Consider the following 57671-nt stretch of genomic DNA (forward strand, 5'->3'; position numbering starts at 1 on the left):
GTTCCCGTAAGTAGAAGCGTGGCAGGAAGACGCGAGGACAGATGAAAAGGGCATGAAAGAAATCAGACCAGAAAGTGAGAGGCAGAGTTCTTTTGTGGTGTTTTTGTTTCGAGCGAATCATCTTTAACTGAAACAAGGATCGTGGCGGTCTTTTGCGAAGATCACTTACGAGGGGATAATGATACATAGGAACTGCCAGTGAGCAGGGGATGGACTTTGGGTTGTAATCAGCAAGACCTTTAGAAAATCCATGAGCGGTGCGATGCCAAGCATCCGCCTGTAATGTTCCCGTAAGGCAAAGGGGGAGTCGAGGACAAATACAATGCCAAAAATCAAAAGTATAAGAAATCAAGGAAGAATGTGTCGTTGATATCAGATACATGCGGCTGTAGGGAGTTATTCCTTTACAGCCGTATTGATGTGGTATCAGCACGCATATTAGGTAACAAATTATGTATTACACAAAAGAATATTTAAAAAGAGCGCATCGGGAGATTGATACGATCTTTCGGGTGCTGTTCCCGGAACATGGAATGGCAGTAAGGGAAGAACAGATTCTGTTATGCCATGAAATGCTGGATAACCTGCTGGGAAGAAATATAGCACTGTGTGACGCAGGTGTCGGTATCGGGAAAACGTATGCCTATCTGGTGGCTTGTGTTCTGATGAGAAAGTATTCTCTTCTTGCAGACGGATATTCCCCATACGAACAGCGTCCGGTTGTGATATCTACTTCCAGCATTGCACTCCAGAAAGCAATTCTTACGGAATATATCCCTTTTCTCTCCCGGATTCTTCAGGAGAACGGGACAATTCAGGCGCCGATCAAAGCTGTCATCCGAAAGGGAAAAGAGCATTTTGTCTGTGATGAGAGATTAGCGCAACGAATCGTTGCAATCAAAGAGAAAAATAAAAATGCATTGCAGAAAGAAGCACTGCTGTCTCTGAAAGAACACTACGACATGGATGAAGTGTCCGGATTAAGCGGATTTGACAGAAGGATGGTAAGCGTGCCGAAGTTCTGCTCAAGGGAATGCCCGAAAAAAGGTTCCTGTAGGTATCAGCAGTATCTGGAACATTCCAGAGATGATGAAATGTTCATCCAGATCTGCAACCATAATTATCTGCTGGCAGATGGCTATCATAGACTGCAGGATTACCGCCCGTTATTAAAAGACTATCGGGCATTGATTGTAGATGAAGCACACAAACTGCCGGATGCGGCAAAGCAGATGTTCGGGAAGAGCCTGTGTTATGATGATATCCGGGAGATCTGCTTTTATCTTGGAAAAGAATATCAGGGCCCGGAGATAAGAAAACTGTCTGGGACGATCCGGATGGTGCTGGATGTGATAGGAGAAAACCACAGAACCAGATACGGGTTAAAAGAAGAATTTTACATGACAGAAGAGTGTGCCATGTATTTATATGAAGGGATACAGACCATGAATAAGATCATAGAAAAATTAGAAAAGAAGATTCCGAAGTGGATCAGAAACAAGCTGGAAGAAACCAGAAGTGTGCTGGAATGCTTTTTCCATCAGGATAAGAAGTATGTGCTACATTTGAAACAGGATCAGGAACATCGGATCATATTGTGTGCTTCCAGCAGGCGGATTCCACAGTATCTTGACCAGATGTTGTGGAGCAGAGGAATGGGCGCAATCCTGACAAGTGGAACATTAAAAACCGGACAGGGATTTTCCCATATCCGGAAGATGACAGGATTGCAGAAAGTACAGAGGGTACATGAATATGTGGCAGACTCTCCATTTGAATATCAGAGAAACTGTCTGTTATATCTGCCAAAAGATTTGAAAAAGTGCAGAAGAGGAAGTCAGGAAGAAACAGAGATGATAGCTGACCATATCCATTCGTTAATCTGTTCGACTTACGGACATACATTGGTGCTGTTCACATCCTATCACCTGATGGGAAATGTATATCAGATGTTGCGGGATGAGATCCCTTTCCCGATGATCGAGGTGTGGAGACATTCCCCAGAAGAAATCACGAGATTTAAACAGACAGACAATGCGGTTCTTTTCGCAGCTGGATCCTGCTGGGAAGGAGTAGACTTTCCCGGAGATATGGTATCTTCGTTAATTATTGTAAAGTTGCCGTTCGCTGTTCCAGATCCCATCAGTGAGGCTCAGAAGAAAGAATATGATTGTCTGAAAGATTACATTCAGGCAGTGGTCGTTCCAGATATGCAGAAAAAACTAAGGCAGGGGTTCGGACGTGCGCTCCGCACAGAGACAGACACCTGTGTTGTGACCATCTTAGATGAGCGTGCAGGAGAAGACGGAAGATATCATGAGGAAGTGATGTGTGCACTTCCGAAGTGTAAGATGGCAGAAGACATCAAGGATGTTCAGCGTTTTATCAGAAACCGGAAGGGTGTGGAATATTACCTGTAAATGCCCGTGGTTTTGCTACAATCACAGCGAGTTTACGACGAAATGTTTGGTGGTATTTCTGGGGTGTTTTCGGTGGAATTGGTGGTATTGCTGAATAGCTATTTGAACATGAAGTGGGTATACTGTGTATAGCGTTAGAGATTTAGAAGAAAGGTATTAATATGGCAAAATATATCGTAGAAATGCAGATGGATAAACAAGAAAAATTTTATTTTATTCGAGAAAACGAAAGCGGAGATATTGTATATTTACCTTCTAAATATCTAATGCATAAGAAAAGGTCAAAGATATCACCGAATACCATACAAAGAAGTGCCTTTGCATTATCTTATTATTTGAATTTTCTGGATGAAAAGCAACTTTGTTTGGATGATATTTATCAAATGAAATATATTGAACAGCATGAACATTTTACAGATTTCCTGATTTGGTTAAAAGCTGGTATGCATAGCAGGGAAGATTATTTAAAACTTCCTAATAATGAGACATGCAATGCATATTTAAAAGAAGTATTCAGATTTTATACCTTTATGGAGCAAGAAAACAAGCATTCGGAAAGCTTGAAGGTATTATCAGATACGCAAATGATTGTGCGAAATTCCATCGGTATCAGAAAAGTATTGAATAGGAAGAGTTTTCGAGGATATTTAAAAGAAAAAGGACATCAAGGAAAAACCATTGAGCAGGACAAGATTGTAGTGTTGTTGCAAGAATGTGCAAACAGCCGCGATCAGGTTCTGCTTTTATTATTAGCAGAAACAGGCTTTAGAATAGGGGAACTCTTAGGTGTACGATACGCAGAGGATATAGACTATGAGAAACATATAATATATGTCAACTTTCGAGATGATAATGAGAATGGGGCAAGAGCTAAAAACGCAGAACTTCGAAGAGCCAAAATCAGCGACGCAACATTTGATATTTTAATGTTTTATATTGAAGACTATAAGGAACTGATTATAGGACAGGAATATTTATTTATTAATGTCTCAGGTGATTACGTTGGAAAGCCTTTTAAGGGAAGTGGAGTATATGCCATGTTACGCAGATTGGAGAGAAAGACGGGAATTAAAGCATCTCCACATATGCTCCGGCATTATTTTGCAAATGCAAGACGAAAAGATGGATGGAAATTAGAAATGATTAGTCAAGCACTCGGGCATCGGAATATCGAAACGACTATGAAATATCTGAATATAACAGAGGATGAACTAATAGAAGTCAGTGATGCTTTTTATAACAGGCATCAAGCAATGTATGGTGTTCAGAATTTGTTATAAAAAAGAGGAGGCGATCAAGTGTCTGCAATTCGATTGCTACAAGCAGAACGCAAGGAAGAGATACAGCATCTTCACAGGCAGTTTATGTCAGGCGGAATATTGCAGAGAGAATTATGGGAAGAAGCAGAGAAATTCCTTATCCAAAGAGAAATCTATGATGTGATTTTAGCAGAAGAACAAGATTTGCGGGAATACAAACAAACTTTGTTGGATAGTGGGAATTATACGAAAAAGCAGGTGAAAGAGCAGTCATCCGCATTACGGAAGATACAGAAGTATTGGATAGAAACAGAATATGGAGAGCTACTCTTAGAAATCCGAGAAAGCCAAGTGTCAGATGAGGCATTGAAGGGAAACATCAAACGGTTTCTAATCCGGCAGGGAATACATCATATCAAAGAGATTGATTATACGGTACGAAGCCGTTATGAAGCAGAACTGAAAAAAATGTGGGATGAAGCGAGTGTGATGAGATATTTAAAGGTTTTCGATCATATCAAGCAGTATAGTATCCAAAAAGAAATAGAAAGTCTGCCGGGAAGAATCGAACACCGGAGGAAATATCAAGCACAGGTTGTATTCCTGCCATACTTACCAGATTTGGAGTTGGTTAAGGATTTTGAATATGTCCGAGATAAACAGGAACTGGTGTGGGATTTTTTTAGAAGAGCATCTGAAAAATTAAAAAAGCAGGTTTTTCTACTATTGAATTATATTCTAGATAATTTGTATCGAGACGATCCCAAAGAGAGAAGAGTTCGCTATTTATTGCCATTACACTGGTTATATGATTTTTGTGTGGAGGAAGAGATTGATGATCTGGAAGGATTGGAATTAGAACAGATCCAACGATTTGAGAAAATCGTGGAACAGAAAGTGGTCAATGTGAAAAACTCTATGCAGATTATTGACAATAGTCGGAAAATCTTATTTTTAACAGCACCAGAAATTCATTGGCATGCCAATGTGTGGTATATGGAACGCTTTCACCTGTCAGAAGATCGGCTTAACCCAAGCAATCCAGTACAGCGATTGAGTTTTATAGAAGTGACTAACAAAAAGAATCGAGAATTGTTACAGGAATATGCCAAATATCATGTTGGAATTGGTGGACTGACGATAGCAAATATCCGAGGACAACTATATGAGGTAAAAAGACTTCTGGAATATTTTAAGGAAGAAGAATCCATTTGTCAGGTAGATGAAAATCAATTGGATGACTATTTTAGGAAACTGGAAGAAAAGGATACCAAAGATGATACATTCAATAAAAGAATTGTGCATTATATAAAATTTTATCAGTTTTTAAATGTCCGAGGATATATGAAGGAGATACCCTTTAAACCGGAGTATTACCTGAAAAAGACATATCCAGAGCATCATGACAGAACGGTGGAAGAAAAAGTTTATATGGAAATCCTGCATAAGCTGTATGCATTTCCGCTAGTTCCAAGATTGATATTTTTACACTTGTGGTGTACTGGATTGAGAATCAGCGAAGTGTGTACGTTAAAAGGGGATGCATATTACTGGGATGGAGAAGATGCATGGTTGAAAGTCTATCAGATCAAGATGAAGGCAGATAAAATGATACCAATACCGCTTGTGATGTATAGAATCATGCGTAAGTATATTGAGCGTGAACACATTCGTCCGAAAGATTATATCTTTAAAGGGAAGGATGGTGGAGCGTACCGGGGAACAACATTCCGACAAGAGTTTCAGCAATACTGTGATAAGAATGGAATTGCAGATGGCAGTTATATCTTCAAAACCCATGACTATAGGCATACGCTGGCTACCCAATTTTATGATGAGGATGTTTCTATACAGACAATCCGAGATTATTTAGGACATTTTTCCGAAGAGATGACAAAACAGTATGTAGACTTCATGCCAAAGAGAATTGAAAAAGCAAGTGATACTTACTTTAAGAAACCGGAAAATGACTTGGCTTCTACCATTAAAGCTAAGAAGCGTGGTGAAAGAAAATGAAAAAAAGAATTTACATATATGAGCTGGACTGCTACAAGGTAGCATCCGAAGAGCAGATTCAGAGAATGCGTATCAGCCCGGAACGGTATTTTAATCTGGAAGGATTGCCATCAGAAGAACTTGCCGAAAAGTTGGAAGAATTTATATGGGAAAGAGGAAAAATGCTCGCACCGTCCAGCATGGCAAGTGAAGTGACCTATTATAATAATATTCGGGAATTTCTGATTGATCGGAAAATACAAAGCCTTGATGCCAGAGAAGAAGAAAAAATCATCCGTATGTTAAAAGGATGGATGCTGGAACGAGGATATGCTTTATCAAGCAAAAAATATCGGCCTGCATATGACAAAATAGGAATTGAAAGTCCTAGCATTGTAAGGCATATGAAAAAAATCTTGAAGTTTCTGGAAGAAGAGGATGGCAGGGATGAGCAGGAAAAAGATATCTGGACTCTTAAAAACTTTGATTTTCCTATTTATAGAAATCCAATCAAGAATACGGAAACGATTAACTTTACTAAAATTGTACAGCCAGATATTCGGGAAGAAGTAAAAAAAGTAATTTTTATGCATTTAAAATATTCCCCTTTAGGAACGATTCATAGTGAAATAGCTGCAGTAAAGCGGTTCTCAAAATTTCTTAAAAGAAAATATTTGGACATTCAATCGCTGCAGGATCTGGAACGGATGCATATAGAAGAGTATCTGATATATCTTCAGACGGAAGCACATGACCGGAAAAATTATAGATCTGACCTATATGCACTACGAAGGGTAATAGAAGATGTTGGGAATTTATATGAACGACAGTACATGAGCGAATTATTTCTGAGTAATGATTTCCCAAGTACACCAAGGCATGTATTCAAATTTTACTCAGATGCGGAAATCAAAAGATTAAACGAACACATTTTCAAAATGGATGAGCAGATATGTAGGGCACTGATTATCCATCAATTACTGGGAACGAGGATTTCAGATACGCTGACCTTAAAGACAGACTGCCTAAGCATGCGGAATAATCGATATTTTATAAGGATTGATCAGGTGAAGTCAGTCACCTATGAAAAAGCCATCAGTGAAGAAGTGGCACAACTGATTATGAAAGCAATTGATTATACAAAGGAACGGTATGGAGAAACAACTTACATTTTTGCAAAAAAAGATGATCCAACTAGGCCTTATCAATATAGCATGATTCAAAATCAGATTATGACAATGATCCGCCAGGAAGATATCCGGGATGATAATGGAGAGTTTCTGAAGTTTGGAACCCATATTTTCCGACATTGTTATGGAAAGAAATTGACAGAAATGCATGTGGATGACTGGATGATAGCTAAGCTACTGGGGCATACCTCCATATATTCGGTACATCATTATCGAAAAATTGGCAATAAACTGATGGCAGATGAAACGAGAGCTGCAAGAGAAAAAATGGACATGATCCTATTAGATATCATAGAAGGATGGGATGATTATGAAATATGATAAGATGGTAGCGATTACGCAGGCTGAGAGTCAGAGGAAGATGAATATTGCAAAAAATACAATATCTGATATGCTTAAAAATATGGAAAGAATTACCGTAGCAGAGCTGGTAAAAAGAACTGGGCTTTCTAGAGGATTTTTTTATAAAAATGAGCTTATCAGAAGAGAAATGGATGACGCAATACATAGACAGGAAGCAATTTTTAAGAATAGACATCCGGTTGCAATGGACAGAAAACTTGAAAATTCAGTAATTGAGTTGAAAATTGAATTGTTAAAAGCCAAAGCAGAGAACGAGAAATTAGCAGAACAAAATCAGGAATTGAAAAGAAAAAATGAACTGTTGCAGCAAGAACTAGAGAAATTGAATAAACGGGTCAGTAGGAAAGAAATTTCTGTTCTAAAAAAATTGTGAGAATGGTGTGGTACAAGTTTTTTGAGAGGACGATAATCTATGAAATACGATAAAATGGTCGAATGTAGTTTGGAACGTAGCAAACAGAAGGTAGAAACCGCAAAACGGGAAATTCAAGAAATGTTGGAATCAAAAGAAAAAATAACAGTTGCTGCATTGATTCAAAAAACAGGCTTTTCTAAAGGATTTTTTTATCGAAATGAAGAAATGCGCAGGGTGGTAAATGAAGCTATGCATCAACAGAGCGTAACGTATAATCCGAAACAGATTATTATTGATATGGCTATGGAAAGAACTTTAGTTAATGCAAAAACGACTATACAGGAATTGAAACTAAAAATAAAAAAATTGGAAAAAGAAAATGCAGAGTTGCGAGAAGAATTGGCAAGAGTAAGAAAAATATCTAAAGTATAAAAGGAAAAATTAAATATTTGAATTTGAATGATTCAAGGCAGAATGTACAGTAAAAAAGCAAGTACATTCTGTCTTGTTTTGTATAGATATGAATAAATAAAAATACTGGCTACAAAATGCACACAACATACAAAAAGTGCAAAAAACAAAGAAAATAGACGAATGATACGTTTTGGTCTATATGGTTAAATCCAGTGTTTATAAGGCTTTTGAGGCATGAAAAAGACAGGGGCTAAATTTATGGTCGTCATTATCGGTCTGGTTATCATTTTTAAGAAACAGCTTAATGAACTTGTAACTAAAATATTTGAAAAAATAACGAATGAAAGTTCAGGAATCTAAAATAAAAATTTTATTTCAGAAATGAGTGTGTACAGAGATGAAAAAAATGGTAAAGGGAGAGATTACTGTGTTTCTAAGCCTGGTCTTTCTTCTGCTTCTTACTCTGGTTGGGGCTTTGCTGGAAAGTGCCTCGATCCAGCTGGCAAAGAATGAGAGAAGAGCAGACGCAGGCAGGGCAGTGGAATCTGTGTTTGCAGAATATCAGAAAGATCTTCTGGAGCGATATGGTATTTTTGCAATAGAAGGCAGTTATGAATCCGGAACAATGTCTGAAGAAAATATTTTAAACCGACTGTCCTTTTACGGGGCAGAAAATATAGAAACAGAGATTGCGGCAATCCGTTATCTGACAGACCAGAATGGGAAAGAATTTCTGCGGCAGGCGGTTGAATACGAGAAAATGAAGACAGGAGCTGCGGCGATAGAGAATCTGACGGGAAAGGTATCCGAATGGAAGGAGCAGGAACTGAAAGCAAATGAATATGGGAAAGAGAATATAGAGACGAGTAAAGAACTTGACCAGATGCTGGAAAGTGAAAAAGAGGAACTTCCTGCAGAAAATAATCCATTGGCGGATATTGTGGATATACAGGCGCAAGCACTGTTAAATCTGGTCAGCCCGGAAGGATTTACGCTGTCATCGAAAGCTGTAAAGTCAGAAGAGACTGTATCGAACCGAAAGCTCAGGCAGGGATACGGAACCATGAAGGAAAAAGATAATGGAGCCGGAGATACCATTTTTTTCAATCTGTACCTTATAGATAAGTTTGGCAATGCTGCAAATAAGAAAAAGAATACGGTACTGGACTATGAGATGGAGTATTTGTTAGGAGGAAAGGCGAGCGACAAGGACAATCTGGAATATGTGATCGGGAGAATCCGAATCCTTCGATTTGCAGTGAATTATGGATATTTGCTGACCGATAAGGACATGCAAATGGAGGTAGATACCCTTGCAACGACACTGAGTGCGGTGTTTCTTTCACCGGAGATCGGACCTGTGATCAAGCATGCGCTGCTTCTTGCATGGGCTTATGGAGAAAGCCTTACGGATGTTAAGACGCTTCTGGCAGGGAAGAAGGTTCCGGCTGTAAAGAGTAAGGAGAGCTGGAATCTGACGCTGGATGGTCTGCTTGAACTGGCAAAGAACAGAAGTATTCCGGAAGGGAAGGAGACAGAAGAGGGAAATTCTTATGAGCAGTATCTGCAAATGATGCTGGTTTTAAAATCAAAGGAAGAACTGTCGATGAGAGCATTGGATCTGGTGGAAATGAATCTGCGATCCGGAATGGAGAAAACGTTTTTTCGGGCAGATGCCTGCGTATCAGGAGCAGACTTTGACATGACATGTTATCTGAGAAGAGGAATCCGGTATCAGTATCATATTTTATATCAATATCAGTAACAAAAAATGAAAATGTTAGGAGGTGGATACAGGTGTCTTTTCTGAGGACAATCGAAATAATAAATAAAATTCCTTTGATGATGTATAGAAAAATATTGAATTACAAACACATATTTGATATTCGCAGAAAGGAGGAAGGATTTGATTTTCTACCTGATTTGATCGCCATATCTTGTGTCAAAGAAAAGGCATCTGTATCTGCCTCGGTAACAGTAGAAGCTGTACTTTGTGTTCCGCTGTTCCTATATGCGGCGGTGAGTTTGATCTGGATGCTGGAGCTCAGAAGCATCCAGTCTGCAGTAAGATGCGGACTGCAGAGTGCAGGAAAGCAGGTGGCAGAGAGTTTTGCAGAAATTCCGGTGCTGAACCCGATAAGTCTGCATGCAGATCTTGTAAATGCGGTCGGGAAAGAAAGAATGGATCGAAGTATGATTGTTGGCGGAAGCGGAGGAGTCAGCTGTAAAAGATCCTGGGCGATACCGGGAATGGGAGTGCTGGAACTGACGGCAGAATATGAAGTAGAATTGCCGGTTCCTGTCTTTCATATTCCGGTACTGCATTATAAAGAAAAAATGAGGATGAAGACATGGACCGGTTATGTAAAGACCTACGAAGCAGGAATTGGAGATAATGAACTTGTATATGTGACAGAAACAGGGATCGTATATCACCGGAATTATCAGTGCACTTATCTGGAACCGTCCGTGCGCAGTGTTGCGAAAACACAGTTAGGGGAACTGAGAAACAGCAGTGGAGGAATTTATCATTTGTGTGAACGGTGTGGATGGATGCCGGGAAATGATGACAACTGCTATGTCACAGATTACGGGGATCGTTATCATACTTCATTATCATGCAGCGGACTGAAGAGAAAAGTTTATACAGTTCCGCTGTCAGAAGTAAAAGGAAAAGGAGCATGTTCAAAATGTGGTGGAAAATAGCAAAATTGGCAGGATTATTTTTTTTAGGATTCGGAGCAGCACAGGATATAAAATATCAGAAAATCTCGACAGAATATCTGCTCGCAGGAAGCTGTGCGGCGATTCTGTACCGTGCATTATTTGGACGGATGCATTGGAGTGTATGGGTTGCCGGACTGGGATGTGGAATTGTATTTCTCATGATATCGAAATGGTCACAGGAGGGAATAGGGTACGGAGACAGCTGGATGATCCTGAATATGGGTATTTTTCTAGGGATCTGGAATCTGCTTGGAATGCTGATGCTTGCATTTCTTGTGGCTGCGATGGTAGCAGGAGCCGGTCTTTGGAGCGGAAAATGGAAACGGACGACAAGAATGTCATTTTATCCTTTTCTTCTGATCGGCTATCTGGGGACATTTATATGGTAAAGCTAAAAGGAAGTACAGTAGTTGAGATGGCGTATCTGATGCCGGTAGTATTGCTTTGTTGGATGGCAGTCATTTTCGCACTTTTTTATTACCATGATAAAAATATTATCGGTGGGGCGGCATATGAGACCGCGATTGTCGGAAGTGAAGAATGGCGATGGAAAAAGGAAATAGAAGATGGAAAAATGGAGCAGTATTTTCAGAAAAGAATTGAAAACAAACTGATATTTTTTGATACAGTATCGGTGGAAACTGTGGTAGTAAAAGATGAATTTGAAGTGACAGCAGGAGCGCAAAAGAGAAAAATGCGCGTATCTGTTAAACGTAGTGCGGCACTGACCGTGCCAGAGGAAAAAATACGCAGGAAAAAAGTATTGCAGGAGATTGTAGAAAGGAACCAGGAGGAATGAGAGAAGAGTACGAAAGAGATTTACATCATGCCTGGATGATTCTGGAAACAGATGAGCTATATAAAGAAGATTATCAGATGCGGATGCTGATGGAAAATGCGATTCCCGGACTCTTGTCGGTAAGAGGGCAGGGAAAAGATGATAAAAGCCAGTACCGCTACGAGATCAGTGGGAAGATATCCGTGAAGGCAAGGGGAGAAAAAGAGCACTGGAAATTTGCAGATCTGGAAAAGTTTATGAGACAGTTTATCCAGGTGCTTTATGCAGTGAAGAATTATCTGCTGGACGTGAACTGTCTGAGCCTGGATCCGGGACATATTTATGTATCGGATGAAATTTATTACTTTTGTTATTGTCCGGGACTGGAAGGTAATATTCTGGAAAAGTTTCATGAGCTTACAGAGTATTTTGTCAGGGAGACAGATTATGAACAGAAAGAGGCAGTCTATCTGGCATATGAATTACATAAGGCTTCAATGGAAGAAAATTATAATATTGAGTATGCGCTGGAGCGGATACTGGAGAAAAAGGAGAATGAAATGGAGAGTATACAGCCGGAGAAAAAAGCAGGATATGATCTGCAGGAGGAACTGATCCTGGATGACTGGATTGCAGAACAGGAAATGAAAGGGCAGGTTGTAAAGGACAGGCAGAGCGTCTGGGGATTTCTGAATCAGCGCCTTCAGAAACGTAGAAAAAAACGGGAATCCCAATGGGATGAGATAATGGCGGATGATTCAGAGGAATAAGTAAGATAGGACATGTTTTTCTTTTTACTACATTTTCCAGTTTATGGAAAGAAGTACTTGTAAAATAATTACGTGTTTTTTATAATAAAAATGATTATGTAATTGGTAACAAAAGCAAAAAAGAAGTGCCTTTTCCACAGGAGGAAGTAACCGTTACTGTTCCGGCGTGAGCTGTGATTGTCCGGCTGACAATGGCAAGACCAAGACCGGTGCCGCCTGGTTTGTAAGTGACAAAAGGATCAAAAATCGTGTCGAGATATTCCGGTGAGATTCCACATCCGGTATCAGATATGGTAATCTGAAGCATTTGATCTTTGAGGACTGCTTCCAGACGGATTGAACCGGCAGACGAAATGGCTTCACGGGCGTTTCTTAAAAGGTTGAGAATCGCTTCATGCAGCTTTAATCTATCGGCCGTCAGAGATGGAAGATCAGGGGCTATCAGAGAAGAGAATCCAATGTCGGTATCTACGCAGGAGGCGGCAAAGGACAGGCAGATCTGTCCCAAAAAGTCCTGTGCAGAAAACGTGCTCAGATGCAGATGTTCACTGTTATTATAGGCAGACAGCTCCTGCAGCAGAGAGATTGTGTATTCGATGTCTTCGCGAAGCTCTGACCAGTGGCTGAAATCTCTGGTTTCAGGGTGACTGGACTCTATGAGCTGAAAGGTACTGTAGATCAGCGTCAGTGGATTGCGAACTTCATGACTGATCTTGCTGATTGTATATTGCTGTGAATCCAGGAGTTTCTGAAGTAATTCACGAATTTCCGGACTGGAATTCATAATCTGATGTAACTTTTCATAATCATTTGCAGTAAATGGCATGGTAACGACCATCCTTTCCATGATATAAAGTAGTTGTAGTTTATCATTGAAAGTCTGGTTCGTAAACAAATTCGAGATTAATCGAAGAAAATGTAGAAAGAAGGAAAAAACATGAGGGATGAGAACTGTATTTTTTGTAAAATCGCAAATGGAGAAATTCCATCTGCAACCATATATGAGGATGATGATTTCAGAGTAATTCTGGATCTTGGACCGGCGACAAAGGGACATGCACTGATCCTGCCAAAAGAACATGCGGCAGATATTTATTCTATTGATGAAGAACTGGCAGGAAAAGCATTTAAGCTTGCAAAGAAGATCACAACAAGATTAAAAGATGTACTTGGATGTGACGGATATAATATCGTACAGAATAACGGGGAAGTGGCCGGTCAGACCGTATTCCATTTCCATATGCATCTGATTCCGAGATATAAAAATGACAAGAGCGGATTCGGCTGGAAACCGGGTAAACTTACAGATGAAGATCGGGATGAAATCCTGGAAAAACTGAAAGAAAAATAAAATAGTGAGGTACTGGAGTGAGTTTTCAGAATAAGAATAAAAAGGAATTCGAGAACGTGTACCATAAAAATAAGTTCAACGTTTATCGGATAGCAATGGATTATTCTGGCAGTCACAAAGAGTCAGCGGAAGAGATATTCCAGGAGGTTTTTCTAAAACTATATACACACTTTGATACAGTGGATGAAGAATACATGGCGGCATGGCTGGTAACAACAACGAAAAATACAGCTATCAATTATATGAAGAAGCGGGCAAGAGAATGTCCGAAGGCAGATATTGAGCTGTTTTCGGATCTGTACTCGAAGGAATATGCGGAAAGTGCAGAGGAGCATGTATTCCACAAAATTTTACAAAAAGAAAAAGTGGGTTATGGATGGACGATTCTGGATGCATTGTACGAAGAAAATGAAAACTGGTACGAAGCAATTACCATGGTTTACTGTCTGGAGAGAAAACAAAAAGATGTGGCTGAATCTATGGGGATCAGTATCCAAGCACTGACGGGTGTACTGTACAGAGCAAGAAAATGGGTAAAGATACATTACAATTCTGATGATTACACAAAATAGCACCGATGGATATGTAAAGAAAACAGGTGTCGTTCCGGCACCTGTTTTTGAACAATGTAAATAACTGTTGTTAAAAAATTATTTGGAAGCAGCATCTTCGATCAGACCGATAATTGTCTTGATCGGATCCTGCTGAGAAGACTGATTCATTGCATTTATGAAGTCTTCACGGGAATCATAAAGCTTGTGGACAGCTACGAGAAGCTTTTCATCTGTAAGCTCTTCTTCTTCCATAACCATACTGAATCCCTGACGTTCAAAAGAACGGGCATTCAGAATCTGGTCACCACGGCTTGCATTAGCTGAAAGTGGAATCAGAAGATTTGGTTTGCGAAGAGCAAGCAATTCGCAGATTGCATTTGCACCTGCTCTTGAGATTACAACATCGGCAAGGGCGAAGAGATCTTTCAGTTCATCCTGAATATATTCAAATTGAACATAGCCGTCCAGACCGGTGAGCTTTTCATCGAGCTTGCCTTTACCACAGAGATGAACAACCTGGAATTCTTTTAAGAGTTCAGGAAGGATCTTGCGTACTGCGTTATTGACTGCGACTGCACCAAGACTTCCTCCGACGATCAGGATAACCGGTTTTACTTCCTTGAAACCACAGAAAGCGCGGGCTTTTTCTTTATCTCCGGTGAAAAGCTCCTGACGGATAGGGGATCCGGTAAGGACAGCTTTATCCTGAGGAAGAGAACTTAAAGTTTCCGGGAAGTTACAGCATACTTTTGCAGCTGAAGGAATGGAAAGCTTATTAGCCAGTCCCGGAGTCATATCCGATTCGTGAATAATAACAGGAACATGGTTCTTCTTTCCTGCAATAACAACAGGAACACTTACAAATCCACCTTTTGAAAAAATTACATCCGGTTTTAACTGCTTGATCAGGCGGTTGGCTTCACTGAAGCCTTTCAGGACACGGAACGGATCCGTAAAGTTCTGAAGGCTGAAATACCGGCGGAGCTTACCGGAAGAGATACCATGATATGGAATTCCCTGCTGTTCAACCAGCTGCTTTTCCATACCGTTGTAAGAACCGATGTAATGTATGTCATACTGCAGTTCCCGAAGACGGGGAAGCAGTGCAATATTAGGTGTAACATGTCCGGCAGTACCTCCGCCGGTCAGAATGATGCGTTTCATAATAAAAATCCTCCCATTGATGGTGCGAATTAAGATTCGCAGTTGATACAGGCAGAGAGACTGCCCTGATATCATAATATTAAACAGGTGAAGGAAAAAGGTCAAGTTAAAGGGAAAAGAAATCCAAAAGAATGAGGTTTAAAATGGAAAAACATGAAGATAATCTGGGTAAGCTTTTAAAAGCTGAACTGGAAAAAGAAGCCGGGGAAATCATGGAAGAAATGGACTCGGACGAATCACTGCAGGACATTTCCTTTCCAGAAGACCTGGATGAAAAGATGTGGAGTAAAATCCAAGAATATGAAGAACAGCAGAAAGCATATGAAAAACTGTCAGATGCCGACAAGGAGGCAATCCGTCTCGGACGAGAGGTTCAGGCACTTCGCGGCGGGAACGATATGAAGGATCGGCTTAAGAAAGATGTGGAGAGTGACAGTTATATAGATAATGTTGTGCCAATTGAGCATGTGAAGCATGAAACAGATAATAAAGCAAGTGACGACGGTACGAACGAAGAGATCGAGAAGAAAGCCGGGAAGAAGAAAGTTAAGAAGAGAAAACGGCACTGGAAGGCATATGGAATTGTGGCGATCGTGGCTGTGCTTGCTATGATGTGGAGTATGGTGAGTATTGGTGGGACGCCGTTCTTTGGCAGGGTGTTGAATGATATTATTGGTGATAGAGAAATGGTGAAGGTTAATACGGAAAGGGAGGATGGAGATAAGAATAAAGTTGATGTTTATGATGAGTCGAAAGTGTATGAAGATATTAAAGAAAAATTTGGAGGTGATGTTGTTAGATTAAGAATAACATCAAAGGAGATGTCATTGGTACAGAGTGATATAGATGAAGTGTTAAAGAGAGTCTGTCTGATTTACGATAATAAAAAAAATATAATCGAATATCAAATAGTTTTTAATTATAAGGAGCAATCTCATGGATATGATGTAGAAGATAAAAAAATTAAGGAGGAACAAATTAAAGTAGCTGGTAATAATATTGATATTTTTCAATATGAATTACCTGATGGTAATAAAGAAAATATAGCACAATTTACATATGAAGATGTATTTTATACGATCAATGCAACTATGGATGAGGACGAGTTTAAAGAACTTTTAAAAAATTTGTATTTTTTTTAAATATGGCGTGAGATTTTTCGCGCTCAATTGTTAATATAGTGTAGAGAGGAGGCGAAAGGTGAAAAAAAGTAAAATTTTGTCGCTGATTATGACAATGATTATGGTTTGTACATTGTTTATCAGTACACAAGGAGTTGCAAAGGCATCGGATGCACCAGAGTGTGTTGATGGCTCTTATTTGACAAATAACGATTCGTCAGAAGTGACAGTTGGCTCAATGAGTAGAGGCGTATATTTGAAAAGCGGATCATCAACAATTACAAAAGTAGGTCCAGGCAAAATTGGTGCAGGAGGAAACACAGTAGGGCAGAAATCGGTTTCCAAAATTACAGTAGATGTGAAAGTAGAAAGATATGTAAATGGAAAATGGGGATACTATACCTCATGGATTGAAACAAACTATAATTCTGTTTATGTAAGTACAAGTAAAACATTGTCTGTACCAACTGGATATTATTATCGAGTATGCTGCGTACATTACGCAAACTCAGACGTAAGTGATTCGTACACAGACGGCATTTACATCTAAAAATCACAAACCAAACATCCCAACCCCTTACCCACTCTAACTTACCCCGCACCACCAAAAAAAAAATAATTTTTATAAAATATCCATACGACTATCAACTGGTGCGGCAGTTAGCGAAAGTAAGGACGAGGGAACAATATGAGGGAGGGAGATGGGAAGATTCCTTTTAACACCTGCCTGAATTGCAGGTTGATAAAGTTCAACATCTCCGGTCTTGCAGACTGACAAGAGGGCGAACAGAACTGTAAAGACCACAACTAATAAATGTATTTTCTGATTGGACAGAAAGCATATGACCAAATAATACAACCCGGTCGTGAAGTATGTGAGTATGGAACATCAGAGCAAGCAAGAAACCTAACTAATGTTAAACTGAATTAGACCAAAACAAGCAGGTCGGGATAATTCCTGACCTGCTTGTTTTGACGCAAAATTGCGAAAAAATTATTTGATTACTGGTTATTGCTTAAATATTCTTTTAAAGCAAGTGAAAGCTGATCCGGGCAGGATGTTGCTTTGTATCCGCATTTGATACCTTCGATGCGTGAAATTGCTTCGTGAATATCCATCCCTTCAACGAGGCGTCCGATGCCCTGTAAGTTACCGTTACATCCGCCTGTGAACTCAACATTATGAATACGTCCAGCTTCATCTACTTCTAAGTGAATATTCTTAGAACAGACGCCGTGTGGTGTAAATTCCATGAGTATAATCCTCCTTTATATTTATACTATTATTGTGTCTTATAAAATTGCCTCAATGATTATAACACAGCCTTATAAGAAAATGCTAGTGCATATTATAAGAAATCTGATATAATAGCTATTGTAATTTTGAAGGGAAATCTATAGATATAGATAAAAACAATATGTAGGAAAAACGGAGGATTTTCAAATGATAGGAATTATCGGAGCAATGGATGAAGAGGTTGCAATCTTAAAGGAATCGATGGAAGTTCAGGATACGATGGAACGCGCCGGAATGACTTTTGTCAAGGGTATCATGAGTGGCAAGGAAGTTGTAGTTGTAAGAAGTGGTATCGGAAAAGTCAACATGGGAATCTGCGCACAGATTCTGATTGACTGTTTTGGTGTGGATACACTGATCAATACAGGTGTGGCAGGTTCTCTGGATGCAGATATCAACATCGGGGATATCGTGATTTCTACAGATGCAGTTCAGCACGACATGGATGTAAGTATGCTTGGCGATCCGGTAGGACAGATTCCGAGAATGGATACCTTTTCTTTCCCGGCGGATAAGAAGCTTGTGGAGCTGGCAGTGGAAGTAAACAAAGAAGTGAATCCGGACATTCAGACATTTACCGGAAGAGTGCTCAGCGGAGATCAGTTTATTTCCGGCAAGGAGAAGAAAGAATATCTGGTAAAGACATTTGATGGAAAGTGTGCGGAGATGGAAGGCGCAGCAATGGCGCAGACCGCATATCTGAATAAAGTTTCGTATGTCATTATTCGTGCAATTTCGGACAAAGCTGACAACAGTGCAACGATGGATTATCCGGAGTTTGTGAAGATGGCAATCACCCATTATGTAGGGCTTGTCAAAGGTCTTGTAGAAAGAATGTAATGCGTAAGGCAGCAAAGTAAAACAAAAAAGCAGCGTCATTTTCCAGACAGGATGTCGGATTGTGGCGAACGATTAGGGAATCCAAATTCGGAGGTTTACGGTATAATGACGGTAAATCTAAGAAGGAGGATTCTTTTTATGTTGGAAATGTTCGTGGTGAGAGAAACGGTATTTTTTCTGACGGGAGTGATGATCGGGATCGGCGCGATTGCAAGACTGATTACCGGGATTTCACTGAAAAAGCTGGTAAGAGCAGCAAGTAACATGAGTAAAAGCAATCATCCGCTGATGCGGCTTGTAAGGGCGAAATTTGAGCATGGGTGTATGGTGAGTGATAAAGTACAGAATGTTGGTGCATTTGTAGAGAAATATTTGTATGAATACCGGGTGCTTGGCGTGCGGCTGCACACCTGGAGACAGTGGGCGAAGGGGAGCATCTGGCTCTGCCTTATCTTTGGAGCCACAGGAACAGCGCTTGCTTATGCAGCGGGGGAGAGGGAACAGGGACTTTACAGATATGGTATTTTGGGCGGTATGGGAGCTTTGGCGCTCTTTTTACTCCGGATGCTTGCGGATGATGCCTATCAGCTGGAGGCAGCGAAAACCTATATGGTAGATTTTCTGGAAAATACATATGCTCATCGCTATGAGAAGACCAATCAGAAAGAAATCCAGGTTACGGTTCAGAGAGCGGATGAGATTCCGGAGAAAATGGATGTGGAGGAAAATGAATCTGCGTATTCTGAACAGGAACAAAGACCACTTTCAGAAGAAACCGTGCCTGCAAGCGCAGCTCCTGTAAATGCCGTTTCTGTGAATGAAAAACGGTATACAGAAGACACAGCCGGTTCCAGATTCCATCCGGAAGACACCGGCGACAAGCTGGAGCCGACAAAAGAGGCAAGGATCCGGGAAATCCTGGAAGAGTTCCTCGCCTGACCGGCGCGAATCCGCCATTTTATGGGAGCTTGAGGTGTTCGGGGATTACGGGAATTGCGTAGCAATGGAGCAATCTGGTTACATCAGTGAGTGACAGAATTTACTTTTGACACGCACATCATAAAATACCGATATGTGGAAAAGTTGATTCCAGATATCGGTATTTCTATTATTATCGGGCAGGTGGTACACTTTTACAGTTTACAGTTTCACAGAAAAAACACAGAATGAACACAGACTGCCCCCAGAAGTTTCACAAATCATCCGTATAATTGAAAAGCATGAAATTTTGTAGTCAGGAGGAACAACATTGATTGAGGTAAAAAATCTTGTAAAGAAATACGGCTCACATCTGGCTGTAGATCATTTGAATTTTACTGTAGATACCGGTCAGATCTATGGATTTCTGGGACCGAACGGTGCCGGAAAGTCCACAACGATGAATATTATGACAGGCTATCTTGGCGCCACAGAAGGTGAAGTGCTGATCAACGGGCACAATATACTGGAGGAACCGGAGGCGGCAAAAAAATGTATTGGTTATTTGCCTGAGATGCCACCGCTTTACACGGATATGAAGGTAAATGAATACCTGCGGTTCGTAGCGGAGCTGAAGAAGATCCCGAAAAAGGAACGGCAAGAGCAGATTGAGAAGGTCATGCTGATGGTGAAGATCATGGATGTACAGGACCGGCTGATCAAGAACCTGTCCAAAGGTTATAAGCAGAGAGTCGGACTTGCGCAGGCGATCCTTGGATTTCCGGAGATCATCATTCTGGATGAACCGACGGTCGGACTGGATCCGAAGCAGATTATTGAGATCCGTGAACTGATCCGTGAGCTGGCAAAAGAGCATACCGTGATCCTAAGCTCGCACATTCTGGCAGAGATCCAGGAAGTCTGCGATTATATTATGATCATTTCCAAAGGAAAACTGGTGGCAAGTGATACACCGGAGAATCTGGAAAAGCTTCTGACGAATCAGCAGACAGTGGAAATTCTGGCAAAGGGAAATGAAGAGACGGTACGGAAAGTCATCGGCACAATCGGCAATGTTCAGAAGGCATCCGTGGAACACGGAAAAGAAGAAGGAACGGTAAAGGCGAGCCTGTTCCCGAAGGCTGGAAAAGATATCAGGGAAGCAGTATTTATGGCATTTGCACAGGCGGGATGTCCGTTACTTATGTTGTATCACAGCCGCACGACGCTGGAGGATGTCTTCCTGGAGCTGACACAGGGAAGCACACCCGCAGCCGCAAAAGCGATGAAGGACGGCGAAAAGAAAGGCTGGATGGCAAAGTGGCATAAGAAAAATGCGCAGGAAGAGGCAGAAGAGAACGAGCTGACTGAGATGGATGAAGAGCCGGAAGAAAATGCCGTTCCGACAAGTGAGGATGAAAAGGAGGATCTCGAAAATGACAGCAATTTATAAGCGAGAATTAAAATCCTATTTTCAATCAATGACAGGCTATGTCCTGATCGCATTTCTTGTGATCTTCACGGGAATCTATTTCATGGCGTACAACTTAAATTCGGGATATCCGTATTTTTCATACGTTCTGATGAACATCAACTATGTGCTGATCATCATTATCCCGATGCTCACCATGCGTTCATTTGCGGAGGAACGGAAGAACAAGACGGACCAGCTTCTTCTTGCCGCACCGGTGAAATTATTCGATATCGTGATGGGAAAATACCTTGCGATGGTGACGGTATTTGCGGTACCGTGCCTGATCTTCTGCATTTTCCCAATTATCATTAAGAGCTTTGGAACGGCGTATCTGAAGGTGGATTATCTGTCGATCTTGATGTTCTTCCTGCTCGGATGCGTATATCTGGCAATCGGAATGTTTCTTTCGTCACTCACAGAAAGCCAGATCATTGCGGCAGTAACAACCTTTGGAGTTCTGCTTCTGATCTATCTCTGGGGAGGACTGATCAATTTCCTCCCGACATCAGCTACAAGCGGCATGATCGGCATTGTGGTACTCGTTACCATTGCGACGCTGATCATTTACCGGATGACGGGAAACTGGATGATTACAGGACTGATCGAAGTAATCGGAGTTGCCGCGGTTGTGATCGTAAGCTTCGTGAAGTCCTCATTATTTGAAAATATTCTGGTTAACATCATGAAGAAACTGTATCTTGCAGATGTATTTGACAATGTAGCATATAACAAGCTTTTCGACGTGAGCGGACTGATCATGTATCTGAGTGTGGCAGGTGTATTTATTTTCCTGACCATGCAGTCCATTCAGAAAAGACGTTGGAGTTAGGAGGGAGAAGACATGGAAAAAATCAGAAAAATGTTCAGCAGCAAGTCTTCCCGGAACGGAACTTACAGCGTAGGGCTTGCGGTGATCGTGATCGCGATCGCGATCGTTATCAATCTGGTGGCAGGACAGCTTCCGGAAAATGTAAGAAATATTGATATCAGCAGCAACAATCTGTACGATATCAGCAGTGTATCTACAAAAATGCTGAAGAAGCTGGACAAAAAAGTAGATCTGAAGGTGATCGCAGAACAGGATTCTGTGGATACCCGGATCAAGACGTTTGTGAAAAAATATGCGGCGCTTTCCGGCAAAGTAAAAGTGGAATGGGTGGACAGCGTACTGCATCCATCAGTTCTTCAGAAATATAATACCGATGGAAATGTGATTGTTGTATCGTGTGATGCAACCGGAAAATCTACAACGATTTCATTTTCAGATATTATCCAGTCGGATTATTACTCTTATTATACGACCGGAAGTGCCAGTGAAAGTTCTTTCGATGGCGAAGGACAGCTTACCAGTGCGATCAATTATGTAACCAGCGAGGAAACGAGCAAGATTTACCGAACCAGTGGTCACGGAGAATCGACATTTTCAAGTTCGGTAAGTGATCTGCTTACCAAGAATAATCTGGAGACGGAAGAAATCAACCTGAGTATGAGTCCGGAAATCCCGGACGACTGCGACCTGTTGTTCCTCTATGCGCCGACTTCAGACATTACAGATGATGAAAAAACGATCATTGAAAATTATCTGAATGATGGAGGGAAGGTTTATCTGATTCTTGGAGATACAACTGCAGACACACCAAATCTGGACGGAATTATGTCTGATTACGGGCTGAAAAAAGTCAGTGGTTACATTGCAGATACCCAGAGATGTTACCAGGGAAATTATTATGCAATCTTCCCACAGCTTTCTCTGAGTGGTGACATGGGAAGCGGCATCAGCAATCAAATGGTACTTCTGCTGAATTCACCTGGTATGGAGAAAACAGATACGGATAATGACAATCTAACGGTTACTCCATTTATGCAGACATCAGACAGTGGATATGCAGTGACAGAAAATGACCAGACACAGGGACAGTATATTCTGGGAGCCGTTTCTACCAATGCGATTTCTGCGGATTCTTCAGATTCGGACAGCGAGGATGAAGACGATAAGAGTGATGCAACGGATACAGACACAAAGACAGCAAGACTTACGGTGCTTGCTTCTGCATCTATGATCAGCTCGGATATCACAGATCAGCTGACGACACTGGATAACCTGACTTTGTTTGTAAATTCAGTGACAGAGAATTTTGATAATGTAAACAATGTTGCGATTGAAGCGAAGAGTCTTTCGACTGAGACCAACACACCGATGCATGCAGGTGCATTCAGCATCCTTGTGATCTTTATTATTCCGCTTGCAATTCTGATCCTTGGATTTGTGATCTGGATGAGAAGACGGAAAGCGTAAGAGGCAGGAGGAAAAAAGATGGAGAAAAAAACAAGGACAATAGGAATCCTTCTGCTCGTACTGCTTGCTCTGCTCATTACATTTTTCGGGCTGAAAAAATGGAATACATCTAAGTCAGAGACAGAAGAGAAGAAAAAAGAAAACGCAGTGGTGCATATTTTTGAGACAGATTCGCTGGAGTCGATCGAGTATAAAGAAGCGTCCGGGGAAGAAATGTCCTTTGTAAAAGAGGATGATACCTGGGAGTATGCGCCGGACACCACGATCGCACTGACGGAGAGCAGTATGCAAAATATGGAAGATGCATTTTCGGATATTCAGGCGGTAAAAGAGATCAAGAATCCGGATGACCTTTCGGACTATGGATTTGATTCGCCGGAATATAATCTTACGCTGACCGGAAAGGACGGCGAGGCACATAAATTTCTAATCGGGAATGCTTCCGGCGAAAATTATTATTTCATGGAAGATGGAACAGAAAAAGTGTACACGGTATCGGCAGATCTGATTTCGGAAATGGTATGGCAGCTTGCAGATGTTGCTGAAAAGGACAGCTTTGTAACAGTTACATCCGATAACTTTGTAAAAGAGACTGTGACAAAACCGGGTGACGAGGTAAAAACCTATGAAGCGGACAATGAGGATCAGGAAGATACTGTCACAAGTATTATGACAGCACTTTCCGGATTCTATTTTACAGATTGTGCAGATTATCATGTGACGGACGCGACGCTTGGCAATTACGGGCTTGCGGAAGATCAGCGGACGAAGGTGGAGCTGACTTACAAGGATACGTCGGATGATGATAAGGAAAAGACAGTTACATTCTATGTGGGAAGCAAGGACGACAGTGCGACCTACTATTATGTACAGATGGACGGTTCACAAAGAGTAAGCCGGGTACTGATCGATACGGTAGAGAAAGCGCTTGGATGGAAAGTGGACAGTAGTGTAGAGTAAAAAGGCTGCGGGAAAATGAAATAACAAGCAAGAGGAACGATGTTTTTTGAATTATACCAAACGACATCGTTCCTTTTTATTACCCAGTAAATGTATTTGTTTGTGTAAAACAATTCGTAGCTGGATTACAGATTTTCTGTACATTGCAAAAAAATGGACAGCTGTGAATCTATAGACAAAAAACGGGTAATTGTATAAAATAATGCAAAATAACAAGAAAAGATAGTTTTTTAACGATATAATTACACATATTAAACAGTCGAAATGCTTATTGACAGGTAAAAATGTAGCGAAAAAGGGGTTGATAGAAAAAAACAAGGACAAAAAGCAGTATACGGAAGACATGAAGACATTCCGACAGGAAGGGGAATACTATATAATTCAGATATGCATAAAACAGATGAATAATTATTCAGAACAATGTGCGAGGAGGAAAGAAAATGAATTGGAAAAAAGTTAGTGCGGTAATGTTAGTAGCAGTGATGACTGCGTCGTTAGCAGCATGCGGCGGTAGTGGAAGCAGTGACAAAAGCTCTGATACAAAAGAAGAGAGTCAGGATACAGGAAAAAGCCTTGTTGTTGCAATCTGGGACAGCAACCAGGAACCGGGACTTCGTGAAATCATGGATGATTTTACAGCAGAGACAGGAATTGATGTAGATATCCAGATTACTCCATGGAGAGATTACTGGACAATGCTTGAAGCAGCAGCAACAGGTGGATCTATGCCGGATGTATTTTGGATGCATTCCGATCAGATCGGTACATATGCAGAATATGATGATATTCTTATGAATCTTTCCGATAAGATTAAAGAAAGCGATAAAATTGATTTATCAAACTATCCGGAAGAACTGGTTAATATTTATCAGAATGCAGATGGAGACCAGCTTGCAGTACCGAAGGATGTAGATACCTGTGCAGTATGGTATAACAAGACCATGTTTGATGAAGCAGGAATTGATTATCCAACAGCAGACTGGACATGGGATGATTTCCGTGAAGTTGCTAAGAAACTTACTAAAGATGATGGAAGCCAGTATGGTGTTGCTATAGCACCGGCGAACTATCAGGAATCATGGTACAGCACAATTTACGCATACGGTGGAGAGGTTCTTACACCAGATAAGAAAAAATCAGGATTTGATGAACCAAAGACAATTGAAGCAATGGAAATGATTGAAAATATCATCAAAGATGGTTCAATGCCAGATTACACTGTACTTTCAGAAAATGATTCAACAGCACTTATGGAAGCTGGAACAGTAGCAATGACATTCCAGGGATCATGGAGTATTCCGGAACTTGCAGGAAATGATTATGTAAAAGAAAACTGTGATATTGCTCCTCTTCCGAATGGACCAGAAGGAACAAAATCTATTTACAATGGACTTGGCTGGGCAGCATCTGCAAACAGCGAAAATCCAGAAGGTGCATGGAAGCTGATTGAATATCTTGGATCAAAAGAAGCTCAGGAAAAACAGGCAAATCTTGGAGTTACAATGTCAGCATATGAAGGAACTTCAGATACTTGGGTAAATTCACAGCCAGGATTCAATATGCAGGCTTATCTTGATATGAGAGAAGATGCACAGGCATATCCGAGTTCAAAGAACACACAGGTATGGTTCCAGATGATGTTAGAGAAGATGGTAGACGGATTCAGCGGTGCAAAACCTATGAAAGATGTTTGCGAGGACGTTGCAGTTGAAATGAACAAATTCCTTGCAGAAGAACAATAGTAAATTTTTAATGGGGTATCTGAAATGGGTACCCCTTTTGAAATCTAAGGATGGTAAGAAATGAAGGTAAAAAAAGCAAAGAAAAAAATGACAAACAGGGAACGCTCGGAATTTCTTTGGGGCTGGCTATTTATCTTGCCAACGATGGCAGGGCTTATGATCTTAAATATCATTCCAATCTTCCAGACAATTTACCAGAGCTTTTTTAAGACAGGTTCATTCGGAAGAGGAAATATTTTTGTTGGACTCGAAAACTATAAAAGACTTTTTGCCGACACAGCAGTATGGCAGGCTCTTTTAAATACATTAAAATATGCGATAGTTGAAGTACCTTTTTCAATTATAATTGCAATTGTACTGGCAGTTATGTTGAACCAGAAAATGCGTGGACGTTCTGTCTACAGAATGATTTATTTCATGCCTATGGTATGTGCACCGGCAGCGGTTGCCATGGTGTGGAAATGGTTATATAACTCAGAATTTGGACTTTTAAATCATCTGTTAGAAGCTATAGGACTTCCGAAAGTCAACTGGGTATCAGATCCGAAAATAGCATTTATTTCACTTGCAATTGTTGGAATCTGGAGTGTTATCGGATATAACATGGTTCTGTTCCTTGCAGGACTTCAGGAAATTCCGAAAGATTATTATGAAGCGGCAGAAATTGATGGTGCAAATGCAGTAACACAGTTTTTCAAGATTACATTACCGCTTATTTCACCAACAATGTTTTTCGTTGTTATCACAAGAGTTATTGCTTCATTACAGGTATTTGATTCTATTTTCATGATGATTGGTAAAAATAACCCGGCTCTTCCAAAGACACAGTCACTGGTATATCTGTTCTACAGATATGCATTTGTAGAAAATAACAAAGGATATGGATCAGCAATTATTGTATTACTTCTTTGCATTATTATGCTGATAACGGTATTTCAGATGAAGGCACAGGAGAAGTGGGTACATTATAACTAGAGTAGGTGAAGAAAATGAAAAAGATAGGAAATTGGCATAAATTAATAAAACATGTCTTTTTGATTATAGGTGCAGTAATCATGCTGATTCCGTTTGCATGGATGATCCTGACTGCATTTAAAACAAAATCAGAAGCAACACAGATGAATCCGTTTATAATTTTCCCGTCACAGTGGAGAACACAGGCTTTTGCAAATGTTGTACGGAAAATGGATTTTATTAAACTGTATATCAATACATTGTTAATGATTTTTGGAAGAATTATTTGTGCAGTACTTACTGCAACAACTGCAGGATATGCGTTCGGACGATTAAAATTTAAAGGAAGAGATTTGTGCTTTTCACTGGTACTTTTCCAGATGATGGTTCCAGTTCAGATCTTTATTATTCCGCAGTACCTGATGGTATCAAAGCTGGGAATGCTGAATACAATTTTTTCATTGATTTTCCCAGGACTTGTAACTGCATTTGGTACTTTCCTTATGAGACAGGCATACATGGGACTGCCAAAAGATCTGGAGGAAGCTGCCAGATTGGATGGCTGTAATATTGGTCAGACATTTTTATATGTTATGATGCCACTGACGAAATCATCCATGGTAGCACTTGGAATTTTCACAGCATTATTCGGATATAAAGACTTAATGTGGCCATTGATCGCAAATACCAATCAGCAGTCTATGCCACTTGCAGCAGGGCTTGCAAAATTACAGGGACAGTTTTCTTCAAACTATCCGGAATTGATGGCGGGATCTTTGATTGCTTGTATTCCGATGCTTGTGCTTTATTTGCTGTTCCAGAGACATTTTATTGAAGGAATTGCAACTTCAGGCGGTAAATTATAAGGATTTACCGCTGTGAAGTTTTTGATATTCGCTGGGACTGGTGTTGTAGACCCGGCGAAATGCTTTTGAAAATGTCTGAGAATCAGGATAACCGATCTGATGAGAAATGTCCTGAATTTCAAAATTTGTAGAAGTAAGAAGTTCCTGTGCCTTTTGCATCCGAAAAAGAAGCAGATAATTCTGTGGCGACTGATTCAGGTGTGACTGGAATAAGGAACACAGGCGGGAACGGCTAATTCCAAGATAATTGGAAATATCCTGCACATGGATATTACAGTCATAATTGTCTGAGATAAATTCGAGTGCCTGATTAAAAAGTGCTTCATTTGTGTCTGCTTTAGACGCGGAAGCAAGTGTATTTTTTGCTGTATTTGAAGAAATCAGCAAAGACATCAGGTGAAACAGGAAGCTGAGCTGTCTGAGTTCACTGCCGGGAGCTGGTTTCCAGGTATTCAGTAACTGCTGGATCAGGATTGTAAATTGTTCTACAGGGATATAGCTGTCCCGGACCAGAGTATCCTGATCGAAACCGGCCTGTTTTAACCAAAGAGATGCTTTGGGACCGTAAACACTGACCCATGCATAGTGCCATGGATCTTCAGAATCTGCACTGTAATAAACTGGTGTATCAGGCGGGCAGAGAAAAAGCTGCCGCCGGGAGAGACGCCAGGTTTTTCCATTGGCCTGAAAGGTACCTTTTCCGTCTATGATAAAATGTAAATGGTATTGCGGACGTGGTTTGTCCCATGTATGTCCGGGTGGACACTTCTGAATTCCGCATGAAAAAAGAGACAGATCACTGCTTTGTGGATTAAGATGGGATAAGCAGTGGTAATCCGGATATTCTTCATAAATCGGTGTTAACATGATTTTAAAACTCTCCTTTTTCAAAATATAATTTACGATATTGTGCGGGCGTAACAGAAAAATTCTTTTTAAACGCTTTGGAAAAGGTCAGTGTATCCACATAACCAATTCTGGCAGCGATATCTGCGACAGAAAGGCTGGTATCGCGCAGTAATTGTGTAGATTTTTCGAGACGATAAGAGATTAAATATTCCTGGGGAGAGGTGTTTAATCTTTTTTTAAACAGTGTATACAGCCAGGAACGGGTAATTCCGATATAGTCTACAATATCTGCGACACATATGTGATCGTAATTTTTCTTGATAAAACTTAAGGCAAGGTTGACATAATCTTCAGGAGAATGGACAGATGGCATATTAGTATCTATTGTAGATTGACTTATTGAAGTTAATATGGATAATATTTGGTATAAATAAGCAGTACGCTTGATGTCATTTGCAAGTGTACTTTTTCTGTCATGAAGTATTTTCTGAATAATCATATAAAATTCAGAGACTGGAATTGGCAGATTGCAAATAGGATGCTCTATGCTCAGCGGAGTTCCAGCCAGATACTGGGCAGCTTTTTTTCCAGCGAAACCAATCCATGTGTATTGGTAAGGATTATCCGGATCTGCATGGTAGTAAGTCGCTACCTGTGCAGGGACAAGAAAAGCCTGATTTGCATTAAGCTCATATTCAGTATCTTCGATTTGAAGATATCCATGTCCACCTGAAATGAAATGGATCACGTACTCATTTCGCCATACAGGACCAAATGAATGGGCTGGAGAACAATTCTCAAATCCACAATAAGTTAAATATAAATCTGTAGATTGATGACCGACGGCATACAGACAGTCATAATTTTTACTTCTTGGTTGGTTTTCCTGAGATGTCATATTTTTTCCTCCTAAGCTAGTAATATTATAGCACGGACATAAGGAAAAGTCTATAAGGTCAACAACTGAGAGGATGAAAGAAAAAGGAGGAAGTGAAGAAATATGTCAATTATTTACAACGAAAAAACAAGAGAATTCCATCTCTATAATCAGGAGATCAGCTACATCATCAAGATCCTTGACAACGACCAGCCGGGACAGCTCTACTACGGAAAACGCCTGACACACAGAGAAGATTTCAGCCATCTTTTTGAATATGCGATGCGTGATATGTCACCGTATGCTTTCGAGGGAAATTCTACATTCTCACTGGAGAATATCAAGCAGGAGTATCCGACTTTCGGCTGCGGAGATATGCGTTTTCCGGCATATGAGATCGAGCGGGAGAACGGAAGCCATGTAGTCGAGTTTGTATATAAAGAGCATAAAATTTATGATGGCAAACCAAAGTTTGAAGGACTTCCGGCGACATATGTAGAAAGTGATGATGAGGCACAGACTCTGGAATTGGTTCTGGAGGATACAAGTATCAATACAAGAATTGTTCTTTTATATACGATCTATGAAGCATTTCCGGTGATTGCGAGAAGTGTACGTTTTGAATGTGATTCTGACGAAAAGATCACACTTCTCTCTGCAATGAGCGCCTGTGTGGATCTGCCGGACAAGGATTATGAGATGATCGATCTTGCCGGTGTGTGGGCAAGAGAGCGTCATGTGAGAAGACATAAGCTGGATTACGGTATCCAGAGCATTTACAGTATGCGTGGATGTAGCAGCTATCAGTTTAACCCGTTCTTTGCGCTTGCCCGTGAAAATGCAGACGAGTTCCAGGGACAGGTTTACGGATTCAGTCTGGTTTACAGCGGAAATTTCCTTGCACAGACAGAGGTAGACAATTATGATACCGCCCGTGTGCTGATGGGAATCCATCCAAATGGATTTAAGTGGACACTTGGAAAAGGCGAATCCTTCCAGACACCGGAGATGGTAATGGTATATTCGGAAGCCGGACTTAACGGAATGAGCCAGACCTTTCACAAGCTGTACCGCACACGTCTGGCAAGGGGAATCTGGAGAGATAAGGTTCGCCCGATCCTGATCAACAGCTGGGAAGCATTTTATTTTGATTTTGATGCGCCAAAGCTTCTGGGACTTGCGGATGCGGCAGCAGATCTTGGAATGGAGCTTTTTGTATTGGATGACGGATGGTTTGGAAAGAGAAATGATGGAACTTCTTCGCTCGGTGACTGGTATCCGAATGAGGAAAAGCTGAAAGGAACGTTAAAGGAGCTGGCAGAAAAGATCAATGCCAAAGGTTTAAAATTCGGACTCTGGATTGAACCGGAGATGACGAACAAAGACAGTGATCTGTACCGTGCACATCCGGACTGGCTTCTGGCTGAGCAGGGCAAGCGGATCTGTCACAGCCGGAATCAGTATGTTCTTGATTTTTCAAAAAAGGAAGTTCGGGAATATATCGGGGATATGTTGGAAAATCTTCTTGCAGAAGTGCCGGTATCTTACATCAAATGGGATTTGAACCGTACATTTTCAGAGGTATTTTCCAACGGAAATGACAGAGAGTATCAGGGAAAGGTCTGCCACAAATATATCCTTGGTGTGTATGAACTGTATGAGCGCCTGACCAGCCGTTTTCCGCATGTATTGTTTGAATCCTGTGCAAGTGGTGGGGCAAGATTTGATCCGGGAATGCTTTACTACGCACCGCAGGGATGGACTTCGGATGATACTGACGCAATCGAACGTCTGAAAATCCAGTATGGAACTTCGATGGTTTATCCGGTGAGTTGTATGGGAAGCCATGTATCAGCTTCGCCGAACCATCAGACAAACCGTGTGACACCGATCGAGACAAGAGCAGATGTGGCTTACTTTGGAACTTTTGGATATGAGCTTGACCTTTTAAAGCTTGACGAGGAAGATAAGGTAGAAATCCGCCGTCAGATCGCATTTATGAAGGAGAAGAGAGATCTGATCCAGAAAGGAACTTTCTATCGATTGAAGAGTCCGTTTGAGGGAAATGAGACCGCATGGATGATCGTATCGGAGGATCAGAAGAAGGCGCTGGTCGGTTATTACCGGGTAATGCAGCCGGTCAATGTTGGATTTAAGAGACTGAAGCTGAAAGGGCTGAAAGAAGATATCTGTTATAAGGTCAGCGGATATGATTATGACTGCTATGGCGATGAGCTGATGCAAGTCGGAATGATCCTGTCCGATTCTGCGTCCGGTGTATGGAAGAAGGGCGTGAATGATAAGGGAGATTTCCAGGCGAAAGTGTTTGAGATTGTGGCTGTGTAAGCCGGAATATATGGAAAGGACGAAATGGGAGAACCGTTTCGTCCTCTTGCGTTTTCGGAAGAAAAATTATATGATGTTTCTAAAAGACTTAAAGAGGTTTAAAATGGAACGACTATACGATAAATTAAAAGCATATTCCGAGAGCGATTTTTACGCATTTCACATGCCGGGACATAAGAGAAACAAGGCACTTCTTGGAATTGAACTCCCATACGATCTGGATATCACGGAAATCGATGGTTTCGATGATCTGCATCACGCAGATGGTATTTTAAAAGAGGAGCAGGAAAGAGCCGCAAGGGTATTTGGGGCAGAGGAAAGTCATTTTCTGGTAAATGGAAGTACTGCCGGAATTTTAAGTGCAGTGATGGGATGTACGCACCGGGGAGATAAGATTCTGGTGGCACGCCATTGTCACAAATCCATTTACCATGCAATCTATATGAATGGTCTTGTACCGCGCTATGTGTATCCGGAATTTGATATTTCCATGCATATGAACGGGGAGATCAGCAAAGAAGATGTGGCAAAAGCACTTGCTGCAGAGCCGGATATCAAAGCCGTTGTGATCGTATCTCCAAATTATTATGGCGTGGTATCGGATGTGAAAGGAATTGCAGAAGTGGCACATTCGTATAGGATTCCACTGATCGTAGATGAAGCACATGGACCGCATTTCGGATTTCATCCGGCATTTCCGGGGCGCGCAAATGATCTGGGAGCAGATGTGGTGATCAACAGTCTGCACAAGACACTGCCGTCTCTTACACAGACTGCAATCCTGCATATCAACGGAAAAATTGTAAACCGCAGAAGGATCAAGAAGTATCTGGATATGTTACAGAGTAGCAGTCCATCTTATATTTTCATGGCAAGTCTGGATGCCTGTGTGGATTTTGTGGATGGAAAATGTGAAAATGCATTTGAACTTTATGTGGAGAGGCTACAAAAGTTCAGAGAAGAACTGAAGCCATTACAGCATTTACAGATTCTCCGTACAGAACATTATGATATTTCCAAAGTTGTGATTTCCACAGCAAATGCAAATATTACAAGTCCGGAGCTTGCGGACCGGCTGCGAAAAGGATATCATCTGGAAATGGAAATGACCGGAGGAACCTATGTACTTGCGATGACGACCGTGGCAGATACGCAGGAAGGACTGGACAGGTTAAAAGCTGCGTTACTGGAAATAGACGGTCAGCTGGAAGCAAAAACAGCCGTTTCCGGAAGCATAGAGATTTCCGGAGAGCTTCCTAGACTGGAGCAGTATTTTACACCGCAGGAGGCAGCGGACCGGGAAGAAGACGGAGAAGCAGAAGAGATTCCGTGGAAAGAAAGTGAAGGACACATTTCTCTGGAATACGCATATCTCTACCCACCGGGAAGCCCGGTTATCGTACCCGGAGAGCGGATCAGCCGGGAAGCAGTAGAACTTCTTCGTTATTATGAAACACAGAATCTCCAAATAGAAGGAATACAGACGGAAGGCAAGATAAAGGTGTGGAAACATGAGTAAAATATATTATCTGATGGGAAAAAGTTCAACGGGGAAAGACACAATCTACAAAGAACTGAGAAAAAGAATGCCACAGTTAAAAAATGTAACGATCTATACAACCCGTCCACGGCGTGAGGGAGAAAAAGAAGGCGAAGAATATTTCTTTACAGACGAAACTGAACTTGAAAAGTTCAAAACAGAAGGCCGATTGATCGAAGAACGTGCTTACAATACAGTTTATGGTATCTGGCACTATTTCACCGCTGATGACGGACAGTTCAATTTTGAACAAAAAAATCAGGATTATCTCATGATCGGAACTCTTGAATCCTATGAAAAATTGAAAACCTATTTTGGAAACGAAAAAGTAGTTCCACTTTACATCGAGGTAGAAGACGGAGAGCGCTTAACCCGCGCCCTCGCCCGTGAGAAAACCCAGAAAGAACCCAAATACGCCGAAATGTGCCGCCGTTTCCTCGCCGATTCCAAAGATTTCTCCGAAGAAAACCTCGCCCACGCCGGAATCACAGAACGCTACGAAAACACAGACCTTGAAGACATCCTTGAAAAAATCTGTAAAAAGATACTTGAACAGTAGAAATTTCAACACCCAAGCGAGACAGGCTTCGCCTGTCCATATGAACTTCTCATTGAGAAAATCATGAAGTTTATTAAATAAGATTTTATAATGTAGTGGAGTCAATATCCAGAAAAAAAGGAATCCATCTTCGGTATCAGCGCCTTTGCACTATGGAACCGAAGATGGATTTCGTTTTTTTGTCATATTTCCACGCTACGCATGACTCTAATTCAAGAAGTTCTCAATAATCACCCCTTCTGCTTCCTCTTCCGTCATTCCAAGAGTCCGCAGCTTGATCAACTGCTCATCATTGATCCTTCCGATCGCAGCTTCGTGGATAATAGCCGCATCCACATGCTTCGCATTGATCTCAGGAATTGAACTTACTTCTGCATGATCCATGATAATAGAATCACACTGAACATGTGCATGGCAACGGTTCTTTCCGACAGCTCTCGGATGGAAGACCTGTCTGGATTCGCCTTTTGCGACCGAACGGGATACGATCTGCGCAGAGCTGCCTTCTCCGAGCAGTTCCACCATCATATTTGAAGTAGCTTCCTGTTTTCCATGTGTCATCAGTTTTTCAATGACATAAAGCTTGGAACCGGCTTCCAGATGTACATTATTTTCACGAACCGTAGAATCGACTCCTTTGATCTGAGCAGTATCCAGCGTAAATACAGAATTTTCACCAAGATAAACTTCGGTAACAGGATTGAGTACACGGGCTCCGGTGCCTTCACCCTCTCCGTAATGCTTTTCTACATAGCGTACATTTGCATTTTTTTCCACATGGAAAGTATGAATACCATCATGGCGACTTTCGTTACATCCGCTGTTGTGGATACCACATCCGGCAACGATGGTTACATTTGCACCTTCTGCTACATAAAAATCATTGTAAACAACGTCCGTCATTCCGCTTGCGTCAACAACAACCGGAATATGAACTTCTTCGCCGTCTGTTTTTCCATCGATGAAAATATCGATTCCCGGCTTGTCCTGTTTTTTCTTGATTTTAATATGCTCACTGTCACCGTGGCAGAGCGCGATCCCATTATGTCGTAAATTGAATGCACCGGACTGTGTAAAACCGGTATCATCGATCTGAGCTAATACTTTTTCTGTAATTTTATCCAATAAAGTCATTGTATCTTCCTCCCCTGTTATCTACATTTCAGACAGCTGTAAGAATCTGCTGTCTTCCCTAATAATTGTGGAAGGATATCCGCGGTCTGTCCGATCGAAGCAATCTTTCCGCCTTCGATTACCATGATCCGGTCAGCCATTTGGATGATTCTTTCCTGATGGGAAATAAGGATAAGACTCTGCTTTTTCTCTTTGTGCATTTTTTCAAACTGTTCGATCAACATAGAAAAACTCCAGAGATCAATTCCGGCCTCCGGTTCATCGAAAATACAGAGTTTGTGCGGCTTTGCGAGAACGGTTGCAATTTCCAGACGCTTCATTTCACCGCCGGATAAGGTTCCGTCTACTTCACGTTCAATGTATTCGTTGGCACAAAGTCCAACGGTACTTAAAAGTCTGCAACAGACATCTCTTGTCAGATCTTCTCCAGCCGCAAGTGATAAAAGCTTGCTTACCGTCATTCCTTTGAAGCGCGGTGGCTGCTGGAATGCGTAACCGATTCCGGCTTCTGCCCTGTGGTTGATATCATAATCACTGATATCGGTTCCGTCTAAGATGATCTGTCCGGCACTTGCCTGGTCAATCCCCATCAGCACTTTTGCAAGTGTGGATTTGCCACCTCCGTTCGGACCGGTGATCACCAGCATTTCCCCGTCTTCTACGTTAAAACTGATATTTTCTACGATACTTCGTTCTATTCCGTTTTCATTCACCTGGAATGTAAGATTTTTTACCTCCAGCATGAGTTCATCCCCTTTCTGTGTAAGAAACTTATATAAAGTTTGTCTGGCCAAAATACCTTTTGACCACAACATCTTGTATGATGTAAGTATCAAAAGAATAAATTGCGTAGAAATGGAGCAATCCGATTACATCATTGGATACAGAAGCTTTATATATTCATGTTTATTATAAAACATATCGGAAAGGTTGTCATCTTTTATTATTGAGAAGATAGTTTGTGTGCAGAAGATATGATTTCAACATACCTACAAAGCGAAATTCGCAGAATTTTCAGAAATAATTCAGAAAGACCACAGGAATTTGCTCTAGGTATCTGCATAAATTTATGTTATACTAATGGAATAGTAAGAAAGAAGAGGGTGATAATATGTCAGGATTTAAAGATGTCGTAGGACATAGCGAGATCATTCAGTATATACAGAACGCAGTTACAGAAGATAAAGTATCACATGCTTATATTCTGAACGGCGAGAAGGGATCTGGAAAGAAGATGCTTGCAGGTCTTTTTGCACAGACTCTGCAGTGCGAAAAGGGCGGAGCAGAACCGTGCTATGAGTGCCATTCGTGCAAGCAGGCAGTCAGCGGCAATCATCCGGATATTATCTGGGTAACGCATGAAAAGCCGAACAGCATCAGTGTAGATGATATCCGGGTTCAGATCAATGGGGATATTCAGGTGAAGCCTTATAATGGAAAATACAAGATTTACATTGTGCCGGATGCAGATATGATGACTGTACAGGCACAGAATGCTCTGCTGAAGACAATCGAAGAGCCACCTGCTTATGCGGTAATTCTGCTTCTTACAGAGAATGCGGACAGTCTGCTCCCAACGATCTGCTCAAGATGCGTTATGCTGAAGCTCCGCAACATTAAGGATCAGCTTGTGAAAAGGTATCTGATGGAGCAGCTTCAGGTTCCTGACTACAAGGCAGACGTGTGTACTGCATTTGCACAGGGCAATATTGGAAAAGCTGCTATGCTGGCAGGCTCTGAGCATTTTAATGAAATTAAAGATGAGGCAGTTCGTCTGCTGAAGAATATCGATACCATGGAACTCGGTGATCTGGTGGAAGCTGTGAAACGGATTTCCGCTTACAAGATTGAGATTACAGATTATCTGGACATCCTTATGATCTGGTATCGTGATGTGCTGATCTATAAAGCAACAATGAATATCGACAGACTGATTTTCGGTGAAGAGATCGACAGTATCAGGGAGCGTGCGAAAAAGAGCTCTTATGAAGGAATTGAGACAATTCTGGAAGCACTTGAGAAAGCAAAAGCGAGACTGCGCGCCAATGTCAACTTTGATCTTGTCATGGAACTTCTTCTGTTGACAATAAAGGAGAACTAGGGAATGACAAAAGTAATTGGAGTCCGTTTTCGGACTGCAGGAAAGATCTATTTTTTCTCACCGGGCAAATTTGAGGTGAAGCGTGGTGATCAGGTAATTGTAGAGACCGCGAGAGGAGTAGAATTCGGTAACGTTGTGATGGGACCGAAGGAAGTGAAGGATGAAGAGATCACCCAGCCTCTTAAGACTGTGATCCGCCTGGCGACAGAGGATGACCGCCGTGTAGAAGAAAAGAATCGCAAAAAAGAAAAAGAAGCATTTCAGATTTGTCTGGAAAAGATCCACAAGCATGGACTGGAGATGAAGCTGATCGATGCAGAATATACCTTTGACAACAATAAAGTGCTGTTTTACTTTACCGCAGACGGGAGAATTGATTTCCGTGAACTGGTAAAGGATCTGGCAGCGGTATTCCGTACCAGGATTGAACTTCGCCAGATCGGTGTAAGAGATGAGACGAAGATCCGCGGAGGAATCGGGATCTGTGGACGAGAGCTTTGCTGCCACACCTATCTGTCTGAGTTTGCACCGGTTTCGATCAAGATGGCAAAAGAACAGAATCTGTCCCTGAACCCGACTAAGATTTCAGGTGTATGTGGCAGACTGATGTGCTGTCTGACAAATGAGGAAGAGACATACGAGGAACTCAACAATAATCTTCCGTCTGTAGGTGAGTCGGTGACAACTCCGGAAGGACTGAAAGGTGAAGTACAGTCATTAAGCGTATTGCGTCAGCTTGTCAGGGTTATTGTAACTCTGGACAATGATGAGAAAGAAATCCGTGAATATCCGGCAGCTGACCTGAAGTTCAAACCGCGCCGCCGGAAAAAGGATGTGAAGCTTTCCAAACAGGAAATGAAAGAGCTTGCAGCTCTGGAGAAAGGTGAAGGAGCGTCAAAGTTAGATGACAAATAATCTTAAGCCGGGAGAACGGCTCGATGATTTACAGATAAAAGGCTATGAGATCATCCAGAGCCCGGGGCGGTTCTGCTTCGGAATGGATGCAGTGCTTTTAAGTGCCTTTGCCAAAGTAAAAGCGGGAGAATGCGTTCTTGATCTTGGAACAGGAACGGGAATTCTCCCGATTCTTTTGGCCGCAAAGACAAAAGGAAAGCATTTTACAGGGCTGGAGATCCAGGAAGAGAGCGCAGATATGGCGCGCCGGAGTGTCCGGCACAACCAGCTTGAGGAGCAGATCGACATTGTGACGGGAGATATCAAAGAAGCGTCACAGATATTTGGACATGGTTCCATGGATGTGATCACAACGAATCCGCCGTATATGATCGGTGGGCATGGGCTTGCCAATCCGGAGAGTGCCAAGGCGATCGCAAGGCATGAAGTTCTTTGTACATTGGATGATATTATCCGGGAAAGTGCGCGGACTTTAAAAGCCGGAGGCAGATTTTACATGGTACACAGACCGTTCCGGCTTGCCGAGATCCTGACGGTAATGTGCGAGGCGAAGCTGGAGCCGAAGCGGATGCGCTTGGTGTATCCATATGTGGATAAGGAGCCAAACATGGTTTTAATAGAGGGAATCCGTGGAGCCAAATCGCGGATGACCGTGGAGCCGCCGCTGATCGTTTATGAGAAAGATGGCAGTTATACACAGGAAATCCTGGAACATTACGGAATGACAGGGACTGGAAAGGAGTAACTATGGCAGGAACATTATATTTGTGCGCAACGCCGATCGGCAATCTGGAGGATATGACGTTCCGGGTGATCCGGACGCTGAAAGAGGTTGACCTGATCGCAGCGGAAGATACCAGGAACAGTATTAAACTGCTGAACCATTTTGAGATCAAAACACCGATGACCAGTTATCATGAATATAATAAGATAGACAAAGGACATGCTCTGGTGGAGAAACTTCTTGCAGGGACAAATATTGCACTGATCACCGATGCCGGCACACCGGGAATCTCAGATCCGGGTGAGGAACTGGTGAAAATGTGCTATGAAGCCGGAATTACGGTCACTTCCCTACCGGGAGCCGCTGCCTGCATTACGGCACTGACACTTTCCGGGCTTTCCACCAGAAGATTTGCATTTGAGGCATTTCTTCCAACTGACAAAAAGGAAAGGCAGGCAGTCCTGGGTGAGCTCGTAGATGAGACGAGAACGATGATCATTTATGAAGCACCGCACCGTCTGGTGAGAACCTTGAGAGAGCTTGGAGAAGTTCTTGGTGGGGACAGACATCTGACTGTGTGCCGGGAACTTACAAAAAAGCATGAAACTGCATTTCGCACCACATTTGCAGAGGCGGTTTCTTATTATGAGAGCAACGATCCGAAGGGTGAGTGCGTGCTTGTGATCGAAGGGAAGAGCCGGGAGAGCATTTTACAGGAAGAGCGCGCAAAATGGGAAGAAATGACGGTTCAGGAGCATATGGATTACTATATGAACCAGGGAATCGATAAGAAAGAAGCCATGAAAAAGGTGGCAAAGGACCGCGGAGTCGGAAAAAGGGATATTTATAAAGAACTGCTGTAAGGCTTTCGTCAATTTGTACACCTTCTTAAAAAATCTTTGTTCAACCCGGTCATAGACCGACGAAGTAAAAACAGATATACTTTATTTCAGAAACAAGAACAGCGACAGCGTATGTAAGAATCGCACAAAGATTTAGGAGGAAAAATAAATGGCAAGCTTATCATTAAAGCATATTAACAAAACATATCCGAACGGATTTGAAGCAGTTAAAGATTTCAACCTTGAAATTGAAGATAAAGAATTTATCATTTTTGTAGGACCATCCGGATGTGGTAAATCTACTACACTTCGTATGGTAGCAGGTCTGGAAGAGATCACAAGCGGTGAACTCAAGATTGGTGACAAAGTGGTAAATGATGTAGAACCAAAAGACAGAGATATCGCGATGGTATTCCAGAACTATGCTCTGTACCCACATATGACTGTATATGATAACATGGCATTCGGACTTAAATTAAGAAAAGTTCCGAAACCGGAGATTGATAAGATGGTTCGTGAAGCAGCTAAGATCCTTGACCTTGAACCACTGCTTGACCGTAAACCAAAAGCTCTTTCAGGTGGACAGAGACAGCGTGTTGCTATGGGACGTGCAATCGTTCGTAACCCGAAGGTATTCCTTATGGATGAACCGCTTTCCAACCTGGATGCTAAACTTCGTGGACAGATGCGTATCGAGATTTCCAAACTTCATCAGAGACTTGGTACAACAATCATCTACGTAACACATGACCAGACAGAAGCTATGACACTGGGAACCAGAATCGTAGTTATGAACGCAGGTGTTGTTCAGCAGGTAGATACACCACAGGTACTTTATGATACCCCATGCAACCTCTTCGTTGCAGGATTCATCGGATCACCACAGATGAACTTCCTTGATGCTGTATGCCAGAAGAAGGGTGACAAAGTTGTCCTCAAAGTTGGACCGGCTGATATTGAACTTCCACCGGCAAAAGCAAAGAAACTTATCGATGGAGGATATGAAGGAAAGACTGTTGTCCTTGGAATCCGTCCGGAAGATGTACATGATGAGCAGATGTTTATCACATCTTCACCGAATACAGTTATCCAGGCTAAGATCCGTGTATATGAAATGCTTGGTGCTGAAGTTTATCTCCACTTCGATTATGAAGGAGCTACCATGACAGCCCGTGTTGATCCTAGAACAACAGCAAGAACAGGGGATACTGTTACATTTGCATTCGATGCTGAAAAGATCCATGTATTCGACAAAGAGACAGAAAAGACAATCACAAACTAAGATGTGAAATTATTTACCGGAGTTTCCAAATGGAAGCTCCGGTTAAAAATTTTCTTGACAATAGGGCTGTTTGTGATATATAGTTACGTTAATAAAGGGGAGTAACCTACGCAAGGGAATCCGCGTTTGTGGTGTCGTCAGTACGGTGGAAGCATCCGGTGCCACAAGGAAATGGTGAGACTTTTATTGCATTATTTGTTGTGCAATAAGGGTTTCTTTTTTTATACATTTTTATCGGAAGAGAACTTCGTTGCATAAGAAATTCAGGAATGTGAATACTCAGAAACAGGAGGCAGAAAGGATGAAAGAAATTTATCAGTCATCGGTAAAAGAAGTGCTTGGACAGATGGGAAGCAGAGAAGAGGGACTTACGATAAAAGAAGTGGAAAAGTCCCGTGAAAAATGCGGATGGAATGAGCTTGCGGAGGGAAAGAAGAAAAGTGTGCTGCAGATTTTTCTGGAGCAGTACAAGGATTTCCTGGTGATTATCCTGATTGCATCAGCGATTATTTCAGGAATTTTAGGAGACGCAGAAAGTGCGGCGGTTATTTTGATCGTCATTACAATGAATGCAATTTTGGGAACCGTGCAGACGGTAAAAGCAGAGCAGTCGCTTCAGAGCCTGAAAAAGCTTTCAGGACCGGAGGCGAAGGTTCTCAGGAATGGTACGGTGACGCCGATTCCGGCAAGAGAACTGGTAGTTGGAGATGTGATCCTTCTGGAAGCCGGGGATTATGTTCCGGCAGACGGACGATTGATCGAGAACGCAAGTCTGAAAATTGATGAAAGTGCACTGACCGGGGAGAGTCTTGCGGTTGAGAAGAGCCTGGATGAAATTGAAGAGGAAGTGCCGCTTGGTGACCGGAACAATATGTTATTTTCCGGAAGCTTTGTAACTTACGGACGTGGAAGAGCCGTTGTGACAAGCGTAGGTATGCAGACAGAAGTCGGAAAGATTGCCGGACTTTTGAAATCAACCTCTGAAAAGCAGACTCCGCTTCAGGCGAATCTGGAAGAGTTCGGAAAGAAGCTCTCGGTTCTGATCCTGGTATTTTGCGGAATCTTATTTGGAATCAGTGTATTTCGTGGAGAAAATATCGGAAGCGCGTTTATGTTCGCAGTAGCGCTTGCAGTTGCAGCAATCCCGGAGGCATTAAGTTCAATTGTAACAATCGTTCTTTCTTTCGGAACGCAGAAGATGGCCAAGGAGCATGCGATCATTCGAAAACTGCAGGCGGTAGAAGGACTTGGAAGTGTCTCTGTGATCTGTTCGGATAAGACCGGAACTCTCACGCAGAATAAGATGACTGTTGAAGATTATTATATAGAAGGCAGAAGAATCCGGGCAGATGAGATCGATGTGGCAGATCCGGCACAGAGATTTCTGCTTGATTGCAGTATTTTATGTAACGATTCTACCAATGAAAATGGAGTTGAGATCGGAGATCCGACAGAGACAGCGCTGATCAATCTGGGAAGCCGCTATGGAGTGGAAGCTGCGGAAGTAAGAGAAAGTTATCCAAGGGAAGATGAGATTCCGTTTGACAGTGACCGGAAAATGATGTCGACGCTTCACCGGATAGACGGCGAAAACCGGATGATCGTCAAAGGTGCGGTTGACCGTCTCCTAGATCTGACAGACCGGATCTGGACGGAAAATGGAATACGTAAGATCACAAAAGAAGATAAAGAAAAGATTCAGATTCAGAATCAGGAATTTTCAATGGAAGGTCTTCGGGTGCTGGCATTTACTTGCCGGGAGATTCCGGAAGAACATCTGCTGACCGCAGAGGATGAGGATCATCTGGTATTTCTCGGAATGATCGCAATGATGGATCCGCCGAGGGAAGAGTCGAAAGCAGCAGTAGAAGAATGTATCAAGGCAGGCATCCGTCCGGTGATGATCACGGGAGACCATAAGATCACGGCAGCAGCGATCGCAAAACGGATCGGCATTTTAAAGGATTTATCCGAAGCCTGTGAGGGCGCGGAGATTGAAAATATGAGTGATGAAGAGCTGCGGGAATTTGTCCCGAAGATTTCTGTCTATGCAAGGGTTTCGCCGGAACATAAGATCCGGATCGTCCGTGCATGGCAGGAACGCGGAAATATTGTATCGATGACCGGTGACGGAGTCAACGATGCACCGGCTCTTAAGCAGGCAGATATAGGTGTTGCGATGGGAGTGACCGGAACAGAAGTTGCTAAAGATGCAGCGGCGATGGTACTTACAGACGATAATTTTGCCACAATTGTAAAAGCAGTGGAAAACGGACGAAACTTATACCGGAATATCAAGTACGCGATCCAGTTCCTGTTATCGGGAAATTTTGGCGCAATTCTCGCTGTTTTATATGCATCGATCGCAGGGCTTCCGGTTCCGTTTGCACCGGTTCATCTGCTTTTTATCAACCTGCTGACTGATAGTCTCCCGGCAATTGCACTGGGAGTAGAACCGCATACCAGTGATGTGATGAACGAGAAACCAAGACCGGCGGATGAGTCGATCCTGACAAAGGATTTCCTCGCGAAGATCGGACTGGAAGGCCTGGTGATCGGAGCAATGACCATGGTCAGTTTTCTGACTGGATATCATCAGGATGGTGCACTTCTTGGAAGTACTTATGCATTTGGAACACTTTGCCTGGCGCGGCTTTTCCATGGATACAACTGTAAATCCGACCGGCCGGTGATTTTTACAAAGCGGTTTTTCAATAATAAATGGATGCAGGGTGCATTTGTACTTGGCGCAGTCCTGATCACGGCAGTACTTACAGTTCCGGGACTGCATCAGGTGTTCAAAGTTGAAACATTGAACTTTGAACAGCTTGGAACTGTCTACCTGTATGCATTTGCCTGTTTTCCGATCATACAGCTTCTGAAGTGGGTACGTGGAAAATTATCTGAGTAACAATATGGGAAAATGCTTACCGGCTGTAAGGGGATTAACCATAAATATGTTGTAGTAGAATGGAGAAAATAGTGGATTTTAGTAAATTATCGATGAAAAAAATCCGGGAACTGATCGTATTTACAGCGCTGATCGTAGTTGCATTGTGGAAATTTGATGTGGTTCTGGGCGTGATCAGGGCGATATGGGGGATTGTTTTCCCCTTCGCTCTTGGCGGTGCGATCGCGTTTGTGATCAATGTTCCGATGAGCTTTCTGGAGAAAAAATTATTTGGAAAGGCAAAAGAGAAAGGAAGTAAGGTGGCAGGAAAGCTTGCAAGACCGGTCAGCCTTCTTCTTACGATCGTACTGGTAGTGGGTGTGATCGTGCTTGTCATGTTCGGTCTGATTCCGCAGCTTACGGAAACAATTGGAAGTCTGATGAACAGTATTGCAGATTTTATTCCGCAGATGCAGAGCTGGGTACGAGAATTTACACACAATAACCGGGAAATCATGGATCTTGTGAACCAGATGGAGTTCAATCCGAATAAGGCAATCCAGTGGGGGATGAGTATTCTCGGAAATGGTGCGGGAAATTTTATGAATACAACGATGACAGCGGTTGGCTCCATCGTCAGTGGAGTTACTACATTTTTTATTGCCTTTTCCTTTGCCTGCTATATCCTTTTCCAGAAAGAAAAACTGCATGTGCAGGTGAGAAAAGTGTTTTTCGCGTTTATTCCCAAACGAAAAGCAGAAGTGATTCTTGAAGTGTGTTCCCTGACCTACCGCACCTTTGCGAATTTCCTCGCCGGGCAGTGCCTGGAAGCCGTCATCCTCGGCAGTATGTTCGTCATCACATTAAGCATATTGAAGATGCCGTATGCTCTGCTGATCGGAATCATTATCGCCTTTACAGCCCTGATCCCGATCTTCGGAGCCTTCATCGGCTGCGCACTCGGCTGCCTCCTGATCTTCATGGTGAGCCCGAAACAGGCAATTCTTTTTATCCTTGTATTCCTGATCCTCCAGCAGATCGAAGGTAATCTGATCTACCCACACGTAGTCGGCAGCTCCGTAGGTCTTCCCTCCATCTGGGTTCTCGCTGCAGTCACCGTCGGCGGTAACCTCCTGGGAATCGTAGGAATGCTCATCTTCATCCCACTGGTGTCTGTACTCTACACCCTCTTCCGGGAATATGTGTATTTGAGATTGAAAAAACAACACATTAAACGGGTAACAAAAACCGAGGTAGAAGAATACACTCAGGAAGAAATAGAGAAAATGCAAGCCTTATACAAAAGCGAACACCCTGAGAAAACCTTTGAATAAAGAAATGGTTTCCTACATATAAATGTATCGAAAACCGCAGCAAAAGCCTGCAACTTTGAGATGGAATCTCAAAGAGCAGGCTTTTCTACTCCCCATTTATAGTTTGGCGGAAAAGTATGACTTGTAGAATGTCAGCCGGGCGGAAAATAAATTGTGTTCAAATTCAATTTTTTGTGCAATGGAGACGAAACTCAGGAATCGTGGAAGCCATTGCTGAACACGATTCCCGCCTTAAGAGGTTCGTCGGAATGGTTTGCACAATTTGAATTTGAACACAATTTATTTTCCACCCGGCGTCCCCTCTCCCAACATTTCCCCAACTCAGAAAGGAGAAAAAATGCTCAACTACCTGTGGTCGGGAATGATTCTTATAGGCATCCTTTTTGCCGCTTTCTCCGGCAAAATGCCGGACATCACCACCGCCGCCTTAGATTCCTCCAAAGAAGCAGTCACCCTCTGCATCACCATGATGGGCGTCATGTCCTTCTGGACCGGACTTATGGAAATCGCAGAAAAATCCGGCATCCTGAAAACGGCAGCCGTCCGCCTTTCCCCTCTGATCCATTTCCTGTTTCCGGAACTGCCAAAAGATCATCCGGCAGAAAAACCAATCGCGGCAAACATCATTGCAAATGTACTCGGACTTGGCTGGGCGGCAACTCCGGCAGGTCTTGAAGCAATGGAAGAGCTTCAGAAGCTGGAAGAAGACCGCCGACTTGGAAAAGTGGCAGGACCGGTAAGAAAAAGAGGCGTTGCGAGCAACGAAATGTGTACATTTCTGATTGTAAATATTTCTTCACTGCAGCTGATCCCGGTGTCGGTGATCGCCTACCGGAGCCAGTATGGAAGCGTGAATCCGACAGCGGTTGTGGGACCAGGGATTGTGGCAACGGCGGTCAGTACCGGGGCGGCAATTTTGTTTTGCAGGATAATGGACCGGAAAAGCTAGAATTTCTGTAGCTTTTTGTAACATACCTTGACTAAAGTACAAAAAAACGCTATAATCAATATCACGGCAAAGCTTTAAACCATTGAAGTTTAAACCGCTAAAGTTTAAAGCTGCAAAGCCAAAACGGAAAAAGTTTGTTCGAAAAGAACATAGATGGAGGTATGTTATTATGAAAGCAAGAAAAATTTTAGCTGTATCACTTACTGCAGCAATGACACTGGCACTGGCTGCCTGTGGCGGAAGCTCAAGTTCGTCAGACAAAGGAGCTTCTTCAAAAGAATCATCATCAGACAAGGTATACAAGATCGGTATCTGCCAGCAGCTTGAGCATGCAGCTCTTGATGAGGCTACCAAAGGATTTGAAGAAGCCTGTGAAGAAAAATTCGGAAAAGACAATGTCAAATTTGATCTTCAGAACGGACAGGGCGAGCAGGCAAACTGTGCAACAATCGTGAATAACTTCGTAGCAGACAATGATGATCTGATTCTTGCAAATGCAACAACTGCTCTTCAGTGTGCAGCAGCTGCAACAAGCACAATTCCGATCCTCGGAACTTCTGTTACAGATTACGCGACAGCACTGGATATTTCAGACTGGACAGGCGCAACAGGAATGAACATTTCAGGTACATGTGACCTTGCACCGATCGACGAACAGGAAGCAATGTTAAAAGAGCTTGTTCCGGACGCAAAGACAGTAGGAATCCTCTACTGTTCAGCAGAACCGAACTCAGCATATCAGGCTAAGAAGTTCGAAGAAGCACTCGACAAAGATGGAATCAAATACAAAGAATACACAGCAGCAGACTCTAATGAAATCCAGTCTGTAGTAACAAGCGCAGTAGATGACTGTGATGCAATCTATATTCCGACAGACAACACAATGGCAGCAAATACAGAAATAATCAACAACATCTGCCTTCCGGCAAAGATTCCGGTAATCGCAGGAGAACAGGGAATCTGCTCAGGCTGTGGTATCGCTACTCTTTCTATCAGCTACTACGATATCGGATACAGAGCTGGTGAAATGGCTTATGAAATCCTCGTAGAAGGAAAAGACATTTCAACCATGGAAATCGAAAGTGCACCAAAAGTTACAAAGATGTATAACAAGACAATCTGTGACGAACTTGGAATCACTGTTCCGGACGATTACGAAGCAATTGAGGAATAATAAGTATTAGAAAGAGGCAGAAATCATGTATTTAGCAGCTTTAGATCCGATGGCTCTTGTGCGCGCCCTTCCGGGAAATGTAGCGCAGGGGATCATCTGGGGAATTATGGCGCTTGGCGTTTATATCACCTTCCGTATTCTGGATTTTGCGGATCTGACGGTTGACGGATCGTTGGCTACAGGTGGAGCGGTTGCAGTTATGCTGATCCGCGGCGGTATGAATCCGGCACTGGCACTTCTTTTCGCATTTCTGGCAGGTATGGCAGCCGGATTTGTGACAGGTATTTTACATACGTTTTTTGGAATTCCGGGCATTCTGGCCAGTATTCTGACGCAGATCGGACTTTACTCGGTGAATCTCGGAATCATGGGAAAATCCAATCAGGCAGTCAATGTTATGCAGTATAAATTGGTTGCATCGCTTCGTTATGTGACCGGCGAAGGAAGTGAACTGTTTTTTGTAAAGCTGATCGTGGCAGCACTTATCCTGATCGCAATTATTTACTGGTTCTTTGGAACTGAGCTTGGCGCATCGATCCGTGCAACCGGATGTAACCCGCAGATGGCAAGTGCACAGGGAATTAATACAGGCTTTACAAAGGTTCTGGCGCTTATGATCTCTAACGGACTTGTGGGACTTTCCGGTGGAATTTACGCACAGTACCAGGGAGCTGCCGATGTCAATATGGGACGTGGTGCCATTGTAATCGGACTTGCAGCTGTTATCATCAGCGAAGTTATTTTTGGAAAATTCTGTGCAGGCAGAAAAGCAGCCTTTGCATTTACACTTGGAGCAATTTTTATCGGAGCGATTATTTACTATATTGTAATCGCACTGGTATTGTGGCTGAAGATGCCTTCTGATTATATGAAACTGTTCTCAGCGGTAGTGGTTGCATGCTTCCTTGCAGTTCCGTACATGAAGGGTAAATATTTTACAAAGAAACGGAGGACTGCATAATGGGATATATGTTGGAAATCCAGAATATTCATAAAACCTTTAATCCGGGAACGATCAACGAAAAGGTCGCACTTAACGGAGTGAATCTGAACCTCAATCCAGGTGATTTCGTGACTATCATCGGTGGAAATGGTGCAGGAAAATCTACCACACTGAATGCGATCGCAGGAGTCTGGCCCGTAGACGAAGGAAAGATCATTGTTGACGGAGTGGATATTACAAAGCTTTCAGAGCATAAAAGAGCACTTTATCTGGGAAGAGTTTTCCAGGATCCGATGACTGGAACGGCGGCAACCATGTCGATTGAAGAAAATATGGCGATCGCAGCCAGACGAGGTGAGCGCAGAGGTCTTGGATGGGGGATTACGAAAAAAGAGAGGGAACGCTATAAAGAAGCCCTGAAAGAACTTGATCTTGGACTGGAAGACCGTCTGAGCAGTAAAGTCGGACTTCTTTCTGGTGGACAGCGTCAGGCGATCACTCTTTTGATGGCGTCTCTTAAGAAGCCAAAGCTCTTACTTCTGGACGAGCATACTGCAGCACTTGACCCGAAAACTGCGGCGAAGGTACTTGCCATCTCTGATAAGATCATTCAGGAGCACCAGCTTACTGCAATGATGGTAACACATAATATGAAGGATGCCATCGCGCACGGCAACCGCCTGATCATGATGCATGAAGGAAAAATTATCTACGATGTATCAGGAGAAGAGAAGAAGAATCTGAAGGTTGCAGATCTGCTGGCGAAGTTTGAAGAAGTCAGTGGCGGCGAGTTTGCGAATGACCGGATGATGTTGTCGTAGAGAATATTTGAAAATGAAATAATAGTAGAAAACAGGAACGAGGTTTTACGATTGATGTAGAGCCTCGTTTTTTTGCACGTCTTGTTTAAATGTACTATTAAAAAACAGAGCAGATTCTAAAATACTATAAAATTATAGAGAATGCCTATTAGTAATGCAGGATAGAAATTATCAATTGGACTTATAAATAGAGTAGTAGTACAATGAAAAACGCAGCGACAATGTAGAATATAGATTGTCGACAATGGTATATTATTAGGAGGTTTACAATGAAGAAGAAAGTAATCAGCGCTTTACTTTGTGCAGCTATGGCAGTTTCTATGCTTGCCGGATGCGGCGGATCAAAGTCAGACAGCAAAAAAGCTGACAAGAGCGCAACAGAATCAACAAAAGCAGCAAGTGATACATTTACATTTGCAATCGGTGGGGACACAGGTAATACACTGAATCCGATTACTGCAGATGACAGATGGGGACTTATGACATGTCATATGGTTTATTCACCTGCGTACTATATTTACCAGGATGGAACAATGGACTGGATTCTTGCAGAAAGCATGGATGCGTCAGAAGATGGTAAAGTTTATACGATGAAGTTAAAAGAAGGATTAAAGTGGAGCGATGGAGAACCGTTAACAGCAGATGATATTGTATTTACTTTTAATTCTATTAACGATATGAAGCAAAATCTTTATGTGGGTGGGGAACCGATTAAAGTTGAGAAAGTAGATGATACTACAGTAACATTTACACTTGCAGAACCAAGTGCATCTGTAGTAGAACTTCTGTCTGCAGAGACATTTATTCTTCCAAAGCATATCTTTGAAGGAAAAGGAAGCTTTGACGTAAATATGCTTGAAGATCAAGTTGTTGGATCTGGTCCATACATGCTTGAAGAATATAAGACAGGTGAACATCTTAAATTTGTGAAGAATCCGAACTACGCAAACGGAGAAGCAAATATTGATACAATCGTATACAGAATTATTGAAAATTCTGATACAGCAAGTCTTGCACTTCAGAAACAGGAAGTAGATGCACTGAGCGTAACTGTTGATCAGGTAGACACATTTGAAGGTGATGACAACTTTACCGTTTCAAAATACAGTGAAGGTCGTGTTTCTTATCTGAGACTGAACTCTGTTGCACCGAGTATGAAAGACAAAGATTATCGTGAAGGAATCTTCAGAGCTCTTAATCGTGATGAAATCATGACTGCAGCATTTACAAGTGAAGATTATTACAAATTAGGATATACATTCCTTCCGTACTCAAGCAGCTATTACACAGAAGACGGAGTTGAAAAGTGGGATCAGGATGTAGATAAAGCTAAGAAGCTTACTGCAGACGGTGCAAAATCCTTAAAACTCTGCTATGTCGAAGAAAGTACAGAACAGAAAAATGAAGCACTTACAATCCAGGCTGAATTAAAAGCAGTTGGTATTGATGTTGAGTTATGTGGTGTGAACCAGGCCGCATACATGAGTGCAGCTTATGATCTGGAATGTACAGATTATGATATGTTCCTTGGAGCATACGTAATGGGTATCGACCCGGATACATTTGCACCGCTGTTTGATTCAACAAAAGATAATATGATGAACTTCCACAATGCAGACATTGATGCGAAATTCAGTGAAGCAGCTACAACTCTTGATGATTCTAAGAGAAAAGAGCTGTATAGCGAACTTCAGGTTCTGGTATCAGAAGAAGCACTTCAGTATCCAATGGGTACAAGCATGAAGACAGTTGTTACAACTGCCCGTGTTGGAGGACTTGATGATGCACAGTTCGTACCGATTTATACATTCGGAGATGTATCAAAATTAACTTTAAAATAATGGATGACGGGGAGGAGGGTTAATAAGCCTCCTCCCTTTTTCAGCAGAAACTACATTTGGAGGAAGAGGAATGAAATATATTGTAAAACGTATTTTACAGGCAATTCCATTACTGCTTATCATTACATTTATCTGCTTTATGCTGATCAATCTTGCGCCGTATGATGCAATTGATTCAATTACGACACCGGATATGACAAAACAGGAGATAGAGGCAAAGCGAGAAGCGTATGGACTAAATGATCCTGTAATTGTTCAGTATGGAAGATGGCTTGGGAATATCTGCCGGGGTGAATTTGGTTATTCACTGAGATCCAGAACAAGCATTTCTTATGATCTTAAGAGCAGAATCCCGTCTACGATCAAACTGGTGTTGCCGTCATATCTGACAGCATTTTTACTGGCAATCGTATTAGGGCTGGTTGCCGGAAGTCATAAGAATCAGTGGCAGGATAAGCTGATCGATGGAATCTGTTCCATCGGAATTGCGACACCGACTTTCTGGTTTGCGATGATCATCATGTTTTTCTTTGGTTATAAGCTAGAGCTGTTCCCTCTGATGGGAATGCATACGATTGGAAAAGAAGATTCTATTCTGGATTTTCTGCAGCATTTTATTATGCCGTATGTAGTTCTTACTGTTGGATTTATCCCAGATCTGACCAGATATGTGCGTGGCTCTACAATTGGGCAGCTGAAAGAAGATTATGTAATTGTGCAGAAGTCATTTGGCGCAAGCAAAGCAGAGATTTTGTTCAGGCATGTCAGCAAGAATGTCCTTCTTCCGCTGATTACCAAACTTGGTATGGCGCTTCCGATGCTTGTAACCGGAGCGGTTATTACAGAGACGATCTTCTCATGGCCGGGTATCGGACCTTACTTTGTAAGTGCAGTACAGGCAATGGATTATCCGATCGTTATGAGTATTCTTGTGCTTTCAGGAACCCTTGTTATTCTCGGAAATCTGTTATCGGATATTTTATATTGTGTGACAGATCCTCGAATTAAGTCAATGAAATAGAGGGGTGTAAAGATGAAAAAGAAGAACAGAAGACTTGAGAATGTAAAATATGAGTTTAAACATAATAAACTGGCTATTTTTGCGGCGATATATTTGATTGCAATTATTTTAGTCAGTATTTTTGTTGTATTCAGCAGTGTAGATCCGGATGCTCTTGACGTAGCGCATAAACTGCAGTCACCGTCATCTGCACACTGGTTTGGAACAGATGAGCTGGGACGGGATTATTTTATCCGTGTATTATACGGTGGACGTGTATCGCTGGTTGTTGGGGTACTGGCGATGCTGACTTCGATTATAATTGGTGTAACCGTTGGTATGGTAGCTGGCTATTTTGGTGGAATTGTGGATAATATTCTGATGCGTATTGTTGATGTGTTCAGTTCTATTCCATGGATCATTATGGTAACCGTTGTCGGACTGTTATTTAAGAAAGGTCTTGCATCTATTATTATTGTAATTGGTCTGTTCAGTTGGATGGAAATTGCCAGACTGGTGCGTTCGGAAGTGCTTTCTGCAAAAGAGAGGGAGTATGTGCAGTATGCAGATTTTATCGGAATTCCTTCAGGAAAGGTTATCATGTCACACGTATTTCCGACCGTATTTCCAACGATCATCACAGCAGCAACAGCACAGATCGCAAGTGCGATCATGGTAGAAAGTTCACTTAGCTTCCTGGGACTTGGTGTTGCGGCACCGATGTCCAGCTGGGGAAGTCTGCTCCAGAGCTCACAGCAGTATCTTCAGAAGGCACCTTATATGGCAGTTCTGCCGGGCATTCTGATCATTCTGACCGTGTATTCTTTCAATAAATTAGGGGATGTACTTCGTGTGTTTGTAGAACCGAGAATTACAGCAGGTGATAAAGATGAGTAAGAAGAATGTATTAAATGTAAAAAATATGAATGTTTCTTTTAAAAGTCATGGACAGGAAGTAAAGGCTGTAAGAGGAGTCAGCTTCAGCGTGGATCAGGGTGAAATCGTAGGTCTGGTTGGAGAATCCGGAAGTGGAAAATCTGTAACCATGAAAGCAGTTATGGGGATTCTGCCGGACAATGCAGAGAGAACTGCTGAGTCTATCCTTTTAAATGAAAGAGAATTAAAAGATCTGTCGGATGAAGAATGCAGAAAGGTTCGTGGAAAAGAGATGACCATGATTTTCCAGGATCCGATGACCGCACTGAATCCACTGAAGAAAATCGGAAGCCAGATCGAGGAAGTTATTATCCGGCAGAAAAAATGTTCTAAGAATGAAGCGAAAGAAAAAGCATTAGAAATGCTGAAGAAAGTAGGTATCCCGAATCCGGAAGTCAGACTTGGACAGTATCCACATGAATTTTCAGGCGGTATGCGCCAGAGAGTTCTGATCGCGATGGCACTTGCCTGTGAACCGGAGCTGCTGATCGCAGACGAACCGACGACAGCACTTGATGTTACGATTCAGGCGCAGATCCTGGATCTTTTACATGAACTGAAGGATGAATTCCATACTTCGATCATGCTGATCACACATGATATGGGTGTTGTAGCAACTGTCTGTAGTAAGGTTATCATTATGTATGGTGGCCTGGTGATGGAAAGCGGTACGGTTGAAGAAGTATTTTATGAACCAAAGCATCCATATACAAAGGCACTTCTGAAAGCAATTCCTTCACTGGATCTGAAAGAAGGCGAGCGCTTACAGTCTATTCCGGGACTTCCGCCGTCACTGATTGATCCTCCGAAAGGATGTCCGTTTGCAGAACGCTGTGAGTATGCAACTGAGAGATGTAAAAATGAGAAACCAGAGTATACCGAATTTACAGAAACACACAGAGCAATGTGCTTTTTAAATGAGTAAGGTGGGGAGATAGATGAATAAAGAAATATTAATATCTGCAACGGATTTGAAGAAGTATTTCCCGGTTCATAAATTTATGGGCGGTAAGCAGTATGTAAAAGCGGTAGACGGTGTAAGTCTTGAGATCAATAAAGGCGAAACTTTTGGTCTGGTTGGAGAATCAGGCTGTGGAAAATCAACACTGGAACGTACCCTGATCCGTATGTATGATATCACAGATGGAAAAGTAACCTATAAAGGAAAAGATATCACAAATGAAAAAGCAAAGAATCTGCAGTGGATGAAAGACGAAGTACAGATCATTTTCCAGGATCCGTATTCAGCTCTGAATCCATTCTGGAATGTTCGCGAAATTATCAATGAGCCGCTGAAAAAAGCAGGGATGAGTGCAGCAGAAGCGGAAGAAAGAACTGAGTATCTGTTAAATAAAGTTGGAATGTCAAAAGCAGATATGGATAAATTCCCGTATGAATTTTCCGGTGGACAAAGACAGAGAATCGGAATCGCAAGAGCACTTTCAGTTAATCCGGAATTCATCGTATGTGATGAGCCGATCGCAGCCCTGGACGTATCGATCCAGGCACAGGTTGTCAATATGTTGGAAGATCTGCAGAACGAATTTGGTCTGACGTATCTTTTTGCAGCACATGACCTTTCAATGGTACGCTACATCAGTACCCGAATCGGAGTTATGTATCTTGGAACATTGGTTGAGGTGGCAGAGAGCAATGAACTTTATACCAATCCGATGCATCCGTACACAAAGGCACTGCTTTCTGCAATTCCGATCGTGGATCCGTTAAAAGCAAGAGAACATAAAAGAATCCAGCTCAAAGGCGAGCTGCCAAGTCCGATGAATATCCCGGAGGGCTGTCGTTTTGTGACTCGTTGTCCATATGCGACAGAAGCCTGTAAAAACGGTGTCCCGAAACTCCAGGAGATTTCCAAAGGACATTCCGTTGCATGCCATAGGGCAAAAGAAATCTTGTAAAGAAAATTGACATAAAAGTGTAAAGATGCTAGTATAATAAATAGAAAAGGTGCTACCGATGACGGTTCGCCTGATATTATTTGGTTATTAAAAATAACCGCTCATGTTTTCTCAGGACGATGGGCGGTTATTTTTGCGTCTTGGAATCATGCTTTCCACGCACATACCCAAGACTGTAAAAAGTCGCACACAGTGAAATCACTGCAATAAGGTCAGTAATGGTCAGCATAAGCTAGTTCTCCTTTCCAAGATTTCTCAATTAAGAGATGATCTATGTAATCGGAGCTATGAACCCTCCGCACAAAGCGAACCGCCATTCACGTCAGTGTGAAATAGCACCTTGAACTTATGGTAACAAACATAAAGAAGAAAATCAATATAAAATAAAATGACAGAATTGTCTAATCCATCAATTGCAATTCATACAATTTCTTATACAACCCATCCTTCGCCAGCAGCTCCTGATGGGTTCCGGATTCTTTTATTTCCCCGTGATGCATCACAATAATTTTATCCGCATGCTGAATAGTAGAAAGTCGGTGTGCGACCATGATCGTAGTTCTTCCATCCATCAGCCGCGCAAGTGCCTGTGTGATCAGTGTCTCGGTTTCTGTATCGATGTTGGCAGTTGCTTCATCGAGAACAAGGATCTTCGGATCATAAGCAAGTGTCCGTGCGAAGGACAAAAGCTGGCGCTGCCCGGCAGATAGAGTACTTCCGCGCTCTGTGACCGGCTCATCATATCCGTGCGGCAGTTTCTGAATAAATGGATCTGCATTTACAATTTCGGCAGCCCGTCTGACATCGTCCGGTGAGATTGCTTCATTATTCAGCGAGATATTACTTTTGATGTCTCCGGTGAAGATGAAGACATCCTGCTGAACCTGACCAATCGCACCGCGGAGCACATCCAGATCAATTTCATGAATATCAATCCCATCAATCAGGATCTGTCCCTTCTGAATATCAAAATATCTTCCGATCAGATTTAAAATTGTAGATTTTCCTGCTCCGGTAGCGCCGACAAAAGCAGCTTTTTCACCCGGATGGATTACAAAACTTACATCTTTTAAAATATAATTTTCCTCTTCGTAGGCAAACCAGACATGGCGGAATTCAATTTCACCAAGAATATTGACCGGAGTCGGATCGGCCGGAGATACGATCTCTGGTTTTACATCAAGAACACTGAAAATCTTTTCTGCGGAAGCAATGGAAGACTGCAGGGTTCCAAGCTGTTCGGAAAGCTCCTGGATTGGCTCGAAAAAGGAGCTGATGTAGGTGATAAACACGAACAGGGTTCCGAGAGAAAGACTTCCATTTAACACAGAAAGGCTTCCGGTACGGATGACAAGGATCATGGCAATGATCGAAACCAGATAGATTGAAGGCCGGAAGATCGCAAAAGTCATGATCTCGCGGAAATTGGCACGGTACAGTTCCATAGATTTGCCTTCAAATTCACTGTATTTCTCTTTTTCACGTGCAAAGATCTGGATCAGCTTCATACCGGAAATATGTTCGGACAGGAAGGTGTTCAGCTCTGTGATTTTATTTCTTGTGATCTGGTAAGCTTTTCTGGAGAGATGCCGGAAAACAAAAGTCAGGATTGCAACCAGAGGTAAAAGCAGGAAGGATATACCTGCCATTTTCACATTAATTGAGAGCATGACAGCAGCGTAACCAATAATCTTTACAACGTTTTTAAAAAGTTTCACAAGAATGGTGGAAAACAGTTCGTTGACTGCTTCAGTATCGTTAGATACACGGGTTACGAGCTTGCCAACCGGTGTTGTATTGAAAAAAGAAAGTGACAGGCTGTGTATATGTGTAAATGTTTCTTCACGCAGTTTGTACACGATCTGCTGGCCCATCTTTTGCAAAAGCCAGGTGTCGGCAAGGTTCAGGAAAAATCCGCTAAAAAGCAGCAGAAGAAACAGGATTCCGGCTTTTAAGATCCCCTTAAAATCATTTTGTCTTAAAACCTTCAGATCATTGGAAGTAAGCTTCTGCGCACCTTCTCTGACATAATTTTTTAAAACAGATGTATCGGCATTTTGCAGTGCGGTACATTCAGATCGGGTGAGATTTTCTGCCATGTAATAGTGATCCTTCCAGAGAAAAATCTGATAAAAGGAAGCAGAATCCGCCGCGGATACCGCCTGGTCGCGCGACAGTACAAGGCCGTTCCAGTTTACAGCGTCCGGAGCGGAAACGTCGGCTTCTGCATACGGATGATAATAACCATTGATGTACTGGTCGATTGCATTTCCGACGATGATCGGGCGGTAAAGTTCCACAGCAATGATGAAGAGAACCAGGACAGTTGCCAGTGTCATTACCCATTTATGCGGTTTTAGATAACTTAAAAGTCGTTTCATCTTAGGGCTACCTCCTGTTCTCCAATGGAAGCTTCCAACTGTTGCTTTTCAAACATATCTTTATAAATGCCATTTTTCTGAATCAGTTCGGTGTGTGTTCCAAGCTCTTTCATTTCCCCATTTTCAAGTACCATGATCAGATCGGCATGCTGTACTGTGGAAATGCGGTGTGCGATCAGGATTGTTGTTTTCCCTTTACGATCGTCCCTGAGATTATGCAGGATATGTTCTTCCGTATCGGTGTCGACAGCGGAAAGGGAGTCATCAAGGATCAGGATCGGCGCATTTTTCATCAGGGCGCGGGCGATGGAGCTGCGCTGTTTCTGACCGCCGGAAAGCGTAACGCCACGTTCGCCGACGATCGTATCATAGTTGTCCGGAAAATTTGCAATATTATCGTGAATGCAGGCTGATTTTGCTGCGGCGATAATACGGCTCATATCCTGTGACTTTGTGCCGAATGCAATATTTGCTTTCAGAGTATCGGAAAAAAGAAAATTATCCTGTGG

General features: G+C 42.2%; 53 protein-coding genes (1 of these 53 running past the window's edge). 44 read left to right on the forward strand and 9 right to left on the reverse strand.

The window, feature by feature from the left end; genetic code table 11:
* The first annotated feature begins 452 nt into the window (after positions 1-452).
* The 12 genes from G4407_RS10060 (at position 453) to G4407_RS10115 (ending at position 12271) form a co-directional block, all read left to right on the forward strand.
* Complete coding sequence (locus G4407_RS10060) at positions 453-2420, forward strand: ATP-dependent DNA helicase (RefSeq protein WP_173688797.1); 1968 nt, start codon at positions 453-455, stop codon at positions 2418-2420.
* A gap of 161 nt (positions 2421-2581) precedes the next feature.
* Positions 2582-3700 carry a tyrosine-type recombinase/integrase gene (locus G4407_RS10065; protein WP_117559407.1) on the forward strand — a complete coding sequence of 373 codons (1119 nt, stop codon included), beginning with the start codon at positions 2582-2584 and terminating at the stop codon, positions 3698-3700.
* Positions 3701-3718: 18 nt separating this feature from the next.
* The gene (locus tag G4407_RS10070) at positions 3719-5695 is read left to right on the forward strand and encodes a tyrosine-type recombinase/integrase (RefSeq protein WP_117739179.1); all 1977 of its coding nucleotides are present in this window, start codon (positions 3719-3721) and stop codon (positions 5693-5695) included.
* Positions 5692-7185 (forward strand): tyrosine-type recombinase/integrase, encoded by a 1494-nt coding sequence (locus G4407_RS10075; RefSeq protein WP_117739178.1) that lies wholly within the window; start codon positions 5692-5694, stop codon positions 7183-7185. The genes G4407_RS10070 and G4407_RS10075 overlap by 4 nt, the downstream gene beginning before the upstream one ends.
* Positions 7175-7600 (forward strand): DUF6262 family protein, encoded by a 426-nt coding sequence (locus G4407_RS10080; protein WP_226969289.1) that lies wholly within the window; start codon positions 7175-7177, stop codon positions 7598-7600. Before G4407_RS10075 ends, G4407_RS10080 begins: the two co-directional genes overlap by 11 nt.
* Positions 7601-7639: 39 nt before the next feature.
* The gene (locus G4407_RS10085) at positions 7640-8014 is read left to right on the forward strand and encodes a DUF6262 family protein (protein ID WP_029730553.1); all 375 of its coding nucleotides are present in this window, start codon (positions 7640-7642) and stop codon (positions 8012-8014) included.
* 240 nt (positions 8015-8254) lie between these two features.
* On the forward strand, positions 8255-8356 hold the full coding sequence (locus tag G4407_RS17030; RefSeq protein ID WP_207734516.1) for a Flp1 family type IVb pilin: 102 nt from the start codon (positions 8255-8257) through the stop codon (positions 8354-8356).
* Positions 8357-8393: 37 nt separating this feature from the next.
* Positions 8394-9761, forward strand: coding sequence for a DUF5702 domain-containing protein (locus tag G4407_RS10095; RefSeq protein ID WP_055248082.1), 1368 nt, complete (start codon positions 8394-8396; stop codon positions 9759-9761).
* A gap of 32 nt (positions 9762-9793) precedes the next feature.
* Positions 9794-10702 carry a hypothetical protein gene (locus G4407_RS10100; RefSeq protein ID WP_055248084.1) on the forward strand — a complete coding sequence of 303 codons (909 nt, stop codon included), beginning with the start codon at positions 9794-9796 and terminating at the stop codon, positions 10700-10702.
* On the forward strand, positions 10687-11112 hold the full coding sequence (locus G4407_RS10105; protein WP_055248086.1) for a prepilin peptidase: 426 nt from the start codon (positions 10687-10689) through the stop codon (positions 11110-11112). Before G4407_RS10100 ends, G4407_RS10105 begins: the two co-directional genes overlap by 16 nt.
* On the forward strand, positions 11106-11522 hold the full coding sequence (locus G4407_RS10110) for a TadE family protein (protein WP_055248087.1): 417 nt from the start codon (positions 11106-11108) through the stop codon (positions 11520-11522). Before G4407_RS10105 ends, G4407_RS10110 begins: the two co-directional genes overlap by 7 nt.
* On the forward strand, positions 11519-12271 hold the full coding sequence (locus tag G4407_RS10115) for a DUF6382 domain-containing protein (protein WP_055248090.1): 753 nt from the start codon (positions 11519-11521) through the stop codon (positions 12269-12271). Before G4407_RS10110 ends, G4407_RS10115 begins: the two co-directional genes overlap by 4 nt.
* A gap of 94 nt (positions 12272-12365) precedes the next feature.
* On the opposite strand, the gene G4407_RS10120 is transcribed toward G4407_RS10115, so the two are convergent.
* Positions 12366-13097 (reverse strand): ATP-binding protein, encoded by a 732-nt coding sequence (locus tag G4407_RS10120; RefSeq protein ID WP_055248092.1) that lies wholly within the window; start codon positions 13095-13097, stop codon positions 12366-12368.
* A gap of 111 nt (positions 13098-13208) precedes the next feature.
* Between G4407_RS10120 and G4407_RS10125 the strand changes: the two genes are divergently transcribed.
* Positions 13209-13622, forward strand: a complete 414-nt coding sequence (locus G4407_RS10125; RefSeq protein WP_008374196.1) for an HIT family protein — start codon at positions 13209-13211, stop codon at positions 13620-13622.
* Positions 13623-13639: 17 nt separating this feature from the next.
* Complete coding sequence (locus tag G4407_RS10130; RefSeq protein ID WP_022220438.1) at positions 13640-14194, forward strand: RNA polymerase sigma factor; 555 nt, start codon at positions 13640-13642, stop codon at positions 14192-14194.
* A 78-nt stretch (positions 14195-14272) separates the two neighbouring features.
* Here G4407_RS10130 and G4407_RS10135 read toward each other — a convergent pair whose 3' ends face one another.
* A complete protein-coding gene (locus G4407_RS10135; protein ID WP_173688798.1) occupies positions 14273-15340 on the reverse strand; it encodes an undecaprenyldiphospho-muramoylpentapeptide beta-N-acetylglucosaminyltransferase in 1068 nt (355 codons plus the stop codon).
* Between the two features lie 143 nt (positions 15341-15483).
* Here G4407_RS10135 and G4407_RS10140 point away from each other — a divergent pair, with 143 nt between their 5' ends.
* Both G4407_RS10140 and G4407_RS10145 read left to right on the forward strand, forming a co-directional pair.
* Positions 15484-16482 (forward strand): DUF4367 domain-containing protein, encoded by a 999-nt coding sequence (locus G4407_RS10140; protein ID WP_173688799.1) that lies wholly within the window; start codon positions 15484-15486, stop codon positions 16480-16482.
* A gap of 58 nt (positions 16483-16540) precedes the next feature.
* Positions 16541-17011 carry a DUF6147 family protein gene (locus tag G4407_RS10145; RefSeq protein WP_173688800.1) on the forward strand — a complete coding sequence of 157 codons (471 nt, stop codon included), beginning with the start codon at positions 16541-16543 and terminating at the stop codon, positions 17009-17011.
* A gap of 452 nt (positions 17012-17463) precedes the next feature.
* Here the strand turns inward: G4407_RS10145 and G4407_RS10150 are convergent, their stop codons facing one another.
* Positions 17464-17715 (reverse strand): TIGR03905 family TSCPD domain-containing protein, encoded by a 252-nt coding sequence (locus G4407_RS10150; RefSeq protein WP_008374186.1) that lies wholly within the window; start codon positions 17713-17715, stop codon positions 17464-17466.
* A 190-nt stretch (positions 17716-17905) separates the two neighbouring features.
* On the opposite strand from G4407_RS10150, the gene G4407_RS10155 reads away from it, so the two are divergent.
* The 9 genes from G4407_RS10155 to G4407_RS10195 all read left to right on the forward strand — a co-directional run bounded on the left by G4407_RS10155 (position 17906) and on the right by G4407_RS10195 (position 27808).
* Positions 17906-18598, forward strand: coding sequence for a 5'-methylthioadenosine/adenosylhomocysteine nucleosidase (locus tag G4407_RS10155; RefSeq protein ID WP_173688801.1), 693 nt, complete (start codon positions 17906-17908; stop codon positions 18596-18598).
* A 138-nt stretch (positions 18599-18736) separates the two neighbouring features.
* A complete protein-coding gene (locus G4407_RS10160; protein ID WP_173688802.1) occupies positions 18737-19537 on the forward strand; it encodes a hypothetical protein in 801 nt (266 codons plus the stop codon).
* Positions 19538-19847: 310 nt separating this feature from the next.
* Positions 19848-20969 carry an ABC transporter ATP-binding protein gene (locus G4407_RS10165; RefSeq protein WP_173688803.1) on the forward strand — a complete coding sequence of 374 codons (1122 nt, stop codon included), beginning with the start codon at positions 19848-19850 and terminating at the stop codon, positions 20967-20969.
* Complete coding sequence (locus tag G4407_RS10170) at positions 20953-21819, forward strand: ABC transporter permease (protein WP_173688804.1); 867 nt, start codon at positions 20953-20955, stop codon at positions 21817-21819. Before G4407_RS10165 ends, G4407_RS10170 begins: the two co-directional genes overlap by 17 nt.
* Before the next feature lie 12 nt (positions 21820-21831).
* Positions 21832-23286: a Gldg family protein gene (locus tag G4407_RS10175; protein ID WP_173688805.1), complete on the forward strand. Its 1455-nt coding sequence runs from the start codon at positions 21832-21834 to the stop codon at positions 23284-23286.
* Positions 23287-23304: 18 nt separating this feature from the next.
* Positions 23305-24246 (forward strand): DUF4340 domain-containing protein, encoded by a 942-nt coding sequence (locus G4407_RS10180; RefSeq protein WP_173688806.1) that lies wholly within the window; start codon positions 23305-23307, stop codon positions 24244-24246.
* Positions 24247-24686: 440 nt separating this feature from the next.
* On the forward strand, positions 24687-25988 hold the full coding sequence (locus tag G4407_RS10185) for an ABC transporter substrate-binding protein (protein WP_173688807.1): 1302 nt from the start codon (positions 24687-24689) through the stop codon (positions 25986-25988).
* A 60-nt stretch (positions 25989-26048) separates the two neighbouring features.
* Positions 26049-26963: a carbohydrate ABC transporter permease gene (locus G4407_RS10190; protein ID WP_173688808.1), complete on the forward strand. Its 915-nt coding sequence runs from the start codon at positions 26049-26051 to the stop codon at positions 26961-26963.
* Between the two features lie 14 nt (positions 26964-26977).
* Positions 26978-27808, forward strand: a complete 831-nt coding sequence (locus G4407_RS10195) for a carbohydrate ABC transporter permease (RefSeq protein WP_173688809.1) — start codon at positions 26978-26980, stop codon at positions 27806-27808.
* Here G4407_RS10195 and G4407_RS10200 read toward each other — a convergent pair.
* A complete protein-coding gene (locus tag G4407_RS10200) occupies positions 27803-28675 on the reverse strand; it encodes an AraC family transcriptional regulator (protein WP_173688810.1) in 873 nt (290 codons plus the stop codon). The genes G4407_RS10195 and G4407_RS10200 overlap by 6 nt on opposite strands.
* A 4-nt stretch (positions 28676-28679) precedes the next feature.
* The gene (locus G4407_RS10205) at positions 28680-29555 is read right to left on the reverse strand and encodes an AraC family transcriptional regulator (protein WP_173688811.1); all 876 of its coding nucleotides are present in this window, start codon (positions 29553-29555) and stop codon (positions 28680-28682) included.
* A gap of 102 nt (positions 29556-29657) precedes the next feature.
* Between G4407_RS10205 and G4407_RS10210 the strand changes: the two genes are divergently transcribed.
* The 3 genes from G4407_RS10210 (at position 29658) to G4407_RS10220 (ending at position 33979) form a co-directional block, all read left to right on the forward strand.
* The gene (locus G4407_RS10210) at positions 29658-31880 is read left to right on the forward strand and encodes an alpha-galactosidase (protein ID WP_173688812.1); all 2223 of its coding nucleotides are present in this window, start codon (positions 29658-29660) and stop codon (positions 31878-31880) included.
* 103 nt (positions 31881-31983) lie between these two features.
* Positions 31984-33399, forward strand: coding sequence for an aminotransferase class I/II-fold pyridoxal phosphate-dependent enzyme (locus G4407_RS10215; RefSeq protein ID WP_173688813.1), 1416 nt, complete (start codon positions 31984-31986; stop codon positions 33397-33399).
* Positions 33392-33979, forward strand: coding sequence for a nucleoside/nucleotide kinase family protein (locus tag G4407_RS10220; RefSeq protein WP_173688814.1), 588 nt, complete (start codon positions 33392-33394; stop codon positions 33977-33979). The genes G4407_RS10215 and G4407_RS10220 overlap by 8 nt, the downstream gene beginning before the upstream one ends.
* A 207-nt stretch (positions 33980-34186) precedes the next feature.
* Here the strand turns inward: G4407_RS10220 and G4407_RS10225 are convergent, their stop codons facing one another.
* Both G4407_RS10225 and G4407_RS10230 read right to left on the reverse strand, forming a co-directional pair.
* Positions 34187-35113 (reverse strand): SufB/SufD family protein, encoded by a 927-nt coding sequence (locus G4407_RS10225; RefSeq protein WP_055155720.1) that lies wholly within the window; start codon positions 35111-35113, stop codon positions 34187-34189.
* Between the two features lie 17 nt (positions 35114-35130).
* Positions 35131-35856, reverse strand: coding sequence for an ABC transporter ATP-binding protein (locus tag G4407_RS10230; RefSeq protein WP_022220430.1), 726 nt, complete (start codon positions 35854-35856; stop codon positions 35131-35133).
* A 368-nt stretch (positions 35857-36224) separates the two neighbouring features.
* Between G4407_RS10230 and holB the strand changes: the two genes are divergently transcribed.
* From holB to G4407_RS10310, 16 genes are all read left to right on the forward strand, one after another.
* Positions 36225-37214 (forward strand): DNA polymerase III subunit delta', encoded by a 990-nt coding sequence (holB, locus tag G4407_RS10235; protein ID WP_055297374.1) that lies wholly within the window; start codon positions 36225-36227, stop codon positions 37212-37214.
* 3 nt (positions 37215-37217) lie between these two features.
* Positions 37218-38129, forward strand: coding sequence for a PSP1 domain-containing protein (locus tag G4407_RS10240; RefSeq protein ID WP_173688815.1), 912 nt, complete (start codon positions 37218-37220; stop codon positions 38127-38129).
* Positions 38119-38874, forward strand: a complete 756-nt coding sequence (locus tag G4407_RS10245; protein ID WP_173688816.1) for a tRNA1(Val) (adenine(37)-N6)-methyltransferase — start codon at positions 38119-38121, stop codon at positions 38872-38874. The genes G4407_RS10240 and G4407_RS10245 overlap by 11 nt, the downstream gene beginning before the upstream one ends.
* 2 nt (positions 38875-38876) lie before the next feature.
* A complete protein-coding gene (gene rsmI, locus G4407_RS10250; RefSeq protein ID WP_173688817.1) occupies positions 38877-39716 on the forward strand; it encodes a 16S rRNA (cytidine(1402)-2'-O)-methyltransferase in 840 nt (279 codons plus the stop codon).
* A 148-nt stretch (positions 39717-39864) separates the two neighbouring features.
* Positions 39865-40977, forward strand: coding sequence for an ABC transporter ATP-binding protein (locus tag G4407_RS10255; protein WP_117824646.1), 1113 nt, complete (start codon positions 39865-39867; stop codon positions 40975-40977).
* Positions 40978-41278: 301 nt separating this feature from the next.
* Positions 41279-43888, forward strand: a complete 2610-nt coding sequence (locus tag G4407_RS10260; protein WP_173688818.1) for a cation-translocating P-type ATPase — start codon at positions 41279-41281, stop codon at positions 43886-43888.
* 71 nt (positions 43889-43959) lie between these two features.
* Entirely contained in the window at positions 43960-45201 is a 1242-nt protein-coding gene (locus G4407_RS10265) for an AI-2E family transporter (protein ID WP_242860803.1), read from the forward strand.
* 337 nt (positions 45202-45538) lie between these two features.
* Entirely contained in the window at positions 45539-46150 is a 612-nt protein-coding gene (locus G4407_RS10270) for a hypothetical protein (protein ID WP_055248119.1), read from the forward strand.
* Positions 46151-46319: 169 nt separating this feature from the next.
* Positions 46320-47324 carry an ABC transporter substrate-binding protein gene (locus G4407_RS10275; protein WP_055248121.1) on the forward strand — a complete coding sequence of 335 codons (1005 nt, stop codon included), beginning with the start codon at positions 46320-46322 and terminating at the stop codon, positions 47322-47324.
* A 25-nt stretch (positions 47325-47349) separates the two neighbouring features.
* Complete coding sequence (locus tag G4407_RS10280) at positions 47350-48285, forward strand: ABC transporter permease (RefSeq protein WP_055248123.1); 936 nt, start codon at positions 47350-47352, stop codon at positions 48283-48285.
* An 8-nt stretch (positions 48286-48293) separates the two neighbouring features.
* Positions 48294-49088 carry an ABC transporter ATP-binding protein gene (locus tag G4407_RS10285; protein WP_172676597.1) on the forward strand — a complete coding sequence of 265 codons (795 nt, stop codon included), beginning with the start codon at positions 48294-48296 and terminating at the stop codon, positions 49086-49088.
* Between the two features lie 269 nt (positions 49089-49357).
* The gene (locus G4407_RS10290) at positions 49358-50929 is read left to right on the forward strand and encodes an ABC transporter substrate-binding protein (protein ID WP_055248127.1); all 1572 of its coding nucleotides are present in this window, start codon (positions 49358-49360) and stop codon (positions 50927-50929) included.
* A 70-nt stretch (positions 50930-50999) separates the two neighbouring features.
* On the forward strand, positions 51000-51950 hold the full coding sequence (locus G4407_RS10295) for an ABC transporter permease (protein ID WP_055248129.1): 951 nt from the start codon (positions 51000-51002) through the stop codon (positions 51948-51950).
* A gap of 12 nt (positions 51951-51962) precedes the next feature.
* Entirely contained in the window at positions 51963-52826 is an 864-nt protein-coding gene (locus G4407_RS10300) for an ABC transporter permease (protein ID WP_055248132.1), read from the forward strand.
* Positions 52819-53790, forward strand: a complete 972-nt coding sequence (locus tag G4407_RS10305) for an ABC transporter ATP-binding protein (protein ID WP_055248134.1) — start codon at positions 52819-52821, stop codon at positions 53788-53790. Before G4407_RS10300 ends, G4407_RS10305 begins: the two co-directional genes overlap by 8 nt.
* Positions 53791-53803: 13 nt before the next feature.
* Positions 53804-54781, forward strand: coding sequence for an ABC transporter ATP-binding protein (locus tag G4407_RS10310; RefSeq protein WP_055248136.1), 978 nt, complete (start codon positions 53804-53806; stop codon positions 54779-54781).
* Between the two features lie 401 nt (positions 54782-55182).
* Here G4407_RS10310 and G4407_RS10315 read toward each other — a convergent pair whose 3' ends face one another.
* Positions 55183-57162: an ABC transporter ATP-binding protein gene (locus G4407_RS10315; RefSeq protein ID WP_173688819.1), complete on the reverse strand. Its 1980-nt coding sequence runs from the start codon at positions 57160-57162 to the stop codon at positions 55183-55185.
* Positions 57159-57671: the 3' end of an ABC transporter ATP-binding protein gene (locus tag G4407_RS10320; protein ID WP_173688820.1), read on the reverse strand. It continues 1251 nt past the right edge of the window; the window shows 513 of its 1764 coding nt (coding positions 1252-1764); its start codon lies off the right edge, out of view; its stop codon occupies positions 57159-57161. Before G4407_RS10320 ends, G4407_RS10315 begins: the two co-directional genes overlap by 4 nt.

It is taken from the genome of Allocoprococcus comes (assembly GCF_013300725.1).
GTDB classification, from domain to species: Bacteria; Bacillota; Clostridia; order Lachnospirales; family Lachnospiraceae; genus Allocoprococcus; species Allocoprococcus comes_A.

Bases quoted from the DNA above. Each gene is read 5' to 3' on its own strand.
- G4407_RS10260 (WP_173688818.1), top strand. From the start codon at position 41,279: ATGAAAGAAATTTATCAGTCATCGGTAAAAGAAGTGCTTGGACAGATG.
- G4407_RS10060 (WP_173688797.1), top strand. From the start codon at position 453: ATGTATTACACAAAAGAATATTTAAAAAGAGCGCATCGGGAGATTGAT.
- G4407_RS10170 (WP_173688804.1), top strand. From the start codon at position 20,953: ATGACAGCAATTTATAAGCGAGAATTAAAATCCTATTTTCAATCAATG.
- rsmI (WP_173688817.1), top strand. From the start codon at position 38,877: ATGGCAGGAACATTATATTTGTGCGCAACGCCGATCGGCAATCTGGAG.
- G4407_RS10300 (WP_055248132.1), top strand. From the start codon at position 51,963: ATGAAAAAGAAGAACAGAAGACTTGAGAATGTAAAATATGAGTTTAAA.
- G4407_RS10110 (WP_055248087.1), top strand. From the start codon at position 11,106: ATGGTAAAGCTAAAAGGAAGTACAGTAGTTGAGATGGCGTATCTGATG.
- G4407_RS10225 (WP_055155720.1), bottom strand. From the start codon at position 35,113: ATGACTTTATTGGATAAAATTACAGAAAAAGTATTAGCTCAGATCGAT.
- G4407_RS10205 (WP_173688811.1), bottom strand. From the start codon at position 29,555: ATGACATCTCAGGAAAACCAACCAAGAAGTAAAAATTATGACTGTCTG.
- G4407_RS10135 (WP_173688798.1), bottom strand. From the start codon at position 15,340: ATGAAACGCATCATTCTGACCGGCGGAGGTACTGCCGGACATGTTACA.
- G4407_RS10120 (WP_055248092.1), bottom strand. From the start codon at position 13,097: ATGCCATTTACTGCAAATGATTATGAAAAGTTACATCAGATTATGAAT.
- G4407_RS10220 (WP_173688814.1), top strand. From the start codon at position 33,392: ATGAGTAAAATATATTATCTGATGGGAAAAAGTTCAACGGGGAAAGAC.
- G4407_RS10290 (WP_055248127.1), top strand. From the start codon at position 49,358: ATGAAGAAGAAAGTAATCAGCGCTTTACTTTGTGCAGCTATGGCAGTT.
- G4407_RS10125 (WP_008374196.1), top strand. From the start codon at position 13,209: ATGAGGGATGAGAACTGTATTTTTTGTAAAATCGCAAATGGAGAAATT.
- G4407_RS10155 (WP_173688801.1), top strand. From the start codon at position 17,906: ATGATAGGAATTATCGGAGCAATGGATGAAGAGGTTGCAATCTTAAAG.
- G4407_RS10280 (WP_055248123.1), top strand. From the start codon at position 47,350: ATGTATTTAGCAGCTTTAGATCCGATGGCTCTTGTGCGCGCCCTTCCG.
- G4407_RS10095 (WP_055248082.1), top strand. From the start codon at position 8,394: ATGAAAAAAATGGTAAAGGGAGAGATTACTGTGTTTCTAAGCCTGGTC.
- G4407_RS10255 (WP_117824646.1), top strand. From the start codon at position 39,865: ATGGCAAGCTTATCATTAAAGCATATTAACAAAACATATCCGAACGGA.
- G4407_RS10175 (WP_173688805.1), top strand. From the start codon at position 21,832: ATGGAAAAAATCAGAAAAATGTTCAGCAGCAAGTCTTCCCGGAACGGA.
- G4407_RS10180 (WP_173688806.1), top strand. From the start codon at position 23,305: ATGGAGAAAAAAACAAGGACAATAGGAATCCTTCTGCTCGTACTGCTT.
- G4407_RS10105 (WP_055248086.1), top strand. From the start codon at position 10,687: ATGTGGTGGAAAATAGCAAAATTGGCAGGATTATTTTTTTTAGGATTC.
- G4407_RS10240 (WP_173688815.1), top strand. From the start codon at position 37,218: ATGACAAAAGTAATTGGAGTCCGTTTTCGGACTGCAGGAAAGATCTAT.
- G4407_RS10230 (WP_022220430.1), bottom strand. From the start codon at position 35,856: ATGCTGGAGGTAAAAAATCTTACATTCCAGGTGAATGAAAACGGAATA.
- G4407_RS10195 (WP_173688809.1), top strand. From the start codon at position 26,978: ATGAAAAAGATAGGAAATTGGCATAAATTAATAAAACATGTCTTTTTG.
- G4407_RS10190 (WP_173688808.1), top strand. From the start codon at position 26,049: ATGAAGGTAAAAAAAGCAAAGAAAAAAATGACAAACAGGGAACGCTCG.
- G4407_RS10285 (WP_172676597.1), top strand. From the start codon at position 48,294: ATGTTGGAAATCCAGAATATTCATAAAACCTTTAATCCGGGAACGATC.
- G4407_RS10310 (WP_055248136.1), top strand. From the start codon at position 53,804: ATGAATAAAGAAATATTAATATCTGCAACGGATTTGAAGAAGTATTTC.
- G4407_RS10315 (WP_173688819.1), bottom strand. From the start codon at position 57,162: ATGAAACGACTTTTAAGTTATCTAAAACCGCATAAATGGGTAATGACA.
- G4407_RS10085 (WP_029730553.1), top strand. From the start codon at position 7,640: ATGAAATACGATAAAATGGTCGAATGTAGTTTGGAACGTAGCAAACAG.
- G4407_RS10140 (WP_173688799.1), top strand. From the start codon at position 15,484: ATGGAAAAACATGAAGATAATCTGGGTAAGCTTTTAAAAGCTGAACTG.
- G4407_RS10200 (WP_173688810.1), bottom strand. From the start codon at position 28,675: ATGTTAACACCGATTTATGAAGAATATCCGGATTACCACTGCTTATCC.
- G4407_RS10210 (WP_173688812.1), top strand. From the start codon at position 29,658: ATGTCAATTATTTACAACGAAAAAACAAGAGAATTCCATCTCTATAAT.
- G4407_RS10295 (WP_055248129.1), top strand. From the start codon at position 51,000: ATGAAATATATTGTAAAACGTATTTTACAGGCAATTCCATTACTGCTT.
- G4407_RS10115 (WP_055248090.1), top strand. From the start codon at position 11,519: ATGAGAGAAGAGTACGAAAGAGATTTACATCATGCCTGGATGATTCTG.
- G4407_RS10065 (WP_117559407.1), top strand. From the start codon at position 2,582: ATGGCAAAATATATCGTAGAAATGCAGATGGATAAACAAGAAAAATTT.
- G4407_RS10160 (WP_173688802.1), top strand. From the start codon at position 18,737: ATGTTGGAAATGTTCGTGGTGAGAGAAACGGTATTTTTTCTGACGGGA.
- G4407_RS10150 (WP_008374186.1), bottom strand. From the start codon at position 17,715: ATGGAATTTACACCACACGGCGTCTGTTCTAAGAATATTCACTTAGAA.
- G4407_RS10215 (WP_173688813.1), top strand. From the start codon at position 31,984: ATGGAACGACTATACGATAAATTAAAAGCATATTCCGAGAGCGATTTT.
- G4407_RS10275 (WP_055248121.1), top strand. From the start codon at position 46,320: ATGAAAGCAAGAAAAATTTTAGCTGTATCACTTACTGCAGCAATGACA.
- holB (WP_055297374.1), top strand. From the start codon at position 36,225: ATGTCAGGATTTAAAGATGTCGTAGGACATAGCGAGATCATTCAGTAT.
- G4407_RS10080 (WP_226969289.1), top strand. From the start codon at position 7,175: ATGAAATATGATAAGATGGTAGCGATTACGCAGGCTGAGAGTCAGAGG.
- G4407_RS10305 (WP_055248134.1), top strand. From the start codon at position 52,819: ATGAGTAAGAAGAATGTATTAAATGTAAAAAATATGAATGTTTCTTTT.
- G4407_RS10075 (WP_117739178.1), top strand. From the start codon at position 5,692: ATGAAAAAAAGAATTTACATATATGAGCTGGACTGCTACAAGGTAGCA.
- G4407_RS10245 (WP_173688816.1), top strand. From the start codon at position 38,119: ATGACAAATAATCTTAAGCCGGGAGAACGGCTCGATGATTTACAGATA.
- G4407_RS10270 (WP_055248119.1), top strand. From the start codon at position 45,539: ATGCTCAACTACCTGTGGTCGGGAATGATTCTTATAGGCATCCTTTTT.
- G4407_RS10185 (WP_173688807.1), top strand. From the start codon at position 24,687: ATGAATTGGAAAAAAGTTAGTGCGGTAATGTTAGTAGCAGTGATGACT.
- G4407_RS17030 (WP_207734516.1), top strand. From the start codon at position 8,255: ATGGTCGTCATTATCGGTCTGGTTATCATTTTTAAGAAACAGCTTAAT.